The organism is Hymenobacter siberiensis (assembly GCF_018967845.1).
GTDB lineage: Bacteria > Bacteroidota > Bacteroidia > Cytophagales > Hymenobacteraceae > Hymenobacter > Hymenobacter siberiensis.
On the sequence record NZ_JAHLZZ010000003.1, the window covers coordinates 1 to 50,782 of the forward strand.

Genomic DNA, 50,782 nt, shown 5'->3' on the forward strand with positions numbered 1-50,782 from the left:
CCCCGCCGTGGGCAGCAGTCCTGTCAGCGTGGCGGTGGGCGACGTGGACGGCGACGGCGACCTGGACCTGCTCACGGCCAACCAGGGCAGCAACACGGTGAGCGTGCGGCTCAACGACGGGACGGGCAACTTCACGGCCCCGGCCACCAACCCCAACCCCGCCGTGGGCACCAGTCCTCGCAGCGTGGCGGTGGGGGACGTGGACGGCGACGGCGACCTGGACCTGCTCACGGCCAACTACGGCAGCAGCACGGTTAGCGTGCGGCTCAACGACGGGACGGGCAACTTCACGGCCCCGGCCACCAACCCCAACCCCGCCGTGGGCGCCAATCCTGTCAGCGTGGCGGTGGGGGACGTGGACGGCGACGGCGACCTGGACCTGCTCACGGCCAACCTCAACAATAACACGGTGAGCGTGCGGCTCAACGACGGGACGGGCAACTTCACGGCCCCGGCCACCAACCCCGACCCCGCCGTGGGCACCAATCCTATCAGCGTGGCGGTGGGGGACGTGGACGGCGACGGCGACCTGGACCTACTCACGGCCAACCAGGGCAGCAACACGGTGAGCGTGCGGCTCAACGACGGGACGGGCAACTTCACGGCCCCAGCCACCAACCCCAACCCCGCCGTGGGCAGCAGTCCTAGCAGCGTGGCGGTGGGCGACGTGGACGGCGACGGCGACCTGGACCTGCTCACGACCAACCGCAACGATAACACGGTGAGCGTGCGCTTGAACCGGGCACCGGTGCCCGCTATTACCAGCTTCACGCCCGGCAGCGGGCCGGCGGGCACAACGATTAGTCTGACGGGCACCGGCCTGACGGGGGCCACGGCCATCACCTTCAGCGGCACGAGCGGCAACGTGGTGACGACGGGCTTTACGGTGGTAAGCGGCACGAGCATCACCGGCGTGGTGGTGCCCGCCGGGGCCATTACCGGCCCGCTGACCGTGACCACGGCCGGCGGCACGAGTGCGGCCAGCATCACGAGTTTCACGGTGCCTTTCACCATTAGCAGCACCAGCCCAGCCCGCAACGCGCGGGCGGCGGCGCTGGCCACGCCGGTGGGCGTGACGTTCTCGGCGGCGCTCGATGCGGCGACGTCGGGCAACATCCGGGTGTTTTCGCAGCAGTACCGGGGGCGGCGCACGGCCACGGCCAACACCAGCGGGGCCACGGCCACGCTCACGCCCACCGTGCCAGCCACGGGCTCGCAAGTAGCGGGCTTCAAACCAGGCGAAACGCTGTTCGTGACCGTGCCGGCCAGCGTGCGCAGCACGGGCGGCGTGGCGGCCGTCAAGCAAGTGTACCAGTTCACCACCGCCACCGGCGGCACCGGGACAGGCTACTTCATGGCCCCGGCCACCAACCCCAACCCCGCCGTGGGCACCGAGCCTCGCAGCGTGGCGGTGGGGGACGTGGACGGCGACGGCGACCTGGACCTGCTCACGGCCAACCAATTTGACAACACGGTTAGCGTGCGGCTCAACGACGGGACGGGCAACTTCACGGCCCCGACCACCAACCCCAACCCCGCCGTGGGCAAATTTCCTACCAGCGTGGCGGTGGGCGACGTGGACGGCGACGGCGACCTGGACCTGCTCACGGCCAACCAGGGCAGCAACACGGTTAGCGTGCGGCTCAACGACGGGACGGGCAACTTCACGGCCCCGGCCACCAACCCCAACCCCGCCGTGGGCACCGAGCCTTACAGCGTGGCGGTAGGGGATGTGGACGGCGACGGCGACCTGGACCTGCTCACGGCCAACCTCAGCGGCACGGTTAGCGTGCGGCTCAACGACGGGACGGGCAACTTCACGGCCCCGGCCACCAACCCCAACCCCGCCGTGGGCGCCAATCCTGTCAGCGTGGCGGTGGGGGACATGGACGGCGACGGCGACCTGGACCTGCTCACGGCCAACCTCAACAATAACACGGTGAGCGTGCGGCTCAACGACGGGACGGGCAACTTCACGGCCCCGACCACCAACCCCAACCCCGCCGTGGGCAGCAGTCCTATCAACGTGGCGGTGGGCGACGTGGACGGCGACGGCGACCTGGACCTGCTCACGGCCAACACCGGCGACGCCACGGTGAGCGTGCGGCTCAACGACGGGACGGGCAACTTCACGGCCCCGGCCACCAACGCCGACCCCGCCGTGGGCACCAATCCTATCAGCGTGGCGGTGGGGGACGTGGACGGCGACGGCGACCTGGACCTACTCACGGCCAACCAGGGCAGCAACACGGTGAGCGTGCGGCTCAACGACGGGACGGGCAACTTCACGGCCCCTGCCACCAACCCCAACCCCAACCCCGCCGTGGGCAGCGGTCCTCGCAGCGTGGCGGTGGGGGACATGGACGGCGACGGCGACCTGGACCTGCTCACGGCCGACTTCAAAGGTAACACGGTGAGCGTGCGCTTGAACCAGGCGCAGGCCCCGGCTATCACCAGCATCAGCCCCACGCCCGGGGTGCGCGGCGAAGCCGTGACCGTGACAGGCACCAACCTGGGCAGCGTGACCAGCGTGAGCGTGAACGGCGCGTCGGCCACGGCGGCCAGCTTCGTGAGCAACACCGCCACCAGCCTCACCTTCCAGGTGCCGACCACGGCCGGGGCCAGCGGCACCACCAGCGTGACTACGGCCGGCGGCACGGCCAGCACCGCCACCTTCACCACTGTCGCGGCCACGCCGCCCGGCAACGCCCTGGCCTTTGACGGCGTGGACGACTTCGTGCCCTTCGGCAGCACCCCGGCCGTGAACAACCTGGGCCCCGGCAGCTTCACGCTCGAAGCCTGGGTGTACTACGACGGCAGCACGGGCGCGCATTCGATTATCCGCAAGGACGGCGACTACAACTTTTATATCAACGGCAACACCCTGCACAGCGAAGTGTGGAGCAGCGGCACCAGCAGCCCCACCTGGCAGCGCATCGATGCCAGCACCACCGCCCTGCCTGCCAACCGCTGGGCGCACGTGGCGGCCGTGTGGAACGGCAGCACCATGAAGCTGTTCGTGAACGGCGCGCTGGAAATCAGCACCACCACCGCCGGCAGCATCAGCGCCTCGGCCAACCTCACGCTGGGTAAGTCGCTGATCTACGGCAACCTGCTCACCGGCCGCCTCGATGAGGTGCGCATCTACACCGCGGCGCTGACCCCGGCCAACATTCAGGCCGACATGGTGAGCACCGCCTCGGCCGTGCCGGGCAGCCTGAAGTTCTACCTGAACTTTGACCAGGGCACGGCGGGCGGCAACAACGCAGGCCAGACCACCCTCTACGACCAGAGCAGCAACGCTTACGCCGGCACGCTCACCAACTTCGCCCTCACCGGCACCACGTCGAACTACGTGGAGAGCTACGCGCTGGTGGTGCCCACGGCCACGGCCGCCACAGCCATCGCCAATACCACCTTCACGGCCAACTGGACGGCCCCGGCCCTCGGTACCGTGACCAACTACCTGCTCGACGTGTCGACGGCGGTGAACTTCTCCTCGGCCGCGCCGGGCTCACCCTTCACAGTGGCTGCCCCCACGCTCAGCAAAGCCGTGACCGGCCTGGCCGCCAGCACCACCTACTACTACCGCGTACGGGCCGATAAAACCTCGGTGACTGGCCAGGGCGACTATTCCAACGTCACCACGGTGGCGACCTGCGCTCCGCCGGTGGCCATCGCCCAGAACGCCAGCGTGACGCTGGACGTGAACGGCAACGCCACCGTTGCGGCCACGGCCGTGAACAATGGCAGCACCGCCAACTGCGGCCCGGCTCTGGCCGGCAGCCTGAGCGTGTCGCCCAGCAGCTTCAGCTGCGCCAACCTGGGTGCCAACGCGGTAACCCTGACCGTAACCGACAACGGCGGCAATATCGCCACGGCTTCGGCCACGGTGACGGTGACCGTGCCCGCCACGCCCACCACCACCTGGAACGGCAGCCTGAGTACCACCCCGCTGGCCTGCCAGAACTGGAGCTATGGCCAGGTGCCCGATGCTGCCACCAACGTGGTGGTGCCCACTGGCCAGCCCCGCTACCCCATCCTGACCACCGGCACGCTGGCCACGAAGGACCTGACCATCAATGCCGGCGGCAGCTTCACCGCCAACGGCGGCACCGCGCTGCAGGTGAGCGGCAACCTGGCCAACAACGGCACGGCCACCTTCTCGGGCCCCGTGCAGTTCGTGGGCAGCACCGCTACCCAGACGCTGAGCAACGGCGGCGGCTTCAACACCATGGTGGTGAATAAGCCCAGCGGCACCGTGCAGCTGGCCCAGAGCCTGACCATCAACGCGGGCCTGACGCTGAGCAGCGGCACGCTGACCACCACCAGCAGCTACCAGGTGAACCTGGGGGGTGCGGCCAGCCTGAGCGAGAGCGAGACCAGCTACGTGCTGGGCAAAACGGTGGTGAACCGCACGCTGGTGCCCGGTGCCGCCGAGCCCTTCGCTGGACTGGGCCTGACCCTGACGCCGGCCGTCGGCAGCACGGCTCCCGGCGCTACGTTGGTGACGCGCACCACCGGCACGGCCATCGCCGGGGCCGGCACCAGCCAGAGCATCCTACGTAGCTTCGACATTCAGCCCACGACCAACACGGGCCTGAACGTGACGATGGACTTTGCTTACTTCGACCACGAGCGCAACGGCATCCCCACCGCCAATTTGGCCTTGTTCAAGTCGGTGAGCGGCGGCACGCCCTGGATTCCGCAGCGCGGCACCACGGCCGGTGCCAACGTTATGACCAAGACGGGCATCGCCGACTTCTCCGTCTGGACGCTCGGCAACGCGGCCAACCCGCTGCCCGTCGAACTGACCGACTTCACGGCCACGGCCCTGACCCACGCCGTGCGGCTGCAGTGGCGCACCGCTTCGGAGAAAAACACGGCCCGATTTGACGTAGAGCGCAGCGGCGACGGCACCGCCTTTGACCTCTTGGGCAAGGTGGCCGCCGCCGGCACCAGCACCACCCCCCGCGAATACGCCCTGACCGATGCCCAACTGCCGGCCGGTATTGCCACGCTCTACTACCGCCTCAAGCAGGTGGACCAGGACGGCAGCTTCAGCTACTCGCCCGTGCACAGCGTGCGCCTGAGCGAGGCCGCTGCGGGCCTGGTCCTGTACCCGAACCCCGCCACGGCCCGCACCATGCTCACCGGCACGCAGCCCGGCACGCTGGTGCAGGTGTTCGATGCCGTGGGCCGCGTCGTGGCTTCGGCCACCGCCGATGCCACGGGCACGGCCACCCTGCCCCTGCCCACCGGCATAGCCACGGGCGTGTACGTGGTGCGCACCGGCAACAAGGCGTTGCGCCTGACGGTGGAGTAACCGGCGCGATTCCCGTTGGAGACCCACCCGGAGGGGCATGCAGTGCCCCCATCCAAAGGATGGGGGCACTTTTGTTTACGGCATCAGCTGTCTGCGGGCAGCAGCTGGCGGTAAGCGGAGCGGAGCGGCCCGCTTGCAGGCGACGTGAAAACGATGCCAGGGCGTGATGTCGGGACGAGGTAAAGCGTACCATTGGCCTTAGTTAAAAGTTTGGTCCAAATGTTAATCGGTGAACTTGTCAGCAGTCACGCTGCTAGAAGATTAACAAGGCACTACCATTTGAAAAACAAGACCTTATAATTATCAGACAACCGTTTTCAGAGTCAGAGTACCGCTTTATCGTCGCGCTTGTCGGGTTAACTGTACTTTGATTACTGAACAAGTCATCTGTACCAAATAGACCTGTTTTCCGCCCGATTCGCCGGATGATAAGTACTCAGCCGAGTTGTACAGTTATAGGGACGTTTCACTGAGCAAACAGGCTTAATAACCTCTGTGTGCAGGATTTTGACCTGGAGCTGCTCTGTTTGGGGGCAACTCGCTTAACCTTTGTACCAAACTTTTAACTGAGACCACTATTACAACCACGAGCGGCGCCACTCCAGCATCGGCTATCAGAAACCTTATCAATTTCAACAACAACAACTTAATAACATCACCCAATTCTCTCCTGCTTAACTAGACCACCTCAACCGTAACGCCGCCACCAACATCAAGCAGATGGCGTTGGTTGAGAATGAATCACCCTCGGAACGAGGAGTTGTGTCTGTGGAGACACTGACATTAGCTAGGCCGATAAAGCAGGGAAAGTTCTCCGCACTTGATGGAGAAGCCCCCACGCCTTTAGGCTAGAGCGTGAGGACAATTACCTTTGCTTTGGCAATCGTTTATAACGAAGAAATTATTTATGCGAAGACATGAGATTAGCGATGCTCAATGGCTGGCGGTGAGCCCCCTTTTGTCGGGCAAAGCCACTGATTGCGGGGTAACGGGCAAAGACAACCGCTTGTTTTTCAACGCGGTCGTGTGGATAATGCGCACCGGCTGCCCGTGGGCCGACCTACCCGAACGCTTCGGCAAATTCAACACCGTGTGCAAGCGCTTCCGGCGTATGGCGACCAAAGGGGTTTGGGAGCGGGCCTTCCAGGCCCTGCAAGCCCCCGAACTGGACTGGGTCATGCTCGATTCGACCGTCGTGCGGGCGCACCAGCATTCAGCAGGCCAAAAAAAAGTACCGCCGCCACCGAGTGCCTCGGACGCAGCCGCGGGGGCATCGGCACCAAAATTCACGCCTGCGTGGAGTCGCTGGGCAACGCCGTGCGGCTGATTGCGACCGAAGGCCAGGCGGGCGACAGCCCGCAGGCGCTGCCCTTGCTGGCGGACCTGCAGCCGGGCAAAGTGCTGGCCGACACGGCTTACGACAGCGACGCGACCCGCGCCTATTGCACCGAAAAGGGCATCGAAGCCGTCATTCCCAGCCATCCTAACCGGGTAGAACCCTTGGCAATGGACGAAGAAACCTACCGCGACCGCAACAAAGTCGAGCGCTTTTTTGGCCGCCTCAAGCAATACCGCCGCCTAGCCACCCGCTACGAAAAAACCGCCGTTTCCTTCCTCGCCTTTTGGCATATTGGTGCTACGCTAGATTGGCTTAGGTAAATAGATAAATCTTTGATTGTCCTCACGCTCTAGGAGTAGTTCACTGATATCCTTCTTTTTACGAAATTCAACATCGACATACTCGATAACTTAACGTTGAAGCTGTTTAGAAAGTCCCCGGACGGTCATGCAGAGCGCAGCGAAGCATGACCGTTTGAGCACCTTTTGTGACTTTCTAAACAACTCCGTTGAATTTACTCTCTGAAGCTGTTTAGGAAGTCGGTTTTCGGTTGATTTTTCGCAAAAAGATAACAACGAAGGCGAGCCAGTGCCAGGCCAGCCAGTTGCTGACGCTGGTTTCGTAGCGCACGAGTAAGGTTTTGAAGCCGTCGAGCCAGGCGTTGGCGTGTTCGACCACGACGCGGTGGCGATAGAGCTCGGGGTCGAAGAGGGTGTCGTCGTCGGTCTGCCAGTCGGCGGCGCGGCGGTTGCGGGGGATGTTGGCCTCGATGTCGCGCCGGGCGCATTCCTAGCGAAAGACCTTGGTGTCAAAGGCTTTGTCGGCGTTCAGAAACAGCCCGGCGACGGGAATATTAGCCGCTTCGAGCGCGGCGCAGATTTCCCCGAACAAAGCGTTGAGCAGGTGGGTGTCGTGGTGGTTGCCCGCCTGCGGGCTGGCGCAGGCCAAGGGCTGGCCCCGGTTGTCGGAGAGGAACAGGGTCGTGGTGGTGCGGGCTTTCTTGCGGCCCTGGTAGCCGACGGCTTCCCCGCCGTTCTTGGCGGGCGTGTGGCGGCCGTCCAACTGGACGCTGGAACAGTCGAGATGGCCCCCGTTTTCGCGCAACATTTTGAGCCAGACCCCTTGCCAGGACCCGTCCTTGCGCCAGGCATTAAAGCGGGCGTACACGCCCTGCCAGATCAGGGATGCGCCCGTAAAAAACTGTTTGACAGGCAATAAGCGCCACTGACAGCCACTTTTGAGCTTGTAGAGAATGACTTCTACCAGCTCAACCGGCTCCACGACCGAGGGGCGGCCGTGGGCGGAGAACGGGAGCGCGGGCAGAATCCATTGGCGAATCATATCTTTGGAGAAGACTTCCATTAAAATGCGAAAAAGGGAGTGTTACACCTGAAATTCCGCGCTTTTTTGGGAGTCCTTTGACTTTCTAAAGGGTGTAATTCAAAACTACGCGCTGCCACCGCTAAGCAGAAGTTCGGACTGATGTCTGATGCCCTTAGTGGAGCCCAGAGGCAAGGGCCGATGAATCATGAAAAGGGCAGCGCGTAGTTTTGAATTACACCCCATTCTAACTTTCTAAACAGCTTCTCTGTCTCTTAATACATGAAAAAAATATTTGACAACTTCTTATCCGAACATTTTAAAGAACAAACGGAGCGAATCATTATATGTATCGCAATCATTAGTTTTGTGTTGCACTTACTCGTTATTTTTTTGGTAAGTCAGCACATTATTCATATCAACTCGAATTTAACAAAAAACCCCATATCTGCTGTATATACGCCCTTCTCTTTTATTCTGGTTTATGAAGTATTCTTACTGGTCTTTTATCTACCATTATCAATCTCAAATTATATTGGCAAACAATACGAAATCATAACGCTGATCGTAATTAGAAGAATTTTTAAAGATATCGGCCATATGGAAATGTCTTCCAATTGGTTTAAATTGCAAAATGACCAGCAGTTTACTTACGACTTAGTAACTGCACTGGTTCTGTTTTTTTTAATTCAGCAATTCTATAAAAAATTAGATAAACAAACGGGCGAGGATGCTGCCAGAACGCTTGACGAAAGTTCTAAAATAAACAAGTTCATAGAACTGAAAAAAACCATCGCTAAGGTTTTGATTCCTGTTGTGATAGTGCTTGCACTGTACTCGTTCATTAATTGGATTATAGCCAGCCAGCAAAGCCACTGGGATGACTTTACCACTTTCAAAAACATTAATAATATATTTTTCGAGGATTTCTTTATTCTTTTAATTATAATTGATGTGATACTCCTATTGTTCTCACTGTTTTATTCAAACAGCTTTCAAAAAATTATCCGAAACTCGGGATTCGTTGTTTCCACTATTTTAATAAAGCTTTCATTTTCGGTAGAAGGCGTCGTTAACAACGCTTTGATCGTGGGCGCAGTTGTCTTCGGCTATTTGATTTTGCTGGTTCATAACTCATATAAGAATAGCCCCAACTCAGACTATTAATGCTTCTCAGGCAAAGTGAGCGGGTTGGGTAAAATAAGAGAGAGTTAGGTGGTAACTTCCCAAACTCATGGAAAAAGCCCCTCCCACTAAACGGCCACATTATTACGCGGCTTTCCGCGCCGAAGTACTGCGGCTGGCCAACGAAAGCCGCGGGTGCAACCCACTCAGGCAGGCATAGCGACAATTTGAGTTGCACCCAAGTGGTTGTTTGTCAATCTACATAGCAAGCGTCCCGCTCAACGCTCGTTTTAGGAGATGAGGTAGGGGTTCTTCTTCCTAAAGGACGGTTTTACACGCTAAGCCCTTTAGGAAGAAGAACCCCTTTCAGAAGTCCGATTTGAGCCAGCAGACAGGCGTTACGGAGATTGGAGTAGGCCCGCCGTGCGCTTGAACAGGCATTTAGCACCTTTACGTGTACCGGCGCACGCCTATTTCGAACTATTATCGGCACTTCTGCAACAGCCTCGGTCGATTTATTTGAGAATAGGGAGGGGCCGGGTAGAAGAGCGGGCAACGCCTTTGAGTACAAATCACGCTGTACTATTGGCCTTGGTTAAAAGTTTGGTCCAAAAGTCGCATTTGACCCATGAGCGAGCTTCGAAATCGGGCAAATAGGCACTAAAACGGCCCTTTTCGGGTACCAGCTAGCTTATCGTTAGCTCAATCCCTAAGTTGGCTAAAAGGCGGTACCCGGAACAGGTTTACCCAATCAAAGTGCCGTTTAGGCGCTTCTGATGGCTTTCCGGTACACAAGGAGAGTCTGCTAACTGCCAAATGCGACTTTTGGACCAAACTTTTAACCAAGGCCAATACTCGATGGGCGTGGAAATACGATAATGAAGCTGTTTAGAAAGTCAAAGGACTCCCAAAAAAGCGCGAAATTTGAGGTGTAACACTCCTTTTTTCGCATTTTAATGGAAGTCCTGTCCAAAGATATGATTCGCCAATGGATTCTGCCCGCGCTCACCTTCTCCGCCCATGGCCGCCCCTCGGTCGTGGAGCCGGCCGAGTTGGTGGAAGCCATTCTCTACAAACTCAAAAGCGGCTGTCAATGGCGATTATTGCCTGTTAAACAGTTTTTTACGGGCGCATCGCTGACCTGGCAGGGCGTGTACGCCCGCTTTAATGCGTGGCGCAAGGACGGGTCCTGGCAAGGGGTCTGGCTCAAAATGTTGCGCGAAAACGGGGGCCATCTCGACTGTTCCAGCGTCCAACTCGACGGCAGCCACACGCCCGCCAAGAACGGCGGGGAGGCCGTCGGCTATCAGGGCCGCAAGAAAGCCCGTACCACCACAGCCCTCTTCTTGGCCGATAACCGGGGACAACCGCTGGCCTGCGCCAGCCCGCAGGCGGGCAACCACCACGACACCCACCAGCTCAACGCCTTGTTCGGGGAAATCTGCGCCTCGCTCGAAGCGGCTAATATTCCCGTCGCCGGGCTGTTTCTGAACGCCGACAAAGCCTTTGACACCCAAGGCTTTCGTCAGGAATGCGCCCGGCGCGATATCGAGGCCAACATTCCCCGCAACCGCCGCGCCGCCGACTGGCAGACCGACGACGACACCTTTTTCGACCCCGAACTCTACCGCCGCCGCGTCGTGGTCGAACACGCCAACGCCTGGCTCGACGGCTTTAAAACCTTGCTCGTGCGCTACGAAACCAGCGTCGGCAATTGGCTGGCCTGGCACTGGCTCGCCTTCGTCGTCATCTTTTTGCGAAAAATTAATCAAAAGCCGACTTTCTAAACAGCTTCAATATCTGGTCTGTCGAGAGTAACTGTGCAGATAGCAGTAAAAAGAGCGAATGGAGCAGTAGTAAAACAATTAATGGCCATGGGCTTTAGAAAGCGTTGATGAATATGAATAAATATGCAATCGTTCCTTTTTTGTTTTTAAGTTTTTTATCATTAGGGCAACAAAAAAAGCTTTTTTTCACAGAAGGCTTTGAAAATTGTTTGCCTTGTAATGAAAAACAGAATTTGAGTTTTTGTGCTGGCTGGGAGCAAACCCCTGCGAGCAAAGTATTTATCATGTCCAGTTGTAATGAGGCGATGCCGTATAACGCATATGGCTTTCAATATCCATTTGAAGGAAATGCCTACGCTGCACTTCATGTGATAGACGATGCTCGACTTGTATATAACAAGGAAGGGGGTGACAGAACCACATTCCGTTCTCGTGGATATATGCGCTTAATTTTGCACAATGCTCTTATGCAGAACCACAAGTATAAATTTTCTTGCAACCTCTCCCTAGGAGAAGGTTCAGCTTTTAGTATTGGTAATCTTTTCGTTGACATCTCCACAAGGCGCCTGAAACAGGAGTGCAGCTATACTGCCTCCTTAAAAGCTGACAATGCATTTAAGCTAACTGGAGGCGCGGCAATGCGCGACACTATAAGGTGGAATCAAGTTAGCACAGAATTTACTGCAAAAGGAGGAGAGCGGTTTATTACAATTGGCCTCTTTAAGGGAGGGCTTAAATTTTCAGATTACAAAAAGTTGTTGAAGAATGCTCCTAATCCAAAAGGAAATGGGTGTAACTACTTCATAGACAATGTTGAAATAAAAGAACTTTAGACACTTTTTATGAATAAACTTAAAATCAGTGGACTTATAGCTAGTTTGGTCATATTAGCCTCCTGTAATAATGCGCCAGCTATCGCATACATCAATCCTAACAAGTTGATGCAAGGCTACCATGGTGCCACTGCTCAACATGACATATTCCAAGCCAAGGCAAAAGCGTGGCAGCAGCGTGTCGATTCGCTCAGCATTGAATTGCAGGCTCTAAGTACTGCGCCAGCACTGGCGAATTGAGAACCGGTTGCATTGGAAACTCGATGTGGTCTTTCGCGAGGACCGGCAACGCACCCGCCTCGATAACGGGCCGCTGAACCTGGCCACCGCCCGCAAGATGGCCCTGGCACTGCACCAAGTTCAGGATGCCAATAGCACCAAGAATCGACGAAAAATGGCCGGATGGGACGATGAGTACCTGAGGGCTGTATTGGCTAAAATGGCCCCAGTTTAAATGCGTTCAACCTGATCGAAGATGTATAGTGTGGAAGCGGCCGAGCGGTGGCTGGCCCATCTGCGCGACCATGAGCTAAGCTTGTTTTTTTCTTTGCTGTCGAAGAACGATAAGCAGGCTGCAGCCTGAGGGAAGTTTTATTTCCCCTGAACGGCGCTTACACCGTGCTCCAACAAAGTTTACGAAACTCATCCCTTCGGCACGTTACCTAAACTTTCAGTCGTAGACGAGTTTCGTAAACTTCCCCGGCCCGGCAGCGGCCTGCTGGCAACTGGTGCCGGCCAGATGCTGAGTGTTCACCGAACGGAGGTTTTCGCTATCCATTATCCTTTGTTTGATTGGCACGAATCTTTATCGTCGGCCCGCCGCTAGTTCCGTGCGAAACAAGCAATTGCTTCTTGGTAAAGTCTTGCAGATGCTTACCTTCATGGCCCGCTATCGACTCATTTTCAGACGTTGCCCATGAAACACTCCTACGCCTTGATACTTGGCCTCGCCCTGGCATTTTCCTTCTCCGCCGCAGCGCAGTCTCCCGTGCCGTCTCCGGTCGCCGCCATTGCCGACGACTACTTGACCCAGTACTTCGCGGCCTATCCCGAAGCCGGAACCCGATACGGCATTGCCACCGCCGACAACGCAGGGTTGTCCGATAACTCCGCCGCCGGGGCGCAGCGCTGGCGGCAGACCCAAACGGCGCTCCTCCAGCGGTTAAAAGCGGTAAACAAGCGCGGGTTGAGCGCCGTGGACGCGGGCACCTACGCCATGCTCTACGAGCGCTTGGAAGGGGCCTTGGACTGTGCCGTCTGTCATCAGGAGTTGTGGGGGGTGAGCCAGATGACCGGTTGGCAAGTCAGCTTGAGCGACCTGGCGAACATACAGCCCGTGGGCACGGCCCCGCACCGGGCCAGTACGTTGGCACGGTGGGCCCAGATTCCCCGCTACATTCAGCGCGACCTCGACAACCTAAAGGAAGGCCTGCGCACCGGCTACACGGCCCCCCGGCAGAACGTGCGCCTGGTTATCGCCCAACTCGACGCCCTGGAAGCACAACCCGCAGCCCAGTCCGTGTTCTACGCCCCCGCTCGGCGTGATTCCACCAAAGCTTTCGACCAGGCGCTGCAGCGGCTCATCGAAACCGAGATTTACCCGCAGATGCGGGCCTACAAACGGTTTCTGGCGACCGAATACTTGGCCAAAGCCCGCGAGCCGCTTACGGTAGCCGCGCTGCCCAACGGGGCCGCCTGCTACCAAGCCCTGCTGCGCAGCTACACGACCTTGAAAAGAAGCCCCGAGGCGGTCTACCAGGACGGGGTGCAGGCCGTGGCGCAACGCGAGGCCAAGATGCAGGAATTGGGGCAAAAGGTGTACGGCACCGCCGACCTGCCCCGCCTGCGGGCCCTGATGCGTCAGGACACCACCAACCGGTTCGCCTCCCGCGCCGAGCTGCTTGCCCTTTCGAACGCGGCGGTGGAGCGGGCCCGGCAAAAGGCCGGCACCTACTTCCACCTCCAGCCCACGGCCGCAGTGGTCATCACGCCCATGCCGGACTACCAGAAAGCGGGCTTCTCGCATTACACCCCCGCCTCCGACGATGGAAAACAGCCGGCCACCTACTACATCCAAACGCACGGGTTTGCCCAACAAGACCGCGGCTCGGCGGAAAGAATCGCGTTTCACGAAGCCTATCCCGGCCACCACCTGCAAGTCGGCGTTGCCCGCGAACGAGTCGCCACCCACCCGCTGGCCAAGTACGTCTTCAACAGCGGCTTTGGCGAAGGGTGGGCCCGTTATACCGAAACGGTGGCGGACGAAATGGGCCTGTACAGCTCGGATAAAAACCGCTTAAGCATGTACGCCGGGCTGCCCACGGGCATGGTCGTCGACCCCGGCGTTCATCTCAAGGGCTGGACGCGGGCGCAAGCCATTGACTACACGCTGGACAAGCAGCCCAGCATGTCGCGCCAACAGGCGGAGGACTACGTGGACCGCATCGCCGTGATGCCAGGGCAAATGACGACTTACGGCGTCGGCGAAGTCTTCTTCTGGAACCTGCGCGCCAAAGCACAGGCCGCCTTCGGCCCGCGCTTCGACGTGAAAGCATTCCACGACAAGTGCTTGGAACTCGGAGGCGTGCCCTTGCAAGAAGTCGAGCAGCACGTGCTGGCCTGGATTCAGCAGGCGGCTCCCACCCCGACCACGGTGGCCAAATAATGCCTTAGCTTCACGAAGGGGCATCAGCCCAGCAAATGCAAAGGGGCCCCGCTGCTCAGTGGGCAATTCGCACAAAAGAAGTTTGCGCAAACGGTCGGAACAATGATCGGGCTTACGGCCGGTTTCGACCCGGGTGGTACGTGCGATGGCGGACGAAAAAGCCTGTTTTCTGCCTCTTTCGTTCCCCAACACTGCGCCATGAGGCTTCCCAGCGGGCTTTTTCTGCCTGCTGGTGGCATTAACCCTGGTGTTTACCTGGTAAAGACCATGTAAACACCATTTGACGCGGGTAAACACCAGGTAAACACCATTTGGCGCGTGGTAAATACCAGGTAAAAACCACGTAAACGACCTTCCTCGCCGGTCGTCCCCGCTCCCGGGCGGTGCCCCGCGCTTCGTCGTCCCCGGGCGGGCCGCCTGGGCTCTTTACATCTTATAAACGTTCGTTTGTAGAACGTAAAGGCGCTACCTTGCGTGGGATTTACACCTCGCGAATATGACTTCGATGACTCCCCTCAAACGCTTCACTCCTTATTATAGAGTATCTACTCAGAAGCAGGGAGCGTCGGGGTTGGGGCTCGAAGCCCAGCAAGCGGCGGTCCGGGCCTTCGTGCCCGACGCCGCCCAGCTGCTGCCCGAATACGTGGAAGTCGAGAGTGGGAAGAATAACCACCGGCCCCAACTGCTGGCCGCCATCGCCGAGGCCCGCCGGGTGGGGGCGACGCTGCTCATTGCCAAGCTGGATAGGTTGTCGAGGAATGCGGGGTTCGTCTTTGCTTTGCGTGACTCGGGCGTCGACTTCGTCTGCTGCGACATGCCCGATGCGAATACCTTAACGGTGGGGTTGTTCGCCGTGCTCGCCCAGCACGAGCGCGAAACCATTTCCCGGCGCACGAAGGATGCACTCACCGCCAAAAAGGCGCGCGGTGCGAAACTGGGCACCCCAGCTAATTTGACGGATGCAGCGCGCACGAAAGGGCGGGCGGTCATGCAGCAGAATGCGGTGGCGCACCAAGCCAACCGCCAGGCGGCCCGCTTGGCCGGCTTGCTACGCGCCCAAGGGCATTCGCTGCCCCAGATTGCGGCCGAACTCACGGCCGCCGGCTACCGCACCCGCCGCGGCAGGGGCTTTCACCCCACCACCGTCAACCGCTTGCTGCAACGCGCCGCTGCGGCGCCCGGCCCAGACACGGCGCGGGAGAGGTTAATGCCCCCCTTGAACAGCGGTAAAGACCACTCCGAAAATGGCGAATACCTGGTAAAGACCACTCCGAAAGTGGCGAATACCTGGTAAAGACCAGGGTTAATGCCACCGGTGGGCAGGAAACACCTGTTTTTTCGGCGTATTCGCGTGCTTTTACACATCAAAGCGGCTGTTTTCGCGGAAGCATGCCCGTAGTTTGGGCTACTCAGGGCGGAAGGGGGCACTATCCGACGTGAGGAACAACTTTCCCCGCACTTTCCCACGCCTAGGTAGTCGAACGCCCGGGCGGTGACCCAGCGCCCTGCGTTCCCGGCCGCATGAAGAGCGGGTCAAACGTGACGCTAGATGCGATAAGGCAGATTTATCGGAGCTTAAATGGCAGCTTTAGAAATCGAAGCCCACGTACGAGCACTCTGCTTTCACTGTCAGCATCTATTTGACGCTATGCATACCTACGCTGCTGCCTGCTGCTGCGGGGTTGTTGCCCGCAACAGCAGGTACAACCCGACGACGGGCAGCGGGCTGACAATAAAGTCCAATAACTGCCGGCTCAGGCGGTATGCCCACACGGTATTGCCCGTCACCTTGTTTAGCAGGACGATAATGGCGTAGGTGGCCAAGGCCCCCGCGTAGAGCCGTACCACCAGCCGCCATTGGGCGGGAGTTGGCTGGAGCAACACACGGAGCAACAGCAAGCCGGTGCCAATGGTGAGCCCGGCAAACGTGACCACCGCGGGCAGGAAACGTTTGGTAATGCCACTATTCACGCCGTGCTGCAGGGCTTCGATTGGGCCTCGTCCGCCCAGCACCGAAAGCACGTGCTGCCAACCGGTGGTAAGCCCATTGAGAATGGGGGTGTCGAAGGTGCCCAGCAGCAGCAGGCCAGTGATGAGCAGGACGATGATGGCCCAACGGGCAGCGACTGTACTGGAAGTACGAAACGCAGGGTCTTTAACTATGGGCCGCATCGGTCAACAAGGGAGAAAGCGGGCGGTCACTAGTGGAGGCAGCCAACCGACGGACCCAGAACATCCACAACCCAAAAATGACCCCGTAGACCACAAACGTGAAAGTGAAGTGGTGGTTAAAGGCAACAGTTTCGTGTGAGTAATGGTGGTTGACCGCCAATGCGGCCACCCGCAATACGTTCAGGACCCAGATGAGCAGCATACCGCTGGGGATAAACCACACTTTACGCCGCCAGGAGCCGGGGAAAGCGAGGATAAATCCACCAAAAAGGGCGTAGAGCACCAAGCCATTACAGGGTGCCCCAACGATGACCGAAGGCTCGCCGCTCATCAGTACCAAATTTAATCCCGGGCCGGCGAGGGCCGCTGCGAAGCCCCCGGTGCGCAAGAGGCCCACGCTGGCGGCCGCAATGTGGTGGCAGAGCACGGCATCGAGCCGGCCATCAACGGCCAGCCACTGTTCATACCCGAAAAACCAGGCCAAGTACAGCGCTCCGGCCACGAGCATAAAGCGAAAAATCAGCCGGTTGGAGCCGGCGGAAGGATAAACGGAGGTAAGTGACGGCATGAAGAATGGGAGAAACGCCCTTTTGAGCGAGTATCAAAGCTACCATTTAAGCTCCGATAAGTAAGGTTTATCGAAGCTTATTTCTGCAAAAGGACTTATGCTTTTTGTCGGCCGAGGCAATGTAGCCCCGCGCCTTTTTGATGGCCCCTTCGAGGTCCGGCATCGGGGGCGACGGGTCGAGCACGACGATGGCCTGCACGAGCTGCTTTTGCTGAAGGGCCGTCAGGGCGTTGAACACCTGCACCGGGGCGGCCAGGGCCTGGCTGGGGGCCGTGGCCGCCAACGCAACCAGCTGCTTCAGGGCTTCGGCGGGGTCGCGGGCGGCATCGTCCCGCAACAGGCTGGGGATGGAGCCCGGGGCGGCGGTGGCCGTCGTGATGAGGACCAGCCGGGTGCGCAGCGGGTCCCACTGCTGCTTATGCAACAAGTCGCCCCAGACCCGGAGCGTCTTCCACCAGTCGGTGCTACGGTTCGACAAGACCGCCTGCCGTTTGGTGTTCAGGTGGTGCTTGAGCTGCTGGAGCTCAGTCGCCGTCGCACTTTGCAGCTCCACGTCGTCCAGCCCTTCCAGGATGAGGGCGGATTCTTCACCATCGGCCGTGAGCAAGGTGTAGAGCGCATATTGGGCCTGGTAGAGGTAACCCAATGCCTGGGGCCCGGCAGCGGCCGAAAAGGAAGCACTCATGTGCGTGAAGCGTCAATTGACTTTAAGGGCTTTAGTCTGTCATACAGTCTCTGTAATATTTTGAATAGCCCATAAAACAAGAAAACAATGAGGAGGACAAATAATGCAATAGGCTTCTCCTTGTCGATGTTAACAATAATTGCATCTTCAGGAAAATGATTAGGGTACAAAACTTCAAACGTCTTAACCTTAGACAAGACATTAGACTTGTTGCGAAGTGAGTGAAGTGCGGAATTTTCGACAAACTGTACTTACATTTAGAACATGAACTTTTCCGTAAAAAACCTCACTACTTCGCGTAAATGGCGTGCTGCCACGGGACTCACGGCGGAGCGTTTTGCGCAGCTTTTGGCGCATTTTAAGCAGGCGTATTTTCGGTTGAATGGAACAGATATGATTGAACGTGGGGCTTTTGCGCCGTATGAAGTAGCCCTTAAAACAGAAGAAGAATTACTGCTTTTCACCCTATTCAGCTTCAAAGCAAACTTGACGTATGATTTGTTGGGATTGGTCAGTGGGATGGACGGTTCCAACGCGAAACGCAACCAGGAATTAGGCATTACGGTGCTCCAAGAAGCGCTGGAGCAAACCGGGCATGCGCCAAAGCGGGAATTTACGACAGTGGCCGAATTTGAAGCCTATTTTCAGGAACACGAGACGTTATTGGTCGATGGAACGGAGCAACGCAAGCAACGACCAGGAAATAAAGAGATGCAAAAAGACTACTATAGCGGTAAAAAAAAATGCACGCCGTAAAAGAGATAGTTATTTCAACGACCATTCGCTGGATTGGTTTTATCAGCCGTTGTTACGGCGGAAGACACCACGACTATAGTGTACTAAAAAGCATTTTACCAGTTGATAAAGAGTGGTTTGAAAAGTTCAAGGTGCGGTTGGACCTGGGGTTTTTGGGCTTCGCGAAAGACTACATTTGCCGGAAATTTTTTATTCCTATCAAAAAGCCGAAAGGGAAAGAACTCACCGATGAACAACGAGAAATAAATACAAAACAAGCAAGTGAACGAATTACCGTAGAGCATAGCATTGGCGGATTGAAACGTTATCGAATTTTGGAAGACCGATTACGTTTGCATAATTTGAACCTGTACAATGACGTGCTGGGAGTGTGTGCGGGCTTGTGGAATTTCAGCTTAAATCTTTGATTAATAGCTCGCAACAAGTCTATTATATTGAGGTACCGAAAGATACCTTGATACAGTGTACTCTTGGTCTTCAAATTCGTTATAATATGAATACTCAAGATGGTTGTCGTTGATAGATTTTACAATTCCCTTTGATTGATGATAATCAACCTTCATTAAGAAGGAAGGAAGCATCGAATAAATCAGAAATGCAGAAGCTATTATTAGAACAAACATGCCTAAAATTAGATTAGGCTGTTTACTTGGTGATGTGCTTTCCTTCATAGTGTTAACGCTTGCCTTTATCTATTGCATCGTTTGTTTTATTACCTACGGTTTGGGAGCCTGTTTCCAATCCTACTTGCATAGCCTTGCTGGCAGCCTGCCCAACAGCTTGTCCTGCTGATGCTGCTTCTCTGCTTCTTTGTCTCATCACGGTACCGACTTGAGCATTTAATGCTTGATAGTTTCGCTTAAGTGCAGGACTAGCAGCCTTCAGACTTGTTCTTACTACGTTTTGGCCTTTTTATAGCAGCGGGGGGATAAAATTACCCTAAGCTTTTTCGGGTAGTTGTACTCAGGGTTAAAACTGTGTATTCATAGGCACTGACTGGGTTCCCGGGATGGAGTGGTTAGTGCCAATCGGGTTATAGCAATACTACGCCACGTTAATTTTCGGTCCTTACAGCACTCCACCGCACGGGTCGGACTTGGAAATCATCTCGTAGTCCTGTGGCGGCTCCATGCCGGCCAGGTTGCGCACGAAGTAGTCCCAGCGGCGGCGGGTCATGTAGGGCGCATCGGTGCCGTAAGCGTGCTGGGCATTGGGAAACACCACCAGGTCGAAGGTTTTATTCGCTTTGATTAAGGCGTCTACTACCAGCATCGTATTAGCAGGCGGCACGTTGTTGTCCATTAAGCCATGGGCCAGCAGCAGCTTGCCTTTGAGGTTTTTGGCAAACGGCGCGTTGGCCTGCGAGGTGTAGTTGGAGGTGCCGTCGGCCTGCGGCATGAGCAGTCCGATGTAGCGCTCGCCCCAAGCATCTTGGTAGCTGCGCACGTCGTGGTCGCCGGATTCGGAGATGCCCACTTTGTAGAAATCCGGGTAGCGGAACAGGGCCGCCGCCGCCGCGTACCCGCCGCCGGAATGCCCCCACACGCCCACCCGGTTCAGGTCGAGGTAAGGGTAGCGCCGGGCCAACTGCCGCAGGCCGCTCACCTGGTCGGACAGGGTATTTTCGGCAATGTTGCCATAGCACGCGTCCTGAAAGCCCTTGGAGCGAAACGGGTTGCAAGTGCCTTCAATCAGCACCACCACAAAGCCCAGTTCGGCCAGCGCCTGGTGGTCGCCCCGCCCCGCGTTAAACGACCAGCCGGCTCCCGTGTTTGCTGATAGGGTGCCGGTCTGGGGGCCTGGGTAGATGTAGTTGATAACCGGGTACTTCTTGGTCGGATCTAAGTTGGTGGGCGTGTACATCAGGCCGTAGAGATTGAATTGCTCGTCCTGTGCCTTGACGGTGATGGCCGTGGGCGGCTTCCAGCCGGTGGCGGATAGCCGCGAGATGTCGGTTTTTTCCAGGGGCAGCACCACCTTGCCGTCGCGGGTGCGCAACTGGCTTACGGGCGGCGCGTCGTGCTGCGAATAGCTGTCGACAAAATAGCGGCCGGAGGGCGCGAACGTGACCAGGTGGTGGCCGGCCTCGGGCGTGAGCAGGGTCAGATGCTTGCCGTCCATCCCAATCCGGTACAGGTAGGTGAAATAAGGATTGCCCGGCTCCCGACCCCCTGCCAGAAAGTAGAGCTGGCGCGCTTTCTCGTCCACGTGCACCAGCTGCCGCACCGCCCACTTGCCGGTGGTAATCCGGTGCTTGGGCTGGCCGGTGGTGGCATCGTTGAGGTAAAAGTGGGCCCAGTTGTCGCGGGACGAGCACCAGAGTACTTCGTTGGTTTTGGGCAGGTAGTGCCAGTTCATGGCTTCGCGGCCCGATTCAAAAAAGGTCGCCACCGTTTCGGAAAAGACGTCCCGCACGCGGCCGGTCGCGGCGTCGGCCACGCGGAAGTTTACCTGTTTGCGGTCGCGCGAGCTCGACACAAAGGCCAATTGGGTAGCATCCGGGCTCCACTCCACGTCGCCCATGCCCCGGCCCTCGCACGCCAGGTTGGAGCAGCCCGAGCTGCGGCGCGGGTCGGCCGCCAGTTGGAGGTGGACCACTTTCGGGTGGTCCACCTCCAGGATGACCCGTTCGATGCTGATAACGTCCTGGTCACCGGGTAGCGGGTACTTCCAGGTTTTTAGCGTCGGCCGGCCGACGTTGGTCGTGACCAGGTACATGTCGCCCACCCGGCGCTGGTCCTGCCGGAAGGTGGCGATTTTGCGCGAATCGGGTGACCAGCGCAGCACGGGCTTGTCGGTGGTCGCGTAACCGGCGTTGTCGGTGGCATAGCCAAAATCCTTAATCCCGTCGGTGGTCAGCGCGGTTTCGGCCTTGGTTTTGGTATCGCGCACCCACAGGTTGTAGTCGCGCAGAAAGGCCACCCGCCGACCATCGGGCGACTCGACTTCGTTCTGGGCGCTGGCCGCGGCGCTCGGGCTGAGGGCCGGAATCGGGTCGGCGCTGACTTGGCCGCTGGCCGCGTCGTATTGCCAGTTCTTGTCCTCGGCCGCGAAGCGTACCTGTTTCTCATCGGGCGAGAAGGTGAAGGTGCGAAACGGCAGGCGGGTCGCCTCGTAGCGTTTGCCGCTGGCCGTGCCCAGGGCCGCCGCCAGCTTGGCCGGGTCGAAAACGGCGGTTTTAGTCTTGCGAACCGGGTCCACCAGAACAAACTCACTGCCCTGCGGCGTGAGCACCCGGTACCAGAACCGGTCGCCCGCCAGCCAGGTGGGTGGGCTCATGCTGCGGTCAACCAGCGGCAGCGTGTTGTAACCCATGAAGCGCTCGGCCCGGGCGTAGTCCTGCGCCGTGAGGGCGGGCAGCTGCTGGGCGGAACCGCCGTCAAGAGGCCAATGCTAGCAAGGGGAAGCGTAAGTAAAGACTTGTGCACAGGCTTTGCAGATAAGAGAGGCGAAAACAGTTTTTTTGCTGGGTGAAAGGTACTAGCGAATAGGTCTGCTAGCTAGCAGCGCAAGGATAAAACCATGCCCAGCCTGCCCGGTCAATCGTGCTGTTGCGTGAGCGCACTCAGCAGGTGCTTGCGGTAGCGTTTGACGCTGGAAAGGCTGATGCCGGTTAGGCCCACGGTTTCGGCCACGGACAGGCCTTTTTCCAGCGCCTTTTTCACCTTGGCTAAATTCTCGGCATCCAAGCCTTTGGGCCGGCCGATGTGCTTGCCCTGCGCCGCAGCCAACTGCTGGCCGGCCTTGGTCTTTTCCAGGATGCTTTCGCGGTCGTACTCGGCCAGCGAGGCGAAGATGGAGAGCATGAACTTGCCCGCCGGCGTGGTGGTGTCGATGCCCAGGTCCAGGGCCTTGAAGTGGATGCCGCGCTGGTGAAACGAGTTGACCAGGTGAATGACGTGGTCGCGGCTGCGGCCTAAGCGGAAGAAGCGTGCGATGTTTCACCGGCCATTTGCCAGCGAAAATAGCCATTCGCCCACAGCCGCAGGTTAGCCCCTATTTATCGGTCGCCGGCTTGGGGGCCGGCTTGTCATCATCGTGCACCTCGGCGGGCGCGGTGCCCGCGATAACCGAAAATAGCAGGCTGAATACGCTGGCGCTGGCCAGCGTGGCCCACACAGCGGGCGAGGCGCCCAAGCCCATGGCCAGGGCCACGGCCGGGTTCAGCACCCCGTGGCTCACCAGCAGGCCGGCCAGCAGCGCGCCGCCCACGGCGATGCCGCTGCCGGCCTTGGCCACCTGCTTTTCGGTGGTGGCGGCTACCGTTATCATCAGAATGCCAAAGCCCACGAACTCGGCCGCCGCAGTACCCGCCGTGTAGCTGTGGCCCAGCTCGCCCACCAGCCCGGCCCCGGCCACGAAGCGGGCCAGAAAGGCCCCCAGCACCTGCGCGGTCACGTACAGCACGCCGTGCGCCAGCGGAAAGCGCCGGCTCACCACCAGGCCCACCGTCACGGCCGGGTTGAGGTGCGAGCCCGACAGGCTGCCGACCGCGTACACGAACACGAGCAGCGTAAGGCCCACGGCAAAGGGCGTGAGCGGGGCCGCCACGGTCAGGGCTACCAACGCCAGAAAAAAGGTGCCCAGCAACTCGGCCAGAGCCGATTTCAGGGCCGGGCCGCCCAGCGGACTTTCGGAAGTGTCGCTCATTGAAAGGGGGGGGGCAGCCGGGTTCGCAGCTGCGCGTTTGGGTGATACCACGTGTAACGGCACCGCAGCTTAAGGAGTTGCGTGAGGATACTTTGCTACCTCTCGGACAGGGAAGAGCGCCGGTTCAATATTGGGGGGGGTAGCTATTAGCCCTGTACAACTCACGGTATTGCTCCGACACTACCGTACACAATTTCTAGACCAGCGCAAGCAATGAGTGTACAGGGGTGGATTATGATGGCAATTTTATTCCTCCTTTTGTTGAACTAGCACTGTGCCCGGTCAGAACCGTTAAGCGGCTTCCAGGATGAAGTCGGCGGGAATGCCCAGCCGCTTGTAGAGCCGCTTGGCCAGGTCCAGGTTGATGCGCCGACCCTGCAGCACGTCGCTCAGGCGCGAGGCCGGGATGTCGAGCAGGGCGGCCAGATTTTTCTTGTTGAGCTTGCGCCGGTACATCTCCAGCTCCAGGCGGCCCACCAGGGTCTGGGGCGCAGGCAGTTCATACTCCTGCCCCCTTTTCGTAGGCGCTGATGGCGTCGCGCAGCGCCCGCATGGGCGCCAGGTCGGCGGGTTCGTGGTCCATCCAGGCCGTGAACTGGTCGAGCGCCTGTTGGTAATCGGCTTGGGAGCGAATGTCCATGGGGAAGAAGCTTATAAAATGGGAGAGAAACGGTGAAAGCTCAAACGGTGTCGGCGTCGATGTGGTCGTATTGCTGGTGGGTGCCCACAAAGCGGATGAATACGGTGCGGGTGGCGAAGTACAGCCGCACCACCAGGAGGTGGCGGTTGCCTCGGATGTTGAACACGTAGCGCCCGTCCCGGGGTGTACTCGGCCGTGTTGTAGTCCCGCACCACGTCCGCGTGCCGGCCCAGTCGCTTTCCTGCACGAAGGCGTACCAGGCACTCAGCGCCTCTTTCGCATCGGGGTGCTGTTCCCAAAACGCCCGCAGTGGCTTCTGGGAAATGATGACCATGCCCCAAAGACATCGCCTATAATTCTAAAATTGATAATTTTATCCTAAAATCTGTGAGTGCAAATGCGGCCAATAAGTTCACCTGCATGCGCTTTTGCTGTTCCGACCGTTTGAACAAACATGAGGCGGAACCGAAATACTGGACCAACGAGGTGAGCCGTTTCTTACGGCCCTGCGTTTAGGGGTTACACTTTCTCCTTCTTCCGTTATGGACCTGCACTTCGTTCGCCGCGGCACCGGCCGCCCCCTGTTACTGGTTCACGGCCTCGGCGGCAGTTGGCGGTCCTGGAACACCCTCCTCGACTCGCTGGCGGCCGAGCGCGACGTCATTGCCGTGGACTTGCCCGGCCACGGGCAGACCCCGAAACTATCCGGCGTCCATTCCATCGGCAACTTGGCCGATGCGGTGACGTCCTTTCTCACCCAACACGACCTGCTCGGCATCGACGCCGTGGGCAGCTCGATGGGCGCCCGGCTGGTGCTGGAGCTGGCCCGGCGCGGCGGCGTGCTCGGCGCGGTGGTCTCGCTAGACCCGGGTGGGTTCTGGCAGGGCTGGCAGATTCCGCTTTTCTACCACTCGGTGTCCCTGTCCGGCAAGCTGGTGACGGCCCTGCAGCCGGTAATGCCCGCGCTGGCCGGTTCGGCCGTGGGGCGCACCGTGCTGCTGCCGCAGTTTTCGGCCCGGCCCTGGGCCGTGGACGCGCAGCTGGCCCGCGACGAGATGCACAGCTTTGCCCACTCGCCGGCCTTCGCTGAATTGCTCGATCAACTGGCGCACGGCGAAGTGCAGCGGCCCGCGCCCAAGGGCAGCATTCCCGGGCCCCTGGTCATTGGCTGGGGCCGGCAGGACCGGGTGTGCCTACCCAGTCAGTCGACCCTGGCGCTGGAGAAATTCCCGGATGCGCGCCTCTATTGGTTTGAGCATTGCGGCCACTTTCCGCAGTGGGACCAGCCCGCCGAAGCCATACGCCTGATTTTGGCCGTGACCAACCGCGAAGCCTTCCCCGAGGCGTCCATGGCCCGAGCGAACCCCGCACAGACAACCCCTGGGCTGCTCCAAGCGGCCCTAGTGGGGGCCTCGCTGACGCTGCTGGCCGGCGGCCTCTGGCTGTGGTCGGCGCGGCGAAAACCGCAGCGGTAGCCCGGTGAGTCACGACGCGTAAGCAAGTGGGTGGCTCCCGCTCCCGCACAAAAAAGCCCCGGTCCTGCGAAGGCACCGCCTAACGACCGGTAAGCGATTCATGGCTCTGCGTGCGCCCTATGAAACCCCTGCATTTGATTTGTGCCGTAGCCCCGCGACCCCGTTTCTTTGTGCGGCGGCGCAACCGCATTCACCTCACGAATAGCAACGATGGTCACGATATACCTCCGCTATGTGCTCGACCCGAGCAAATTGGCAGATTTTGAGCACTACGGCAAGCTATGGATGCCGCTGGTCGAGCGGTTCGGCGGCCAGCACCACGGGTATTTTCTGCCCGGCGAAGGCGCCAACAATATTGCGCTGGCGCTTTTTACCTTCGGCAGCTTGGCGGCGTACGAGCAGTACCGGCAGCAGGCCGCCCAGGACCCGGCGTGCCAAGCCGCCTTCCGGTTCGCCGAGGACACGCGCTGCATCCTCAGCTACGAGCGCAGCTTCTTTCGCCCCGTGTTTTCCTGAGTGGGTCCGCCCGTGCGGGTGCGGCCGTGGACGCCCGGGCCCGTCCGCGGGTCATGTTCCGGGTCCACGGGTCGCGTGCCGTTGGGACAGCCGGCCACAAACCCGCGCCCCAATTCAATCAAGCAGACCGTTTGGCTGAAGGATGTGATGGCCGCTTGGCGAAGCAAACCTGCCTGCTACGCGCCACGCAATAATTTTACGAGGGCCGTGTTTAATCAATAGCGCCGGTAGGCGGGCCGAATCCTTTCCTATTTCCCATGCACGCACCCTTGTCAGCGGGAGCTTGTTGGCCCTGGCTTTTCCCTTCACGGGCCGGGCTCAGCAAACGGACCGGGACCCGCTCTCCGGCTGGTTTATTGGCCTGGGCGGCGCCTGGGGCTCGTACCAAGAGCCTGACCGCACCCCACCCTACAAAGGCTACGGCCCGGCCCTCATCGTGGGGCACCACGTGTTGCCCCGCCTGGCCGTGCAAACGGGCCTGGTATTTTACCAGCGGTCGGGCTTATTCGGCTTTAACGGCACCTATGACGCGGCCCGCTTCAACCCCGGCGGGCCGGTGCTTTCCCGCACCGAGTCCAACGTGTAACGCCGCCGCGCCTTCGCCGTGCCCCTGCTGCTGCGCTACACCCTGAGCCGCGACCCGGCCCGGCGCTAGCAGGCCGACGCGCTGGCCGGCGCGACGGGACTCCAAACCCGCTACCAAACCGTGCGCGAAGTCGCCGAAACCACCACGAACGGCCCCACGTTCGCCCGCCAGGTGTCGGAGCAAACCCGCACCGGGGTCAGCCTAACGGCGGGGGCGGGCCTGCGCCACGCCCTCGACCGGCACCTGGAACTTACGGCCGATGCGCTCGGCCACCTCTCGCTGACGCCCCGCACGCCCGTGTTCGGGCCAGGGACAGGCACCCTCTACCCTTCCACCGGGCCGGTGCCGCCGCTGCGGGAGCGGCTGAGTGGTACTGTGCTGTTAGGCGTGCGCTACCGTTTCGGTCCCGCCCGCCCGTTTCCGGTCGGTGCCCCCACCCGGGCGGGGCGGGCACCGACCGGAAACGGGCCTGGGCGCCGGCCTGGGGCGCTACCAACTCGTGCGCGACGAGTCGGCCCGGCGCGTGGGTTCGCCCGTGCCCACGCTGGGCGTGCAGCTGGGCGTGCAGCTGGGCCCTGCAGGCCAGCGCCACCTACGGCCAGGACCGGAGCCAGGGCACCTACCTGTACGGACGAACGCTGGCGTCGGGCCGGCAAGTGGTAGCCCACGATGCCCAGGACACACGCTTGGCCTTGGTTAAAAGTTTGGTCCAAAAGTCGCATTTGGCCCATGTGTTGGATTGAAAAACGACTAAAGGGGCACGAAAACGGCCCTTTTCGGATACCAGTAGTCGCCCCACCGATTATCCCCCATTAGCCCGAGAAAAGCGGTACCCGAAACAGGTTTACGCAATCAGAATACCGATAACGCACTACAAATGGCTTTCCGGTACATAGTCAGGCCTTGACATCTGGTAAATGCGACTTTTGGACCAATCTTTTAACCAAGACCACAAGTGCGGAATCGTGACCTGCAGCGCGTACAGGCAATCGTCCAGGGCCAAGAGCGTGTGCCGACGGAAGGCCACGGCGATGGCTTCCTGCTCGGCGCTGAGCACCGTCGAAACCGGTTCCGGTCCCATGCGCGCATCCCGCACGCCGAGGCGCTTGCGCTACTTAGCCACCGTTTTCGGGTTGATGCGGTAGCGCGTGGCTAAGCCTGGTAGGCTTTCCTGGCTGTGTTGGATAGCGAGCCGTACTGCCGCTGTTGTGCGGGCGCTGCCGTGGAGTACTTGCCCCATAGATTCGTGCGAAATTCCAGCCCGGAAAACAAACCATCTCTCCTTGGGACTATACACCTAGACCACCTCACAGCCTCAAGCAGTTTCGACGCGTTGCCACTCGATACGATAATCCCGCCGATTCCTACCCCGCGTTCATCCAACTACGCACCATCACCCTCTGACTAAATTGAGAATATGCGCTAGCGCGGGCCTTCCAGAAACTGTTCCACCACCGTGCGATACTTGGTAGGCTCCTCAAACCAGGGAAAATGCCCGCTCTGCTCAAAAAACACAATCTTAGCCCCGGGAATCGCCTGTTGCAGGCGCCAGGCGGTGAGCGGAGCCACGTTCATGTCGTAGCGCCCCGTCAGCACCAGCGTGGGAAACGTGAAGCCGGCCAGCTTCGGGGTAAAATCCGCCTTGGCAGCATCATTTCCCACGGCCTGCCCCACCGCCGGTTCCAGACCGACGTTGTGGATGGGCCCGAGCTTTTTAAAGTACAGGTCGCGTTGCGCCTGCGAGTAAAAGAGCAGGTTAAAATGGGTGCGCATGCTGGCCTCGGCCGCCTCCTGGGTAACGACCGACGGCTGTTGCTGCTGCTTCTCGGCAGCCATCGTTTCGGGGAATACCTCCTCAAAAAGGTGCACAAGGGTGTTGAGATTGCTACCCGCCGCATCCGAGAGAATGAGCTTGGCTACGTGCTCGGGGTAGGCGCTGGCATAGGCAATGCTGAGCAGCCCCCCGTAGGAATCCCCCAGCAGCAATACCTGCGGCAAATTCAAGCCCTTGCGCACGGCCTCCAGGTCGGCTACCTGCGCCGCCAGGGTCTGGGGCGCACCCGCTTGCACTGGCTTGGAAGCGCCCGTGCCCCGCTGGTCATAAAAAATCACCCGACGCTTTTGCGCTAGCTGCCTCCAGACATCGGTGGGCAGCAGATAAGCATGGGATAGACCGGGCCCGCCGTTCACGACCAGCAGGGGCAATGCGCTACTACTGGCCCCGAAGGTCTCGTAGGCCAGGGCTACCTGCTCCGTGGGGATTTTGCCCACCTGATGGGGAAGGACCTGCCCGGCGGCGAGCGCGGGCCAGGTCAGTAGCAGGATGCGCAGGCTCAACGGGTAGCCGGCTGACCAGCTCATGCGGAATAACTTCATAGGGAGCGCAAGGAGCGTGCAGGAAAAAAGCTGTTCGCGACGGCCACATGGCCCGGCGTAAACTCGTCGGTGCAAGGTAGGTATGCCACGCTAAAAAGGCACGGGCGGGCCTCCGAAAGCCACGGTTATCGGTCGCAACGCAACTGCCAAAAAGGTACGGGTAAGCATGACGGATGCGGGGCAACCAGCACGCCGGTCGTAGCTTCGTACAACGACTAAGCCCGTCTGGTGCGGGCGTGTTTTCCAAGCGTGGTATTATGAATAAAGCCCTTACCCTATTGGCCGCCCTGGTGCTGCCCCTGACGGCCTTGCAGGCGCAAACCGCTCAACGGCCCCTCCAGCTCAGCGACCTGTCCCGAATGCGCGACGTGGCCGACCCCCAGCTTTCGCCCGATGGGGCCTGGGTGGCCTATACCGTGACGCGCGCCGATTCGGCCACCGACAAGCGCGACGCCGACGTGTGGATGGCCCGCACCGATGGCACCCAAAACCTGCGCGTGACCACCGCTCCGGCCAGTGAGGCCAAGCCCCGCTTCAGCCCCGACGGCAAGTACCTGAGCTTTGTGTCGAGCCGCGGCGAGGAGGACGGCGCCGACGCCCAGCTCTGGCTGCTGAACCGGGCCGGCGGCGAAGCCGAGAAGGTGACCAAGCTCAAAGGCAGCGTGTCCGACTACGTGTGGTCGCCCGACGGCCAGCGCCTGGCCCTCATTATTCGCGATGCCGACCCCGACTCGCTTACGACCGCCCAGAAAGCCAAAAAGAAAACCGCGCCGCCCATCGTCCTCGACCGCTTCCAGTTCAAGCAGGACATCGACGGCTACCTGAACAAGCAGCGCCAGCACCTCTACGTATTTGACGTGGCCTCGCGCAAGCTCATCAACCTGACGCCCGGCGCGTACGACGAATACCTGCCCGCCTGGAGCCCCAACGGCCAGCAGCTGGTGTTTTCCAGCAAACGCGGCCCCGACCCCGACCGCCACGACAACTTCGACCTCTACCTCATCGATGCGAAGGCCGGCGCCACGGCCCGGCCACTGCTCACCACCGAGGTGCCCGAATGCGCGCCGAGCTACGGCAGCCGGCCCGCGTGGAGCCCCGACGGGCGCCGCATCGCCTTTGTGCAGGGCGGCCCGCGCGAGCAGCTCGTGTACGCCCTGCACCAGCTAATGGTGGTGGACGTGGCCAGCGGCGCCGTGCGGGCCCTCACGGCCGGCCGCGACCGCAACACGACCAAGCCCCAGTGGGCACCCGATGGCCAAAGCCTGTACTTCCTACTCGAAGACGACCGCGCCACGTCGCTGGCCCGGGTACCGGCGGCGGGGGGCACCACGCAAGTGGTGCTGGGGGGCGCCCGCGAGGTACATGACTTCGACCTGGCCCGCAACGGGCAGGTGGTGGTGCTCAGCAGCCAGCCCCAGCAGCCCGCCGAGGTGTTCGGACTGGACAAAAAAGGGGTTCCCAAGCCGTTGTCTAAGCAAAACGATACCTGGCTCAAGGGCGTTTCCTTGGGCGCGGTGGAGGCCATTCAAGCCAAAAGCAAGGACGGCACGATGGTGAGCGGCTTTTTGGTGAAGCCCGTGGGCTACCAGGCCGGCCGCAAGTATCCCACGCTGCTGCGTATTCACGGCGGGCCGGTGGGGCAGTTTAGCTACGGGTTCTCATTTGAGTGGCAGTACTTTGCCGCCAATGGCTTTGCCGTGGTGGCGGCCAACCCCCGCGGCAGCTCGGGCCGGGGCCTGGCGTACAGCAAGGCTATTTATGCCGATTGGGGCAACAAGGACACCGACGACGTGCTGGCCGTGATGGACTACGCCGTGGCCCAAGGCCTGGCCGACCCCGAGCGCCTGGGCGTGGGCGGCTGGAGCTACGGTGGCATCCTGACCGACCAGGTCATCGCCCGCGACCAGCGCTTCAAAGCCGCCGTGAGTGGCGCCAGCATCGCCAACGTGCTGGCCGGCTACGGCACCGACCAATACATCCTCGACTACGAAACCGAATTGGGCACGCCCTGGAAGAACTCCGACGTGTACATGCGCGTGTCGTACCCGTTCTTCCACGCCGACCGCATCAAGACCCCCACGTTGTTTATCTGCGGCGAAAAAGACTTCAACGTGCCCTTGCTCAACACCGAGCAGATGTACCAGGCACTCAAAAGCCTGAACGTGCCCACCCAGCTGGTTATTTACCCCGGACAGTTCCACGGCATCACCACCCCCAGCTACGTGAAGGACCGCTACGCCCGGTACCTGGCGTGGTACCAGCAATACCTGATGCCCACGGGCACGAGTTCGGCGGCCGGCAGCAAATAGCCGCCATTCGGTGGGGCAAGCTGAAAGTGCACGGCATCCCTGCTAATCGGCAGAAAACGTCCTATTTTTCGGCCCGGTGCCAAACCTTTTTCTTCCCAGCTTTCCCTTTCTGCGTATGGCGATGCTTAAAAAAACCGGTTTTCTGCTTCTTCGCCTACTGGGCACTGTTTTCCTGCTGACCAGCTGTGGCAGCCATTCCTCGCCGGAGCGGCAAGCCGCGCGCCCTCCTTTTGAGGTGACAGAAGCCTCGATAGCCGATGTGCAACAGGCCCTCAAGCGCGGCGATTGCAACTGCGAGCAGCTGGTGCGGGCATATCAGGCCCGCATCGCCACTTACGACCAGCCTACGAAGCTCAATGCCATCGTCGTCACGAACCCGGCCGCGCTGGAAACCGCCCGGCAGCTCGACGCCGAATACCGACGCACCGGCCAGCTGCGACCCCTACACTGCACCACCCTGATTGTGAAGGACAACTACAATACGGCGGGCCTGCAAACCACGGCCGGCTCGCTCGCTCTCAAAGGGTTTGCACCCGACGAGGATGCCACGGTGGTGAAAGCTCTGAAAGCCGCCGGCGCCATCGTGCTGGCCAAGTCCAACATGGCCGAATGGGCCTTCAGTCCGATGGTGAGCATCAGCTCGATTGCGGGCGAAACCCGCAACCCGTACAATCTGGCGCACGTGCCGGCGGGCTCGAGCGGCGGCACGGCGGCGGCCGTGGCCGCCAGCTTCGGCACGGCGGGCCTGGGTACCGATACCGGCAACTCCATTCGCGGGCCCTCGTCGCACAATGCACTGGTCGGATTTCGGCCCACGCTGGGGCTGCTGAGCCGAGCCGGCATTGCGCCGCTCTACCTGCGCAACGACACCGGCGGCCCCATGGCCCGCTCCGTGGCCGACGCCACCCGGCTGCTCGAGGTAATGGCCGCCGGGCCCGACCCCGCCGACCCGCTGACGCGCTACGGCGCAGGCAAGCGGCCGGCCCAGGGCTACCAGGCTTTTCTGGACCCCAAGGGCCTGCAGGGCGCCCGCATCGGGGTGCTGCGCACCTTAAGTGAGCGCCACCCCGACCCGCAGGTAAAAGCGCTGTTCGAGCAGGCCATTACGGATTTGCGGCGGGCCGGCGCGACGGTAGTGGACGTAGAAATCCCCGATTTTGACCGTGTGAGCGCCGGCCAATGGTGTTCTGTCTTCAAGCACGATATCAACCAGTACCTGGCCGCGCTGGGGCCCCGCTCGCCGGTCCAGAACATCGACCAGGTGCTGGCTTCGGGCAAGTATTCGGCCTACATCAAAGAAAATCTGCAGGACGAGCTCGCCCACGGTGTGAGCCCGAGCGACAGCGAAGCCGGCTGCGGCGAGGCGTATACCGACCCGCGCCGCATTGCCTTTCGAGCAGCGGTAACCACCGTGATGGACCGGTACCAAGTGGGCGCGCTGGTGTATCCAACCTGGAACAACCCGCCCGCCAAAATCGGTGATTTCAAGGGGTATAAGGGGGATAACAGCCAGTTGATTGCCCCGCACACCGGGCAGCCGGCCTTCACCGTGCCCATGGGCTTTACCTACGACCAGCTGCCGGCCGGCCTGCAGTTTCTGGGCCGCTCGTTCGACGAGCCCATCCTGATAAAGTATGCTTACGCCTACGAGCAGGCTACGCACCACCGCAAAGCGCCCGCCCGCTTCGCCGCCTTGCCCGGCGCTTCGACCAAATGAATGACAGCCGGGGCCGGGTCATTCCCAACACCATAATTCGGATTAAGGCCGACCGCATCGTGGCCGTGGGCCCGGGGCAGGGCCGTTGCTCATCAGCGTGCCCACCAAGTTGGTGGCGCTGCGCTCGCACTCTTGGCGGGACTCAGCCACCCGGGGGACAAGTCGGCCGGGGTGGGCGTAAAATCGGATGGCGATGCTCCGACTACTCCACCACCATGTGGCACACGTTGGTTTCGACGGGGCGGTGCGCGCGGGCCAAGGCCCAGAACAAGCCTTCCGTGCTGTGGGGCATGGCCACGTGGCCGTGCCGGTCCAGGACGATGACGCCGCCCCGGCCGCCGGCGGGGGCCACCTTGTCGTGGATGACGTGGTGCGCGGCCGTTGCCACATCCAGGCCCCGGTATTCCATCAGGGCGGCGATGTCGTGGGCCACGGCGTGTCGGATAAAAAACTCGCCGTGCCCGGTGCCCGACACGGCGCACACGTGGTTGGCGTAGGTGCCCGCCCCGATGAGCGGCGAGTCGCCCACCCGGCCGTAGCGCTTGTTCAACATGCCGCCGGTGGAGGTACCCGCCGCTAAGTGCCCGGCTTGGTCGAGGGCCACTGCGCCCACGGTACCGTATTTGGGGGGTAGGACCACGAGGTGGGCTTTTTCCGCTTGCAGGGCCTGCCACTGCTGCCAGCGTTCCTCAGTCCGGAACCACGCCGGCGGGGCAGTTTCCAGGCCCATTTCGGCGGCGAACTCGTCAGCACCGGTCCCGGTGAGCAGCACGTGGGCCGAGCGCTCGAGCACAGCGCGGGCGGCCGTGATGGGGTTGCGCACGGTGCGCACGCCGGCCACCGCGCCGGCCCGCAGCGTGGCGCCGTCCATGAGGGCCGCGTCCATCTCGTTCACCCCGGCGTGCGAAAACACCGAGCCACGCCCGGCGTTGAACAAGGGGGAGTCCTCCAATAGACGCAGGCTGGCTTCCACCGCCGCCAGGCTGCTGCCGCCCCTGGCCAGTACCGCAAGGCCGGCCTGCGCTGCGGCGGCCAGCGTGCGTTCGTAGTCGGCTTCCTGCGGAAAGGGCGTGCCGGCGGGGTGCAGGCGGCCCGAGCCGCCGTGCAGCAGCAGGGTGATGTTGTCAGTAGACATAGGGTGAAACTTACGATTTAAGTGATGCCAGCACGCGTCTTATTAACTCGTTCGGGCTGCCGTTGTGCCAGCGCCACACGATGACCAGGTCGTGCTCGGGGTCGACCCAGATGGTGTTGGAGCCCGCGCCCAGGGCGGCGTAGCTGGTGGCCGGCGCGTCGGGCCAGGCTTTTTGTTCGGTGTTGAGCCACCACAAATAGCCGTAGTCGGGCCCCACGGGGCCGCGTGCGGTGGCTTGCCGCACCCAGTCGGCTGACACGATTTGGCGAGCGCCCCACTTGCCCTTGCGCAACAGTAGGTAGCCGAAACGGGCCTCGTCGCGGGCGCTGATGCGCAGGCCGCCGCCCCAGCGCGTGCCCCCGCTCACCGAGGACATCGGCTGGCCGTTCACCGTGGCCACGGCGTTGGGATAAGGCACCCACTGCCAGGAGTTCGACGCGCCGATGGGGTCCATTACCTCCTGCCGGAACACGGCCGGCAGCGGCCTTTGCCACAGGCGCAGCAGCGAGAGAGCAAAGCGGTTAATACGCACGTCGTTATATTCAAAATAGCTACCCGGGGTCTGCAGTGCGCGGGGCTTGCGCTCACCCTTGCCAAAGGCCTCGTGGCCAATAAAATCGGCGTTTTTGCCCCACAGTTCGCCTTCCCACTCGCTGGTTTGGCGGGCGTGGTGCTCCCAGGTGATGAGGCGGTTGTGGGGCGATTCGTAGCCGCCATCGTGCACGTACCGAGCCACGGGGTCGTGTATGTCCCGAATAAGGCCACGGTCAAGGGTGATGCCCAACAGGGTGGAAAGCACGCTTTTGGCCACGCTGTAGGTGGGGTCGGCCCGCTCGGTGTCGCCCCACTCGGCCACGAGGTAGCCGTGGCGGAGCACCAGCCCGTTAGTGGCGGCCCGGCTGGTGGGCATGGGCCCAAGTAGGGTGCCGAAAATCTCCTCCTGGGTGGAGAAATTGGGCGTCATCTGGGTGGTTTCTTGGGTTTGGGCGAAGGCTACAGCCTCGGCCAGCCGGGCGGCGTCGAAACCAGCTGCGGCGGGGGCCTGGCGCTGCCAGGCCTTGCCGGGAGCCGGGAAATAAGGGGTACCGGCGTTGGTACCGGGCGCAGCCGGGCGGGTACAGGCAATCATGGCCGGCCACGCCAGCCAGAGGAGTAGTTTTCGAAGCATCAGCAGCACGCGAAATCGGAGCAAGGAGGCAAGCCGCCTCCCGGCCCGGGGTTGAACGTGCGGCCAAGGTAGCGCCAGCTGCCGGGCTGCGCCTGCTTTGGGCCCGGTAGAAGGGCAGCGGCCGACGAAGAACGGCTCCGAAAACGCCTGAAATAGGGTTTTGAGGCCCGCGGGGCGAATGGGGTAGCCCCGCGTCTTTTCCGACTACTATAGCAGCAAAAACCGGCAACGCTCGTTCGCCGCCCGAGCAGTTCAGCGAGCGGCCGTGGAGAATAAAAAGAACAACGGAGGAGATGAAACGAGAAAAGGCCCTATTTTCGGCCCTTCTCCACGCGTACGGACCTGCTTTACAGACGCCCTCGTTGCCCCGAACCCCCGCCGGGTACCCCTGCCGCCGTTTCCAACAGGCCACCCATTACCACCAAGCGCCGGCCCGCTCTACCGTCCCATCCGGGAAAGCCCCGGTGAAACCAACCCACTTGCCCCCATTACATGCGCCCATCCCTCTTGCTGCTGCTCGTTTTTCTGTTTGTGGCCTGCCCGGCCCTGGTCCGGGCCCAGGTGAAGGCCTTGCGTTTCGGCCGGGTGATTGACGGCCGCGGCAAAGTCATTCCCAACGCTGTAGTCTTGGTCAACGCCGACCGCATCGTGGCCGTGGGCCCGGAAAAAGACGTGGTGATACCCGCCGCGGCCGAAACCATCGACCTGCGGGCGTACACGGCCATTCCCGGGCTCATCGACGCGCATACCCACATGACTTTTTACTGGGACCACACGCCCGGCAGCACCCCGTGGCAGCAGCTGGGCACCCTGGGGCCGGCCGTGACGGTGTTCCTGGCCCAGGAAAACGCCCGCAAGGCGCTGGAAACGGGCGTCACCACCGTCCGCGACCTGGGCTCTTCAGACGGTATGGATTTGGCCATGCGCGCGCTCATCAACCGGGGCGCCATGCATGGGCCGCGCATGTTCGTGGCCGGCAACGGCCTGCATATCAGCGGGCCGCCCGACAAAGCGGGGGCCGCGCCCGACCCCGGGCGGTGCGACGGCGTGGCCGAGGTGCAGCGCGCGGCCCGGCAGCAGCTGGCGGCCGGCGCCGACTGGGTGAAGATGTACGGCTCGACGGGCAGCGACCAGGACGTGACCGGGTTCCAGACCTTCGGCTACGAGGAAATGAAGGCCGCCGCCGACGTGGCGCACCGGGCCGGCAAGCGCATCGCCATTCATTCCTATGGTCCCGACGGCGCCCGCGACGCGGTGCGGGCCGGCGCCAATACCGTGGAGCACGCCATTGGCCTGGACGACGCTACGCTGGCCGCGATGGCCCGGCAAGGCACGATTTACGTGCCCACCGTGGAGCACAACCGCTACTACATTGCCCACCGCGCCGAGTACGGGTATGACTCGGCCGTGGTGGCCGGGTTGAACCAGTACGTGGCCAAAAACTTCGAAACGGTGCAGCGGGCCGTGAAAGCCCACGTGAAAATGGCCATGGGCTCGGATGCCGTTTTTACGGGCTTCGGCGAGAACACCCGCGAACTCGCCTGGTTCGTCAAAGCCGGCCTGAGCCCGGCGCAGGCGTTGCGCACCGCCACCACCACCGGGGCCGAGATGTTGGGCATGGAAAGCTCCCTGGGTGCCCTCGCGCCGGGGTACTACGCCGACATCGTGGCCGTCGAAGGCGACCCACTCCGGGACATTCAGGTGGTCATCGAGCACGTGAAGTGGGTGATGAAGGGCGGGCAGGTAGAAGTCGACCGTACCGGCACCAGCCCCGCAACGCCGCGGCGGTAATGCGGCGCCCGGGCCCGGAGCCGGGTGGTCGCCAGCCAATTTCCCGCGCGGCTTACCGCTGAGAAGCTGTCTGAGTTAATTTTGTAAGATGGATACCTCCGCTATTTTGACCTGAAAGCTATATAGCTCAGACCTTTGCGCCCGCGACTGGCAGCGGCTGGAGCCGCTGCTGGTGGTCAAGCGGCGCAGCAAATGGCCGCTGATGGAAATCGTCAATGCCATTTTGTACGTGCTCAAAAACGGGTGCGTCTGGCGGGACGTACCGGGCGATTTACCGCCCTGGAGCACGGCGTACTGGTACTTTGACAAGTGGGAAGCCGACGGCACCTGGGCGCGGGTAAGCGCCTGTTTGACGGTGAGCAGCCGGGAACACGCCCAAAAAAAGCCTGCCCCACGGCCGTGATACTCGACACGCAAAGCGTCAAAAATACGGCCACGGCCACCGGAGCCACCGTGGGCTTCGACGCGGGCAAGTTGGTCAAGGGGCGTAAACGCCTGGTGCTCAACGACACGCTGGGCCATGTGCTGGCCAGTCGGGTGCTGCCCGCCGATGCGGTGGACGGCGCCGCGGCCATTGCTTTTTGGGACGAGGTGGCCGCCACGCACGAACTGCTGGGGGCCGTCCAGGTCGTTTTCGTGGACAGTTCCTTTCACGGCGTTTTCCGCCGGCACCTAGCCCGGCGCTACGGCATCCGGGTCGAGAAACCGGTGCACGTACTGGTGCGGAAAACCAATTTCTGCATCCACGCCTGGCGCTGGATTGTCGAGCGCACGTTTGCGTGGCTCGACATGAACCGGCGCTTGTCCAAAGAATACGACCGAACGTTACGTCATGCAAATACCTGTATTGCAATATTTAACATTCGCAGAACCCTGAAGCTCTGCTAACTCAAACAGCTTCTAAGGAATCCTGAGCCAGCGGCCCATCTCAAAAAACGTACATTTTATGAGGTGCTAGCAAAGTGTATTGATAAACAACGTTTTGGAGCTTACCGTAATTTCTCGCCCCGTTGTAACGAGAACCCCGCTCTTGACCGGCATCGGGGATGGGTTTACGAAAACCATCCGCTCATCGCATGTTGTAAATGATGCATCGTAGACGAGTTTCTTAAACTCGACAACTGCAGTAGCGCCCTCTCCCCTATCTTGCCAGAACGGGTAGCCCGTTACGTTTTGGTGTACTTGAAGGAGCATTGTCCGTGGTCAAATGGAAGCCGATTTCCAGGCCGTCGTTTACCCTTTGGACCAAACTTTTAACCAAGGCCAAGGCTGTGGCCTCTATCTCCCCTCGGCTTATTGGCTGCTGCTGTGGTCGGCCACGATAACCCATCGGCCGTTTAGCTGCCGTAGCACCAGCAGCAAATATCCTCGCTCGTCGTCCGCAGCGGGGTGAGCCAGGCGCCAGCTCCCCACGACCTGCGCCACCGCCGGGGCCAGCAGCGTCACGCGCAGGTTACGAAATTCCAACGTGCCCATGGCGGCCGGGCTGGGGTAGACCCTTCGGTAGATGGCCAGGTTTTGCTGCCAGCCGTACGTGGGCCCCTTGCGGTCAATGAACACCAACGAATCGGAATGCCAGTAGTGCGCCATAAAGCCGGCCACATTGCCCCGGTTCCACGCCGCCGTTTGGTCGACGAGCAGGGCCGCAATGGCCCGGCGCTGGGTGAGCACGTCGGGCGCGGCCCCGGCGGCGGGGGCGGTAGTGCCCCGGCAGCCGGTCACCAGCACCACGATGACCGGTATAAGGGGTCCTCTCATAAAACGGAAAATATAGCACGTTAAGCTACAATAGCTCATTCATTACGAGTTGGTTATCTCAAAGCAAAACGGCCATAAGACTGTACAACTTGTCCAAGTCCGTTCCTCCGACCGGCAACCGCAGCAAAGGTCCCGAAACAGTTCAGAAAACGTGTTCACCAATCAAAGTTCAGAAAAACCGGTCTGTTCAATTCGCAAACTGTACTTCGCTGGCGACCCATTGGGCGATGTTTTCAGCTCGCAGTGGCCCACACAAGTAGCCATTTTCCTTAACGTGCTATATTCTCCGTTTCCTGAGAGCACCCCTTGTTCAAAAACAACAGTATTGCTGCGGGGAATCGTTATTCCAGGGTGCCCGCTTTGGGCGCCGGCCGCACGGTGGGGTAGGCAATACCCAGCTGCTCCAGGTAGGTTTTATACTTGGCCGGGTTGTAGTAGAACTTCGTCATCTGTGGCCGGTACTGGGCCATAATGCCCTGGTTGAGGGTGATGGCAGGCTTGTCCGTGGCCGAAATTAGCGGCGTATACTTGGTGTCCTTGGTTTGCACGTCGTTGAAGTAGGCCCAGGCCTCTTTGAGGAGTTCGGGTTTCACCAGCAGGTCGAGCAGGGTTAGGGCCTCGGCTTTGGCGCCGGCCGTCACGCCTTTGTGGGCAATGGGGGTGGCCATGGCAATGGCGTTGGCCCAGTGGTGGCCGGGCAAGCCGGGGATGTTGGCGGGGTAGCGCAGCACGACCGTGGGCACGCTCCAGGAAATATCGCCGATGTCGTCCGAGCCGCCGAAGGTGGTCGTTGTGGGGCCCTTGAGCGTGTCGAGGCGGGTGGCCAGCCCGTCGATGGGACGGTTGAGGCCATCCATTTTGGGAGCTTTCGTTTCGGCCTGCGCGGCGCGAGCCAGTACCTGGTCGGCCGCGCTCCATTGGGGCAAGCCCACGCGCCGGATGTTCTGGTACATGGCCTGGGCAATGGCCTTGTTCAAGTGGATGGGCCAGGCGCTGCCCAGCACCTCATGGGTCACGGTGGTCTTGGTCATTAGCGTGGCGCCCTCGGCCATTTTCAGGGCGTCGGCGTACATCTCCCGGATTTTGGGGTCGGTGCGCTCGCGCAGGTAGTACCACACCGCCGCCTTCGACGGCACCACGTTGGGCTGGTCGCCGCCGTCGGTAATGACGTAGTGCGAGCGCTGGTTCACGTCCATGTGTTCGCGGTGGAAGTTCCAGCCCACGTCCATCAGCTCCACGGCGTCGAGGGCGCTGCGGCCGCGCCAGGGATTCACGCCCGCGTGCGCCGCCTGCCCCTCGAACAGGAACTTGACCGATACCGCGCCGGTGTAGCCACTGTCGCCCCACGACACGCTTAGGTTGTCGCCCACGTGGGTGAAGATGCAGGCGTCTACATTCTTGAAGTAGCCGTCGCGCACGTAGTAGGCCTTGGTGCCGAGCAGCTCCTCGGCGGCGCCGGGCCAGAGCATGAGCGTACCCGGCAGTTTCTCCCGCTCCATAATTTTCTTAAGAGCCAGCACCGCCGTGATGTTGAGCGGTATGCCCGAGTTGTGGCCTTCGCCGTGGCCCGGCGCGCCCTCGATGATGGGGTCGTGGTAGGCCACGCCCGGCTTTTGGGAGGCCTTGGGAATGCAGTCGATGTCGCTGCCGATGGCAATGACCGGCTTGCCCGACCCCCAGGTGGCCGTCCAGGCCGTGGGCACGCCGGCAATGCCGGTCTGGATGACGAAGCCGTTTTTCTTCAGAATGCCGGTGAGGTAGCGCGAGGTTTCCGTCTCCTGAAAGCCGAGTTCGCCGAAGCTGAACACCATGTCCACCATCTGCTGGGTGGCTTTTTGCTGCTTATCAATTTCCCCGATGAGCTCCTGCTTCAGGGCTTCGAGCTTGGCGGGTGGCAGGGTGTCCTGAGCCAGGGTGGTGCGCGGGGCCAGCACCAGCCCGGTCAGCAGGCCCAGAAAAGCAAAAAGACGGGTCATTTGAAAAATGGGGAAAAGAATAAATTTTGTACTCATAATCAGATAGTTCTGCGTTTTGGAGCCGGAATATACGCAGGATGTACAGATAGTTGTCTGACACCCTGGATGGAGCGGCGAATGCGTGACGTGATATCGGTTGCGGAAAGGCAACCCTCCATTGCTTGAACCATCGTGCTGCCGGTGGGCGTCTTGCCCCGCAAGGGCTCCTGGAGGGTATTTAGCGGCTTCCGCCCATGGGCTTCGGCTCCGGCTGTTACCGGGGGCTGCCCGTATTTTGGGCCGCCGACTGCATGGGGTTGGGCGCGGCGGCTTGCTGCTGCTCGAACAGCTCGAAGCGGGAAGCGGCCGGCTGGCGGGGGAAGGCGTTGTTGCTCAAATCCGTATCGGCCGTTTGCTGGAAGGGGTCGAGCACGAAGCTGACCACGGACTGCTGGGTCACGATGATTTTGGTGACCTGCGCGTTGTTCTTACGCCAGATTTCGGTCGGAATGGTCTGGACTTCCTTCGAGTTGTCGGCGTAGGTGAGTTGCACAATCACGGGCATCACCAACCCGCCCACGTTGCGCAGGGCCAGTTCATAGAAGTACTGCGGCCCGCCCAGCCGCTTTTGCTGCTCGGGCGAGAGCGCGGCCAAGTAGGCTCGGTAGCGTTGCTGGTCGGCGGGCGTCACGGCCAGCGGGTCGAAGCCGTTGTAGAAGTCCTTAAGCTCGGGTTTCTCCTCCACCAGGGTCTGGGCGATGTCCTGGGCATTGCGCTGGGCAGAAATGGAAGGCGCGGCGGCGGCCGGGGCCTGCTGCTGGCGGGCCTTTTCCACGACTGGATTGCCCGTGGCGGGCTGGTAGACCTTCACCGATTCGAGGGCCAGGTCGCAGCGGTCGGTGGTGTAGAACCAGCCGCGCCAGAACCAGTCCAGGTCCATGGCCGAGGCGTCCTCCATCGTGCGGAAAAAGTCGGCGGGGGCGGGGTGCTTGTAGGCCCAGCGCTGGGCATAGGTCTTAAACGCGTGGTCGAACAGCTCACGGCCCATCACCGTTTCGCGCAGGATGTTCAGGGCCGTGGCCGGCTTGGCGTATGCATTGTTGCCGAACTGCAGGGCCGATTCTGAATTGGTCATGATGGACGACTGCAGGCTTTTGTCGGTGCGCATGTACTCCACAATGCTGGCGGGCTCGCCTAAGCGGGAGGGGAAGTTGCGCTCCCACTCCTGCTCGGCGAGGTACTTCAGGAAGCTGTTCAGGCCCTCGTCCAGCCAGCTCCACTGCCGCTCGTCGGAGTTCATAATCATGGGAAAGAAGTTGTGGCCCACTTCGTGGATAATCACCCCAATCATGCCGTATTTGGTCCGGCCCGAGTAGGTGCCGTCCTTCTCGGGCCGGCCGCCGTTGAAGCACAGCATAGGGTACTCCATGCCGCCGATGGGGCCGTGCACCGAAATGGCCACCGGGTATTCGTACGGGATGGTGCGCCTGGAATACGACCGGATACTGGCCTTGGTTAAAAGTTTGGTACGGATGTTACATGACGGGTCTGTACATCCACGCCTGGGTATCCAAAAAGCCGTCAGAAGCAGCCATTGGGTACTTTGATAACGAATACAGGTTTCGGACACCGCATTTTGCCAGGCGAAGAACAGGCGGGGACAGAAGGGTAACTGGTACCGGAAAACGCCCGTTTTTGTGCTCCATACTTGTTTATCAATTCGATAGCTGAACTGATGTAACATCCGTACCAAACTTTTAACCGAGGCCCACCTTGGCCATTACCAATTCGGCCTGCGGAAGGGCCAGCCGAAAGAAGGGCGCAACCTCCAGGGCCAGTTGCAAGTCCAGCGCATTCTCCGTTTCCGAAATATTGAGGGTTAATCCCCGCCCGTACGGCATCGGATTGAGGTCGTAGGCGGGGGAAAGCCGCCAGCCTTGCGCCGTGAGCAGGAAGCCATGGTTGCGCAAATGGTCGTCGGTATTGGCCACGCAAATATTGAACACGATGCGCCGCCACAGTTCGGTCAAGTCCTCTTCCACTTGGGCGCCTTGCCGCATCAGAAAAGCCGCCAGTTCCAGGTAACTCGCGCCGTCTTGATGGTCGGTGCCATCCTGATAGCCGAGCAACGTCATCGCCGAAGAAAAGTGCACCCGCTCGTGGGTCGCGGTTCGGTCGAAGCGTGCCGATAGGTAGGTGTGGTGCCGACTGCCGAACCGCTGCGCTTGGCCGCGGGCCACCGTCAGGCCGGCTTGTTGCGCTAAGGTATTGACCACGGCCTCCCAGGCGCCCACATCGTGCGTATCCTGGCCACTGGGAAACTTGGCCATCCAGAGCTGGCCCTGCTCGTTCACCACGCTGGCCTTGGGCCGGGCGCCGCCCAGCGAAGAGCCCGGTGCCAACAGCAACAGCAGCCACTTCAAGTAGTCTGGGTCCTGGGCGGCATCAATGCGCTCCAGTTGCAGGCTGGCGTACTCCAGCTCACGTAACGAGGTCCACGGGGGAGCGGCCATAGCCCGGTTGTCGTTTAGAAACGGACCGTCGGGGCTTCGCTTAAACCGTAGCCCACCCATGCGGTGCCCATCGAAAACACCCAGCAAGTAGTCGGACTCCAGTAGGGGCTCCGCCCGGCGGCCTTCCTGGCGGGCCAGGGCGGCTTCCCCTCGCCGCATGAGAAGCCGCCCCCACCGGTCGGGCGTCGAATCCAGAAACAACCCGAAATTGCTTTTTTCTTCGGCCAGGTACTGCGGCCCAGTGTAAAACTGCAATGCTGGATCCAGCAGTTGGGCGGGCGCGGTGGCCAGCCAGCTGCTGGCGTAGGCAAACGAAAACACCTCCTGCCCCCGCACCGGTGTGGCCAGCAGCTCGCCCATTAACGCGGGCGCGGCCAACCCCTACCAATGGGCGTAAACGGCGATTCGCTTTCGGTCGATTGACTTTGCCATGAATCAACGGTCAGGGGAGTGTTTGGGCGCGCGCTCCTTTACCAGCAAGTCCGCATCCTGCAGCTTCCGGCCCAGCACGTCATTTTCGGCCAGCCGCAGCACGGTTTTTTCTAACCCCAGCACAAAGAGGACCTGCACATAGGCCCCATATTCACGCGCGCGCTTCCTTTCTCAATCGCCAGCAGCGTGGGCCGGCTAATGGCTGCTCGCTCCGCTACGCGAGCAGCGCTCAGCTTCCGACGCAGCCGCGCCAAGCGAATCTGCTCCCCTACGATGGACAGTTACTTTTGAAGTTGGGGGAGTAAAACAATAGACTCTTTAGCCATCACAACACCAAATATACATTACATATGTAGTCAATATTGTCAATTTTATTTAACACTATTGCCTCATTTATAGTAATAATGAGCATTGCTTCATGCTTACCGGCTGCATGTGCAACATGATATTCTCTATGCATATCGTATGCATAGAGAATATCATGTTGCACATGCAGCCGGTATTCCCGACATTTGACCCAGACCATTCCCGCGACTCATGCAAGTACTCACGATTGCCAACCGAAAGGGCGGCGTAGGCAAAACCACTTCGGCTTGGGCGATAGCGCATGCGCTAGCCAATCGGGGGTATCGGACACTTCTTGTGGACTGCGACCCGCAACGTAATCTATCACTTATTCTTCCGCAGTTGCCAATCGACAAGCATATCGGGCTAGTCGCTAATGGCGAGGCTACCCTGGCGCAAGTCATGCAGCCAGTTGGGGCTCAGTTATGGCTGGTGCAGGCCACCGAAGCCATTGTGGCCGCTGAAAAGGTGCTCGGCACCCAGATGGACTACATCATGGTGCTGAAGAGCGCCCTGGATGGCCTTGAAGGAAAAATGGACTACGTGATTTTCGATACCAGTCCTTCGCCGCATTCGCCACTCGCCGCCGCCGCGCTTACTGCCTCGACCGCCACTTTCATTCCCGTGCATCCGGAGTATCTCAGTTACGAAGGGCTTACTTCATTGCTCGATGTGGTGGCTCGGGTTAAGAAGAGCTTCAACCCCGACTTGCAAGTCGGGGGCCTGTTCCTGACGCGGTACTCATCCACCTACCGCAAGCGCCTGCACCACGAGTTTGTGGATATGCTACGGCAACACGAAGTACTGGGCCCATTGCTCATGCAGACAACCATTCGGGAAAATGTAGCCCTGGCCGAAGCCCAGGTCAACCGCCAGAGTTTGCAGGAGTATGCGCCTACCAGCAATGCCTTTGAGGATTACGAAAACCTGACCACCGAAATCCTGGAAAGGTTAGCTGCATCGGGCACATAATATGCACTGCATGCATCGTATGCATGATACATACAGTGCATATTATGTGCCCGATGCATATTCAATAATTGAAACTAAGTAATTATAAGTCAATTCGATGAAAAAGCCCTCTTCCAAATTTGGCCTCGCCGCTCTGGTATCACAGCCAGCCGGGGCAATACCTAAGGGTTCCGTTGATGACTTGCTGTTTGCACCGGCAGCCACTTCCCCGGTGCCCGAGCCACCAATTATTGCGCCCAACTCAGCATTAGCAGCCAAAACACGGTTTACCAATACGCTTCCGACGTCAACCTACGTGCAGTTGCATAGACTGGCTTTTTGGGACCGCCGCGATATGAGCTCTATCATGGATGCCGCCTTGCAGGAGTATTTTGCGGCTCATCCGGATGCAGACAAGCCACTACCGGAACCAGAGCGGGTGAAACGGAAACTTCCTACCGGATAGCCATCAGCAACAACCCTATTTTTGTGGGGGTATAGGCATATCCCCACAAAAATAGGGTCATCACCAAATTGTCGAAAAGTGGCTTTGGAGTGTATTCAGAGGCTTTTTATTAAAAAAATGTTCCATATCCCCACAAAAATAGGGTCAGAGGCTCAGTGCTTTAACTGGCTTTTTTCCCCCTCAAAAAGTCAAGTCTTTTCAAAATCAAAAAAACTACTCAAGAACTAGTAGTTTACTTAGTTTATTACTATTATATAGTTTACGGGTGCCGTAACGCATTGATTTTCTTATTGTTGCAAGGGCATTTCCCCACAAAAATAGGGTCATACCCCCACAAAAATAGGGTCATACCCCCACAAAAATAGGGTCATACCCCCACAAAAATAGGGTCATTTGGTCTTGATACCCCCACAAAAATAGGGTCATACCCCCACATCATTAAAAACATGTGGGGAAATGCGGGATAGAAGACTATATTTGCCTGGTCTCAAATTTATCTTCATCTGCTATGGAGTCGGTTTCTGTCACAGTTCTACCGCTGGTAGTACAGCATAATGCACTGGTTAACGCGCGATTCAACATGTCGGCGTTGGAAATGCGGTTCTTCTTAGCCCTGCTGAGCCGCATTGGTCGGGACGATGACAGCTTTGCGGTGTGTGAGGTACCCGTACGGGAGATATGTTCCAGTAGCGCCAGCAATGCCATCTACAACGAGGTGCGCGAGATGGTGCGCAGCATTGGTACGCGTGCGCTTTTTATCGAGGCCCTGAGCCCAGATGGCAAGCGGGTGAAAGACCCGGATGTACTGACTTTACCCCTGATGGGCCGTGCTTACTACCGCCGCAAGACGGGAATGGTGGAGGCGAGCTTTAATGAGAATATCCGCCCATACCTGCTGGAGCTGCGCGATAATTTTACCAAGGCACAGCTTAGTCAGCTACTGAAGCTCAAGAGTCCCGTGTCGCACCGAATCTATTGGCTGCTTCGGGAGTACGCAGCATTTGGCAAGCGGGTGATTGGCTTGGCGGAACTGCGCAATGTGTTAGGGCTAACTACTGAATACCAAAACCGGTTCGACCACTTTCGGGACCGGGTATTAGACCGTGCCCAAATGGAACTGGCGCAAACAGACCTGCCCTTTACCTACGAAGTCATCAAGCAGGGGCGGGTCATTACTGAAATTCGCTTCTTATTTGCGCCAGCCGGAAGTGTTGCCCTTGCTTCAGCTGTTGAACCCACGGGCTGGGAAGCTAGCGTGTTGGCGGCAGGGGTAGGGGAGAAGAGTCTGCCTGCAATTCGCCTGCAGTTAGAGGGTGGAATGTATGACGAAGGATACATCAACTTCGTATTGCAGACTGTCCGAACGAAGGTGCTGCAAGGGAAGGTGAAAAAGGAGGGAGGCGCTGTTTTTAAAGCGCTTACGGAAGGCTACTTGCTAGAAGAGTACCGCAAGCAGATTGCTAAAGCACAAGTAAAAAAGCAGAAAAGCGCTAAAAAAAGCGTTGATAGTACAAGTGTAAGGCTTCGTTTGGAAGATGCTGAAGCTGCATATGAGACAATGCGGAAGAAAGGTAAAGCCCCCGTTTCATTTGCTGAAAATCTGGAGCAAACCTATCTAAGTCAAGGGTTTGTGTTGGTACAAAATGAGTCAGGAAATTGGTTAATTAAGGATTAACTACTCATTCAGGCAGGGTAGGATGAATTGCTGATAAAGCGCTACTGCAGTATTTTGAGATAAAGTTGAGGTATTACAACTGCTACCTGAACGGGAACGCATTAAACGAAAGTTGCCAACCGCTTAGCGAGTCAGAAACGTAGTCACTACAGTGTCTCTAAGTAGTGTAAACCTCAGACAATCAAATAGTGTAGTATAAAATAGTATAAGGGCGGTAACAGTGTTTGTGCTATTATTTGCTACCTGCGTTAATTATCCGGATAGGGGGGTTCTGGGAGCAACACAAGCTTCTTTCGAGCAGCTGGAGCAATACGTCGCGTAGCAGCAGGTACTAGCATTAATTTGATTGTCAGTAGGAGGAGGAGTGAGGTAAACCCAACTATTCGAACGATGATATTACAGATTTTCAAGTACTAAAATATCAAATTTACAAACTATTGCTGCTAGCTTTACAGGCCTTTGGGCTGCTTGGAAGTGATTGTTAAACAAGACAGTCGCTTCCAAGCAGCCCGCTTTGCGTTGGTCCTTACCCTGGTTTTTCGCACAAACATGAAATACTTCTTTACCCTACTCGTTTTGGGGTCAGCCTCCTACACGTTTGAAGCCGGCGCACAGGACCTGGCCAACGCCGGTGCGACCATCACCCTACAGGCCGGGGCCACGCTCTACGTGGGCACCGGCGGACTCCGCAACCAAGCTGGTACGCTCACCAACGCCGGTATTCTGCGCGTGGATGGTCCGCTGACCACCCCCGGCACGCTGCCCCTGAGCACGGGGGCGCTGGAAGTGAAGGGCGATTTCGCCAACACCGGCACGCTACTGCCCAGCACCAGCGCCCTCACCTTCAGTGGGACGGCTAACCAGGTGCTGCCCCCCCGGCGGGGCCACCCTCTACAAAGTGAGCGGGTTCTCGTTACAACGGGCCGAAAAATTACTATAAGCCACAAAGCATTGTTTGTCAGTGCGCTTTGCAAGCGTATCGAAAAACATTGGTTTTACGAAGAAAACAGTGATTGGCTAAAAAGTGAGCTTAAAAGGCATTGCATGCGCCTTTTATTGCCATCTCACGAATCAATGAGCCACCTCAGGCTAGCTTGATGAGAGACCGTTTACCGCAATTTATCGCCCCGTTGTAACGAAAAACCCATTGTGAGGGCAATACCTGCGCTTACTTCTGAGGCCGGTATTCACATATAACGTTATGGCACGTTTTTCTGGTCAGGAAGCGAACCCGAGGTATTGATCTGACCATTTTCTTTTTTGTCATGGAAAATATTTTCCGTCTTTTGCGGGGCGGGGCCGTGATGGTCCGGTCCGTTTGTTCGTGGGTGCTAGGGCTGGCGCTACTGCTGGCCGGCGCGGCGCAGGCCCAAACCTTTACCGTGACAGCCCGAAGCCCGGCCCGCAACGCGCGGGCGGCGGCGCTGGCCACGCCGGTGCGCGTGACGTTCTCGGCGGCGCTCGATGCGGCGACGTCGGGCAACATCCGGGTGTTTTCGCAGCAGTACCGGGGGCGGCGCACGGCCACGGCCAACACCAGCGGGGCCACGGCCACGCTCACGCCCACCGTCCCGGCCACGGGCTCGCAAGTAGCGGGCTTCAAACCAGGCGAAACGCTGTTCGTGACCGTGCCAACCAGCGTACAAAGCACAAGCGGCGCGGCGGCCGTCAGGCAGGTGTACCAGTTCACCACCGCCACCGGCGGCACCGGCCAGGGCCGTTTCACGGCACCGGCCACCAACGCCGACCCCGCCTTGGGCACCAATCCTTACAGCGTGGCGGTGGGCGACGTGGACGGCGACGGCGACCTGGACCTGCTCACGGCCAACCCCAACGGCACGGTTAGCGTGCGGCTCAACGACGGGACGGGCAATTTCACGGCCCCGGCCACCAACCCCAACCCCGCCGTGGGCAGCGGTCCTAGCAGCGTGGCAATGGGGGACGTGGACGGCGATGGCGACCTAGACCTGCTCACGGCCAACTTCGACGACGCCACGGTTAGCGTGCGGCTCAACGACGGGACGGGCAACTTCACGGCCCCGGCCACCAACCCCAACCCCGCCGTGCGCAGCTTTCCTATCAGCGTGGCGGTGGGCGACGTGGACGGCGACGGCGACCTGGACCTGCTCGTGGCCAACAATACCGACAGCGGCACGGTGAGCGTACGGCTCAACGACGGGAAAGGCAACTTCACGGCCCCGGCCACCAACCCCAACCCCGCCGTGGGCGCCAATCCTATGAGCGTGGCGGTGGGCGACGTGGACGGCGACGGCGACCTGGACCTGCTCACGGCCAACCGATTTGACAACACGGTGAGCGTGCGGCTCAACGACGGGACGGGCAATTTCACGGCCCCGGCCACCAACGCCAACCCCGCCGTGGGCAGCGGTCCTCGCAGCGTGGCGGTGGGGGACGTGGACGGCGACGGCGACCTGGACCTGCTCACGGCCAACTACGGCAGCAGCACGGTTAGCGTGCGGCTCAACGACGGGACGGGCAACTTCACGGCCCCGGCCACCAACCCCAACCCCGCCGTGGGCGCCAATCCTGTCAACGTGGCGGTGGGGGACGTGGACGGCGACGGCGACCTGGACCTGCTCACGGCCAACCTCAACAATAACACGGTGAGCGTGCGGCTCAACGACGGGACGGGCAACTTCACGGCCCCGGCCACCGACCCCAACCCCGCCGTGGGCGCCGAGCCTCGCAGCGTGGCGATGGGGGACGTGGACGGCGACGGCGACCTAGACCTGCTCACGGCCAACGGCAACGGCAACTCGGTGAGTGTGCGCTTGAACCAAGCACCGGTGCCCGCTATTACCAGCTTCACGCCCGGCAGCGGGCCGGCGGGCACAACGATTAGTCTGACGGGCACCGGCCTGACGGGGGCCACGGCCATCACCTTCAGCGGCACGAGCGGCAACGTGGTGACGACGGGCTTTACGGCGGTAAGCGGCACGAGCATCACCGGCGTGGTGGTTCCCGCCGGGGCCATTACCGGCCCGCTGACCGTGACCACGACCGGCGGCACGAGTGCGGCCAGCAGCACGAGTTTCACGGTGGTGCCTTTCACCATCAGTAGCACCAGCCCGGCCCGCAACGCGCGGGCGGCGGCGCTGGCCACGCCGGTGGGCGTGACGTTCTCGGCGGCGCTCGATGCGACGACGGCGGGCAACATCCGGGTGTTTTCGCAGCAGTACCGGGGGCGGCGCACGGCCACGGCCAACACCAGCGGGGCCACGGCCACGCTCACGCCCACCGTGCCAGCCACGGGCTCGCAAGTAGCGGGCTTCAAGCCAGGCGAAACGCTGTTCGTGACCGTGCCAACCAGCGTGCGCAGCACAAGCGGCGCGGAGGCCGTCAGGCAGGTGTACCAGTTCACCACCGCCACCAGCGACACCGGGGGGGGCAACTTCACGGCCCCGGCCACCAACCCCAACCCCGCCGTGGGCAGCGGTCCTCGCAGCGTGGCGGTGGGGGACGTGGACGGCGACGGCGACCTGGACCTGCTCACGGCCAACGACAACGGCACGGTGAGCGTGCGGCTCAACGACGGGACGGGCAATTTCACGGCCCCGGCCACCAACCCCAACCCCGCCGTGGGCAGCAGTCCTAGCAGCGTGGCAATGGGGGACGTGGACGGCGACGGCGACCTGGACCTGCTCACAGCCAACCAGAGTAGCAACACGGTGAGCGTGCGGCTCAACGACGGGACGGGCAACTTCACGGCCCCGGCCACCAACCCCAA

42 protein-coding genes and 2 pseudogenes are annotated in these 50,782 nt (G+C 60.3%); 24 read left to right on the forward strand and 20 right to left on the reverse strand.

The window, feature by feature from the left end; all coding sequences use genetic code 11:
- The coding region (locus KQ661_RS21350) for an FG-GAP-like repeat-containing protein (RefSeq protein ID WP_216728088.1) at positions 1–5,326 on the forward strand (5,326 nt) is incomplete at its 5' end.
- A gap of 934 nt (positions 5,327–6,260) precedes the next feature.
- Positions 6,261–6,985 (forward strand): annotated as a pseudogene (locus KQ661_RS21355) (IS5 family transposase); the annotation flags it as partial.
- A gap of 211 nt (positions 6,986–7,196) precedes the next feature.
- On the opposite strand, the gene KQ661_RS23225 reads toward KQ661_RS21355, so the two are convergent.
- Positions 7,197–7,436: a transposase gene (locus KQ661_RS23225; RefSeq protein WP_394369657.1), complete on the reverse strand. Its 240-nt coding sequence runs from the start codon at positions 7,434–7,436 to the stop codon at positions 7,197–7,199.
- Between the two features lie 18 nt (positions 7,437–7,454).
- A complete protein-coding gene (locus KQ661_RS21360) occupies positions 7,455–8,027 on the reverse strand; it encodes a transposase (RefSeq protein WP_226915977.1) in 573 nt (190 codons plus the stop codon).
- A gap of 240 nt (positions 8,028–8,267) precedes the next feature.
- Between KQ661_RS21360 and KQ661_RS21365 the strand changes: the two genes are divergently transcribed.
- From KQ661_RS21365 to KQ661_RS21395, 7 genes are all read left to right on the forward strand, one after another.
- Positions 8,268–9,152 (forward strand): hypothetical protein, encoded by an 885-nt coding sequence (locus tag KQ661_RS21365; protein ID WP_216690977.1) that lies wholly within the window; start codon positions 8,268–8,270, stop codon positions 9,150–9,152.
- A gap of 914 nt (positions 9,153–10,066) precedes the next feature.
- The gene (locus KQ661_RS21370) at positions 10,067–10,897 is read left to right on the forward strand and encodes an IS5 family transposase (protein WP_216728089.1); all 831 of its coding nucleotides are present in this window, start codon (positions 10,067–10,069) and stop codon (positions 10,895–10,897) included.
- Between the two features lie 113 nt (positions 10,898–11,010).
- Positions 11,011–11,730 carry a hypothetical protein gene (locus KQ661_RS21375; protein ID WP_216690978.1) on the forward strand — a complete coding sequence of 240 codons (720 nt, stop codon included), beginning with the start codon at positions 11,011–11,013 and terminating at the stop codon, positions 11,728–11,730.
- 9 nt (positions 11,731–11,739) lie between these two features.
- A complete protein-coding gene (locus KQ661_RS21380) occupies positions 11,740–11,970 on the forward strand; it encodes an OmpH family outer membrane protein (protein WP_216727040.1) in 231 nt (76 codons plus the stop codon).
- A 25-nt stretch (positions 11,971–11,995) separates the two neighbouring features.
- Positions 11,996–12,184 carry a hypothetical protein gene (locus tag KQ661_RS21385; protein WP_216727041.1) on the forward strand — a complete coding sequence of 63 codons (189 nt, stop codon included), beginning with the start codon at positions 11,996–11,998 and terminating at the stop codon, positions 12,182–12,184.
- Positions 12,185–12,646: 462 nt separating this feature from the next.
- The gene (locus KQ661_RS21390; protein WP_216728090.1) at positions 12,647–14,395 is read left to right on the forward strand and encodes a DUF885 domain-containing protein; all 1,749 of its coding nucleotides are present in this window, start codon (positions 12,647–12,649) and stop codon (positions 14,393–14,395) included.
- Between the two features lie 505 nt (positions 14,396–14,900).
- A complete protein-coding gene (locus tag KQ661_RS21395; protein ID WP_216728091.1) occupies positions 14,901–15,689 on the forward strand; it encodes a recombinase family protein in 789 nt (262 codons plus the stop codon).
- 362 nt (positions 15,690–16,051) lie between these two features.
- Here the strand turns inward: KQ661_RS21395 and KQ661_RS21400 are convergent, their stop codons facing one another.
- The 3 genes from KQ661_RS21400 to KQ661_RS21410 all read right to left on the reverse strand — a co-directional run bounded on the left by KQ661_RS21400 (position 16,052) and on the right by KQ661_RS21410 (position 17,820).
- Entirely contained in the window at positions 16,052–16,567 is a 516-nt protein-coding gene (locus KQ661_RS21400) for an XrtX-associated membrane protein (protein WP_216690982.1), read from the reverse strand.
- Positions 16,551–17,135 carry an exosortase X gene (gene xrtX, locus KQ661_RS21405; RefSeq protein ID WP_216690983.1) on the reverse strand — a complete coding sequence of 195 codons (585 nt, stop codon included), beginning with the start codon at positions 17,133–17,135 and terminating at the stop codon, positions 16,551–16,553. Before xrtX ends, KQ661_RS21400 begins: the two co-directional genes overlap by 17 nt.
- 67 nt (positions 17,136–17,202) lie before the next feature.
- On the reverse strand, positions 17,203–17,820 hold the full coding sequence (locus tag KQ661_RS21410; protein WP_216728092.1) for a hypothetical protein: 618 nt from the start codon (positions 17,818–17,820) through the stop codon (positions 17,203–17,205).
- A 264-nt stretch (positions 17,821–18,084) separates the two neighbouring features.
- On the opposite strand from KQ661_RS21410, the gene KQ661_RS21415 reads away from it, so the two are divergent.
- Both KQ661_RS21415 and KQ661_RS21420 read left to right on the forward strand, forming a co-directional pair.
- Complete coding sequence (locus KQ661_RS21415; protein WP_216680531.1) at positions 18,085–18,576, forward strand: transposase family protein; 492 nt, start codon at positions 18,085–18,087, stop codon at positions 18,574–18,576.
- Positions 18,564–18,983 (forward strand): transposase family protein, encoded by a 420-nt coding sequence (locus KQ661_RS21420; RefSeq protein ID WP_216728093.1) that lies wholly within the window; start codon positions 18,564–18,566, stop codon positions 18,981–18,983. Before KQ661_RS21415 ends, KQ661_RS21420 begins: the two co-directional genes overlap by 13 nt.
- 661 nt (positions 18,984–19,644) lie before the next feature.
- Here the strand turns inward: KQ661_RS21420 and KQ661_RS21425 are convergent.
- From KQ661_RS21425 to KQ661_RS21450, 6 genes are all read right to left on the reverse strand, one after another.
- Positions 19,645–21,891: a S9 family peptidase gene (locus tag KQ661_RS21425; RefSeq protein WP_216728094.1), complete on the reverse strand. Its 2,247-nt coding sequence runs from the start codon at positions 21,889–21,891 to the stop codon at positions 19,645–19,647.
- A gap of 224 nt (positions 21,892–22,115) precedes the next feature.
- Complete coding sequence (locus KQ661_RS21430; protein ID WP_216690985.1) at positions 22,116–22,514, reverse strand: recombinase family protein; 399 nt, start codon at positions 22,512–22,514, stop codon at positions 22,116–22,118.
- Between the two features lie 58 nt (positions 22,515–22,572).
- Positions 22,573–23,226: an aquaporin gene (locus tag KQ661_RS21435; protein ID WP_216690955.1), complete on the reverse strand. Its 654-nt coding sequence runs from the start codon at positions 23,224–23,226 to the stop codon at positions 22,573–22,575.
- Positions 23,227–23,517: 291 nt separating this feature from the next.
- Positions 23,518–23,703 carry a helix-turn-helix domain-containing protein gene (locus KQ661_RS21440; RefSeq protein ID WP_216690956.1) on the reverse strand — a complete coding sequence of 62 codons (186 nt, stop codon included), beginning with the start codon at positions 23,701–23,703 and terminating at the stop codon, positions 23,518–23,520.
- A 22-nt stretch (positions 23,704–23,725) separates the two neighbouring features.
- Positions 23,726–23,866, reverse strand: coding sequence for a hypothetical protein (locus KQ661_RS21445; protein ID WP_216690957.1), 141 nt, complete (start codon positions 23,864–23,866; stop codon positions 23,726–23,728).
- Positions 23,867–23,906: 40 nt separating this feature from the next.
- Positions 23,907–24,200: a type II toxin-antitoxin system HigB family toxin gene (locus KQ661_RS21450; protein ID WP_216728095.1), complete on the reverse strand. Its 294-nt coding sequence runs from the start codon at positions 24,198–24,200 to the stop codon at positions 23,907–23,909.
- A gap of 208 nt (positions 24,201–24,408) precedes the next feature.
- On the opposite strand from KQ661_RS21450, the gene KQ661_RS21455 reads away from it, so the two are divergent.
- The 3 genes from KQ661_RS21455 (at position 24,409) to KQ661_RS21465 (ending at position 26,443) form a co-directional block, all read left to right on the forward strand.
- A complete protein-coding gene (locus tag KQ661_RS21455) occupies positions 24,409–25,341 on the forward strand; it encodes an alpha/beta fold hydrolase (protein WP_216728096.1) in 933 nt (310 codons plus the stop codon).
- A 210-nt stretch (positions 25,342–25,551) separates the two neighbouring features.
- Complete coding sequence (locus KQ661_RS21460) at positions 25,552–25,857, forward strand: NIPSNAP family protein (RefSeq protein WP_216690960.1); 306 nt, start codon at positions 25,552–25,554, stop codon at positions 25,855–25,857.
- 283 nt (positions 25,858–26,140) lie between these two features.
- On the forward strand, positions 26,141–26,443 hold the full coding sequence (locus KQ661_RS21465; protein WP_216728097.1) for a hypothetical protein: 303 nt from the start codon (positions 26,141–26,143) through the stop codon (positions 26,441–26,443).
- A 952-nt stretch (positions 26,444–27,395) separates the two neighbouring features.
- On the opposite strand, the pseudogene KQ661_RS21470 reads toward KQ661_RS21465, so the two are convergent.
- Both KQ661_RS21470 and KQ661_RS21475 read right to left on the reverse strand, forming a co-directional pair.
- Positions 27,396–27,683 (reverse strand): annotated as a pseudogene (locus KQ661_RS21470) (IS481 family transposase); the annotation flags it as partial.
- A 182-nt stretch (positions 27,684–27,865) separates the two neighbouring features.
- Positions 27,866–28,804 (reverse strand): alpha/beta fold hydrolase, encoded by a 939-nt coding sequence (locus tag KQ661_RS21475; RefSeq protein ID WP_216728098.1) that lies wholly within the window; start codon positions 28,802–28,804, stop codon positions 27,866–27,868.
- Between the two features lie 272 nt (positions 28,805–29,076).
- On the opposite strand from KQ661_RS21475, the gene KQ661_RS21480 reads away from it, so the two are divergent.
- Positions 29,077–31,128: a S9 family peptidase gene (locus tag KQ661_RS21480; RefSeq protein ID WP_235727365.1), complete on the forward strand. Its 2,052-nt coding sequence runs from the start codon at positions 29,077–29,079 to the stop codon at positions 31,126–31,128.
- Positions 31,129–31,249: 121 nt separating this feature from the next.
- Positions 31,250–32,845, forward strand: coding sequence for an amidase (locus tag KQ661_RS21485; protein WP_216728099.1), 1,596 nt, complete (start codon positions 31,250–31,252; stop codon positions 32,843–32,845).
- Positions 32,846–33,047: 202 nt separating this feature from the next.
- Here the strand turns inward: KQ661_RS21485 and KQ661_RS21490 are convergent, their stop codons facing one another.
- Both KQ661_RS21490 and KQ661_RS21495 read right to left on the reverse strand, forming a co-directional pair.
- On the reverse strand, positions 33,048–33,980 hold the full coding sequence (locus KQ661_RS21490) for an isoaspartyl peptidase/L-asparaginase family protein (RefSeq protein WP_216690964.1): 933 nt from the start codon (positions 33,978–33,980) through the stop codon (positions 33,048–33,050).
- Between the two features lie 10 nt (positions 33,981–33,990).
- On the reverse strand, positions 33,991–35,148 hold the full coding sequence (locus KQ661_RS21495; protein WP_216690965.1) for a serine hydrolase domain-containing protein: 1,158 nt from the start codon (positions 35,146–35,148) through the stop codon (positions 33,991–33,993).
- Between the two features lie 492 nt (positions 35,149–35,640).
- Between KQ661_RS21495 and KQ661_RS21500 the strand changes: the two genes are divergently transcribed.
- From KQ661_RS21500 to KQ661_RS21510, 3 genes are all read left to right on the forward strand, one after another.
- Entirely contained in the window at positions 35,641–36,939 is a 1,299-nt protein-coding gene (locus KQ661_RS21500) for an amidohydrolase family protein (protein ID WP_216690966.1), read from the forward strand.
- A 202-nt stretch (positions 36,940–37,141) separates the two neighbouring features.
- The gene (locus KQ661_RS23230) at positions 37,142–37,342 is read left to right on the forward strand and encodes a transposase (protein WP_216727046.1); all 201 of its coding nucleotides are present in this window, start codon (positions 37,142–37,144) and stop codon (positions 37,340–37,342) included.
- Positions 37,249–37,827, forward strand: coding sequence for a transposase (locus tag KQ661_RS21510; protein WP_317196167.1), 579 nt, complete (start codon positions 37,249–37,251; stop codon positions 37,825–37,827). The genes KQ661_RS23230 and KQ661_RS21510 overlap by 94 nt, the downstream gene beginning before the upstream one ends.
- Positions 37,828–38,232: 405 nt before the next feature.
- On the opposite strand, the gene KQ661_RS21515 is transcribed toward KQ661_RS21510, so the two are convergent.
- The 5 genes from KQ661_RS21515 to KQ661_RS23235 all read right to left on the reverse strand — a co-directional run bounded on the left by KQ661_RS21515 (position 38,233) and on the right by KQ661_RS23235 (position 43,851).
- Positions 38,233–38,697, reverse strand: coding sequence for a YybH family protein (locus tag KQ661_RS21515; protein ID WP_216727048.1), 465 nt, complete (start codon positions 38,695–38,697; stop codon positions 38,233–38,235).
- 341 nt (positions 38,698–39,038) lie between these two features.
- Positions 39,039–40,673 (reverse strand): peptidase dimerization domain-containing protein, encoded by a 1,635-nt coding sequence (locus KQ661_RS21520; RefSeq protein WP_216728101.1) that lies wholly within the window; start codon positions 40,671–40,673, stop codon positions 39,039–39,041.
- 253 nt (positions 40,674–40,926) lie between these two features.
- Positions 40,927–42,114 carry a M1 family aminopeptidase gene (locus KQ661_RS21525; protein ID WP_317196168.1) on the reverse strand — a complete coding sequence of 396 codons (1,188 nt, stop codon included), beginning with the start codon at positions 42,112–42,114 and terminating at the stop codon, positions 40,927–40,929.
- Positions 42,115–42,409: 295 nt separating this feature from the next.
- Positions 42,410–43,543, reverse strand: a complete 1,134-nt coding sequence (locus KQ661_RS21530) for a type II toxin-antitoxin system HipA family toxin (RefSeq protein WP_235727367.1) — start codon at positions 43,541–43,543, stop codon at positions 42,410–42,412.
- 164 nt (positions 43,544–43,707) lie between these two features.
- Positions 43,708–43,851 carry a hypothetical protein gene (locus KQ661_RS23235; RefSeq protein ID WP_394369656.1) on the reverse strand — a complete coding sequence of 48 codons (144 nt, stop codon included), beginning with the start codon at positions 43,849–43,851 and terminating at the stop codon, positions 43,708–43,710.
- 283 nt (positions 43,852–44,134) lie between these two features.
- Here KQ661_RS23235 and KQ661_RS21535 point away from each other — a divergent pair, with 283 nt between their 5' ends.
- From KQ661_RS21535 to KQ661_RS21555, 5 genes are all read left to right on the forward strand, one after another.
- Positions 44,135–44,914 carry a ParA family protein gene (locus KQ661_RS21535; RefSeq protein ID WP_216690972.1) on the forward strand — a complete coding sequence of 260 codons (780 nt, stop codon included), beginning with the start codon at positions 44,135–44,137 and terminating at the stop codon, positions 44,912–44,914.
- Positions 44,915–45,011: 97 nt separating this feature from the next.
- Entirely contained in the window at positions 45,012–45,359 is a 348-nt protein-coding gene (locus KQ661_RS21540) for a hypothetical protein (protein WP_216728103.1), read from the forward strand.
- A 508-nt stretch (positions 45,360–45,867) separates the two neighbouring features.
- The gene (locus KQ661_RS21545; RefSeq protein ID WP_216690974.1) at positions 45,868–47,034 is read left to right on the forward strand and encodes a replication initiation protein; all 1,167 of its coding nucleotides are present in this window, start codon (positions 45,868–45,870) and stop codon (positions 47,032–47,034) included.
- 549 nt (positions 47,035–47,583) lie between these two features.
- A complete protein-coding gene (locus KQ661_RS21550) occupies positions 47,584–48,132 on the forward strand; it encodes a hypothetical protein (RefSeq protein ID WP_216728104.1) in 549 nt (182 codons plus the stop codon).
- Positions 48,133–48,299: 167 nt separating this feature from the next.
- The coding region (locus tag KQ661_RS21555) for a beta strand repeat-containing protein (RefSeq protein WP_216728105.1) at positions 48,300–50,782 on the forward strand (2,483 nt) is incomplete at its 3' end.

Coding starts and splice junctions, on each gene's coding strand:
- KQ661_RS21360 (WP_226915977.1), bottom strand. CDS start 8,027: ATGGAAGTCTTCTCCAAAGATATGATTCGCCAATGGATTCTGCCCGCG.
- KQ661_RS21365 (WP_216690977.1), top strand. CDS start 8,268: ATGAAAAAAATATTTGACAACTTCTTATCCGAACATTTTAAAGAACAA.
- KQ661_RS21370 (WP_216728089.1), top strand. CDS start 10,067: ATGGAAGTCCTGTCCAAAGATATGATTCGCCAATGGATTCTGCCCGCG.
- KQ661_RS21375 (WP_216690978.1), top strand. CDS start 11,011: ATGAATAAATATGCAATCGTTCCTTTTTTGTTTTTAAGTTTTTTATCA.
- KQ661_RS21380 (WP_216727040.1), top strand. CDS start 11,740: ATGAATAAACTTAAAATCAGTGGACTTATAGCTAGTTTGGTCATATTA.
- KQ661_RS21390 (WP_216728090.1), top strand. CDS start 12,647: ATGAAACACTCCTACGCCTTGATACTTGGCCTCGCCCTGGCATTTTCC.
- KQ661_RS21395 (WP_216728091.1), top strand. CDS start 14,901: ATGACTCCCCTCAAACGCTTCACTCCTTATTATAGAGTATCTACTCAG.
- KQ661_RS21400 (WP_216690982.1), bottom strand. CDS start 16,567: ATGCGGCCCATAGTTAAAGACCCTGCGTTTCGTACTTCCAGTACAGTC.
- xrtX (WP_216690983.1), bottom strand. CDS start 17,135: ATGCCGTCACTTACCTCCGTTTATCCTTCCGCCGGCTCCAACCGGCTG.
- KQ661_RS21410 (WP_216728092.1), bottom strand. CDS start 17,820: ATGAGTGCTTCCTTTTCGGCCGCTGCCGGGCCCCAGGCATTGGGTTAC.
- KQ661_RS21415 (WP_216680531.1), top strand. CDS start 18,085: ATGAACTTTTCCGTAAAAAACCTCACTACTTCGCGTAAATGGCGTGCT.
- KQ661_RS21420 (WP_216728093.1), top strand. CDS start 18,564: ATGCACGCCGTAAAAGAGATAGTTATTTCAACGACCATTCGCTGGATT.
- KQ661_RS21425 (WP_216728094.1), bottom strand. CDS start 21,891: ATGGGTTACAACACGCTGCCGCTGGTTGACCGCAGCATGAGCCCACCC.
- KQ661_RS21435 (WP_216690955.1), bottom strand. CDS start 23,226: ATGAGCGACACTTCCGAAAGTCCGCTGGGCGGCCCGGCCCTGAAATCG.
- KQ661_RS21445 (WP_216690957.1), bottom strand. CDS start 23,866: ATGGACATTCGCTCCCAAGCCGATTACCAACAGGCGCTCGACCAGTTC.
- KQ661_RS21450 (WP_216728095.1), bottom strand. CDS start 24,200: ATGGTCATCATTTCCCAGAAGCCACTGCGGGCGTTTTGGGAACAGCAC.
- KQ661_RS21455 (WP_216728096.1), top strand. CDS start 24,409: ATGGACCTGCACTTCGTTCGCCGCGGCACCGGCCGCCCCCTGTTACTG.
- KQ661_RS21460 (WP_216690960.1), top strand. CDS start 25,552: ATGGTCACGATATACCTCCGCTATGTGCTCGACCCGAGCAAATTGGCA.
- KQ661_RS21475 (WP_216728098.1), bottom strand. CDS start 28,804: ATGAGCTGGTCAGCCGGCTACCCGTTGAGCCTGCGCATCCTGCTACTG.
- KQ661_RS21480 (WP_235727365.1), top strand. CDS start 29,077: ATGAATAAAGCCCTTACCCTATTGGCCGCCCTGGTGCTGCCCCTGACG.
- KQ661_RS21485 (WP_216728099.1), top strand. CDS start 31,250: ATGCTTAAAAAAACCGGTTTTCTGCTTCTTCGCCTACTGGGCACTGTT.
- KQ661_RS21490 (WP_216690964.1), bottom strand. CDS start 33,980: ATGTCTACTGACAACATCACCCTGCTGCTGCACGGCGGCTCGGGCCGC.
- KQ661_RS21495 (WP_216690965.1), bottom strand. CDS start 35,148: ATGCTTCGAAAACTACTCCTCTGGCTGGCGTGGCCGGCCATGATTGCC.
- KQ661_RS21500 (WP_216690966.1), top strand. CDS start 35,641: ATGCGCCCATCCCTCTTGCTGCTGCTCGTTTTTCTGTTTGTGGCCTGC.
- KQ661_RS23230 (WP_216727046.1), top strand. CDS start 37,142: ATGGAAATCGTCAATGCCATTTTGTACGTGCTCAAAAACGGGTGCGTC.
- KQ661_RS21515 (WP_216727048.1), bottom strand. CDS start 38,697: ATGAGAGGACCCCTTATACCGGTCATCGTGGTGCTGGTGACCGGCTGC.
- KQ661_RS21520 (WP_216728101.1), bottom strand. CDS start 40,673: ATGACCCGTCTTTTTGCTTTTCTGGGCCTGCTGACCGGGCTGGTGCTG.
- KQ661_RS21535 (WP_216690972.1), top strand. CDS start 44,135: ATGCAAGTACTCACGATTGCCAACCGAAAGGGCGGCGTAGGCAAAACC.
- KQ661_RS21540 (WP_216728103.1), top strand. CDS start 45,012: ATGAAAAAGCCCTCTTCCAAATTTGGCCTCGCCGCTCTGGTATCACAG.
- KQ661_RS21545 (WP_216690974.1), top strand. CDS start 45,868: ATGGAGTCGGTTTCTGTCACAGTTCTACCGCTGGTAGTACAGCATAAT.
- KQ661_RS21550 (WP_216728104.1), top strand. CDS start 47,584: ATGAAATACTTCTTTACCCTACTCGTTTTGGGGTCAGCCTCCTACACG.